General features: G+C 42.5%; 63 protein-coding genes, 6 pseudogenes and 1 other annotated feature (1 of these 70 running past the window's edge). Of the genes and pseudogenes, 7 read left to right on the top strand and 62 right to left on the bottom strand.

Annotation, left to right across the window (positions count from 1 at the left end; genetic code table 11):
- From mgtA to PCORN_RS10860, 3 genes and pseudogenes are all read left to right on the top strand, one after another.
- Nucleotides 1-1,213, top strand: a pseudogene (gene mgtA / locus PCORN_RS10870) (magnesium-translocating P-type ATPase) (its annotated part extends 1,373 nt beyond the left edge of the window); the annotation flags it as partial.
- Nucleotides 1,214-1,217: 4 nt separating this feature from the next.
- Nucleotides 1,218-2,372: an FtsW/RodA/SpoVE family cell cycle protein gene (locus PCORN_RS10865; RefSeq protein ID WP_036080333.1), complete on the top strand. Its 1,155-nt coding sequence runs from the start codon at nt 1,218-1,220 to the stop codon at nt 2,370-2,372.
- The gene (locus PCORN_RS10860; protein ID WP_036080331.1) at nt 2,356-3,468 is read left to right on the top strand and encodes an FtsW/RodA/SpoVE family cell cycle protein; all 1,113 of its coding nucleotides are present in this window, start codon (nt 2,356-2,358) and stop codon (nt 3,466-3,468) included. Before PCORN_RS10865 ends, PCORN_RS10860 begins: the two co-directional genes overlap by 17 nt.
- Nucleotides 3,469-3,471: 3 nt before the next feature.
- On the opposite strand, the gene PCORN_RS10855 is transcribed toward PCORN_RS10860, so the two are convergent.
- From PCORN_RS10855 to pplA, 38 genes and pseudogenes are all read right to left on the bottom strand, one after another.
- A complete protein-coding gene (locus tag PCORN_RS10855; RefSeq protein ID WP_051999398.1) occupies nt 3,472-4,788 on the bottom strand; it encodes an MFS transporter in 1,317 nt (438 codons plus the stop codon).
- Between the two features lie 73 nt (nt 4,789-4,861).
- Complete coding sequence (aroD, locus tag PCORN_RS10850; protein WP_036080437.1) at nt 4,862-5,629, bottom strand: type I 3-dehydroquinate dehydratase; 768 nt, start codon at nt 5,627-5,629, stop codon at nt 4,862-4,864.
- A gap of 14 nt (nt 5,630-5,643) precedes the next feature.
- Nucleotides 5,644-6,507, bottom strand: a complete 864-nt coding sequence (locus tag PCORN_RS10845; RefSeq protein ID WP_036080328.1) for a shikimate dehydrogenase — start codon at nt 6,505-6,507, stop codon at nt 5,644-5,646.
- A gap of 127 nt (nt 6,508-6,634) precedes the next feature.
- Nucleotides 6,635-6,907, bottom strand: coding sequence for a VIT1/CCC1 transporter family protein (locus PCORN_RS20870; protein ID WP_277620194.1), 273 nt, complete (start codon nt 6,905-6,907; stop codon nt 6,635-6,637).
- 19 nt (nt 6,908-6,926) lie between these two features.
- Nucleotides 6,927-7,298 (bottom strand): annotated as a pseudogene (locus PCORN_RS20865) (VIT1/CCC1 transporter family protein); the annotation flags it as partial.
- A 296-nt stretch (nt 7,299-7,594) separates the two neighbouring features.
- Nucleotides 7,595-8,002: a 50S ribosomal protein L17 gene (rplQ, locus tag PCORN_RS10835; protein WP_036080327.1), complete on the bottom strand. Its 408-nt coding sequence runs from the start codon at nt 8,000-8,002 to the stop codon at nt 7,595-7,597.
- Between the two features lie 27 nt (nt 8,003-8,029).
- Nucleotides 8,030-8,974: a DNA-directed RNA polymerase subunit alpha gene (locus tag PCORN_RS10830; protein ID WP_036071402.1), complete on the bottom strand. Its 945-nt coding sequence runs from the start codon at nt 8,972-8,974 to the stop codon at nt 8,030-8,032.
- A gap of 94 nt (nt 8,975-9,068) precedes the next feature.
- The gene (rpsK, locus tag PCORN_RS10825; protein ID WP_036060306.1) at nt 9,069-9,458 is read right to left on the bottom strand and encodes a 30S ribosomal protein S11; all 390 of its coding nucleotides are present in this window, start codon (nt 9,456-9,458) and stop codon (nt 9,069-9,071) included.
- Between the two features lie 31 nt (nt 9,459-9,489).
- Nucleotides 9,490-9,855: a 30S ribosomal protein S13 gene (rpsM, locus tag PCORN_RS10820; protein WP_036060303.1), complete on the bottom strand. Its 366-nt coding sequence runs from the start codon at nt 9,853-9,855 to the stop codon at nt 9,490-9,492.
- An 18-nt stretch (nt 9,856-9,873) separates the two neighbouring features.
- Complete coding sequence (gene rpmJ / locus PCORN_RS10815; RefSeq protein ID WP_003156543.1) at nt 9,874-9,987, bottom strand: 50S ribosomal protein L36; 114 nt, start codon at nt 9,985-9,987, stop codon at nt 9,874-9,876.
- 102 nt (nt 9,988-10,089) lie between these two features.
- On the bottom strand, nt 10,090-10,308 hold the full coding sequence (gene infA, locus PCORN_RS10810; protein WP_036060296.1) for a translation initiation factor IF-1: 219 nt from the start codon (nt 10,306-10,308) through the stop codon (nt 10,090-10,092).
- Between the two features lie 381 nt (nt 10,309-10,689).
- Nucleotides 10,690-11,337 carry an adenylate kinase gene (locus PCORN_RS10805; protein WP_036080434.1) on the bottom strand — a complete coding sequence of 216 codons (648 nt, stop codon included), beginning with the start codon at nt 11,335-11,337 and terminating at the stop codon, nt 10,690-10,692.
- 66 nt (nt 11,338-11,403) lie between these two features.
- Nucleotides 11,404-12,705 carry a preprotein translocase subunit SecY gene (gene secY / locus PCORN_RS10800; RefSeq protein ID WP_036080318.1) on the bottom strand — a complete coding sequence of 434 codons (1,302 nt, stop codon included), beginning with the start codon at nt 12,703-12,705 and terminating at the stop codon, nt 11,404-11,406.
- Nucleotides 12,705-13,145 carry a 50S ribosomal protein L15 gene (gene rplO, locus PCORN_RS10795; protein WP_036065517.1) on the bottom strand — a complete coding sequence of 147 codons (441 nt, stop codon included), beginning with the start codon at nt 13,143-13,145 and terminating at the stop codon, nt 12,705-12,707. Before rplO ends, secY begins: the two co-directional genes overlap by 1 nt.
- Before the next feature lie 55 nt (nt 13,146-13,200).
- Entirely contained in the window at nt 13,201-13,380 is a 180-nt protein-coding gene (gene rpmD / locus PCORN_RS10790; RefSeq protein ID WP_003720933.1) for a 50S ribosomal protein L30, read from the bottom strand.
- Nucleotides 13,381-13,396: 16 nt separating this feature from the next.
- Entirely contained in the window at nt 13,397-13,900 is a 504-nt protein-coding gene (gene rpsE / locus PCORN_RS10785; RefSeq protein ID WP_036060286.1) for a 30S ribosomal protein S5, read from the bottom strand.
- A gap of 21 nt (nt 13,901-13,921) precedes the next feature.
- Nucleotides 13,922-14,281: a 50S ribosomal protein L18 gene (gene rplR, locus PCORN_RS10780; protein ID WP_036065516.1), complete on the bottom strand. Its 360-nt coding sequence runs from the start codon at nt 14,279-14,281 to the stop codon at nt 13,922-13,924.
- Between the two features lie 33 nt (nt 14,282-14,314).
- Entirely contained in the window at nt 14,315-14,851 is a 537-nt protein-coding gene (gene rplF / locus PCORN_RS10775; RefSeq protein ID WP_036080311.1) for a 50S ribosomal protein L6, read from the bottom strand.
- A gap of 29 nt (nt 14,852-14,880) precedes the next feature.
- A pseudogene (gene rpsH, locus PCORN_RS10770) lies at nt 14,881-15,280 on the bottom strand (30S ribosomal protein S8).
- 32 nt (nt 15,281-15,312) lie between these two features.
- Nucleotides 15,313-15,483, bottom strand: coding sequence for a type Z 30S ribosomal protein S14 (locus PCORN_RS18515; protein ID WP_077913870.1), 171 nt, complete (start codon nt 15,481-15,483; stop codon nt 15,313-15,315).
- A gap of 55 nt (nt 15,484-15,538) precedes the next feature.
- Nucleotides 15,539-16,078 carry a 50S ribosomal protein L5 gene (gene rplE / locus PCORN_RS10765; protein WP_036065509.1) on the bottom strand — a complete coding sequence of 180 codons (540 nt, stop codon included), beginning with the start codon at nt 16,076-16,078 and terminating at the stop codon, nt 15,539-15,541.
- A 28-nt stretch (nt 16,079-16,106) separates the two neighbouring features.
- Complete coding sequence (rplX, locus tag PCORN_RS10760; RefSeq protein WP_036080307.1) at nt 16,107-16,427, bottom strand: 50S ribosomal protein L24; 321 nt, start codon at nt 16,425-16,427, stop codon at nt 16,107-16,109.
- A 38-nt stretch (nt 16,428-16,465) separates the two neighbouring features.
- Entirely contained in the window at nt 16,466-16,834 is a 369-nt protein-coding gene (rplN, locus tag PCORN_RS10755; protein ID WP_036071388.1) for a 50S ribosomal protein L14, read from the bottom strand.
- Between the two features lie 74 nt (nt 16,835-16,908).
- Nucleotides 16,909-17,172, bottom strand: a complete 264-nt coding sequence (gene rpsQ / locus PCORN_RS10750; RefSeq protein WP_036080303.1) for a 30S ribosomal protein S17 — start codon at nt 17,170-17,172, stop codon at nt 16,909-16,911.
- 27 nt (nt 17,173-17,199) lie between these two features.
- Nucleotides 17,200-17,391, bottom strand: a complete 192-nt coding sequence (gene rpmC / locus PCORN_RS10745) for a 50S ribosomal protein L29 (RefSeq protein WP_036060270.1) — start codon at nt 17,389-17,391, stop codon at nt 17,200-17,202.
- The gene (rplP, locus tag PCORN_RS10740) at nt 17,378-17,815 is read right to left on the bottom strand and encodes a 50S ribosomal protein L16 (RefSeq protein WP_036080298.1); all 438 of its coding nucleotides are present in this window, start codon (nt 17,813-17,815) and stop codon (nt 17,378-17,380) included. The genes rpmC and rplP overlap by 14 nt, the downstream gene beginning before the upstream one ends.
- Before the next feature lie 2 nt (nt 17,816-17,817).
- Nucleotides 17,818-18,474: a 30S ribosomal protein S3 gene (rpsC, locus tag PCORN_RS10735; protein ID WP_036071385.1), complete on the bottom strand. Its 657-nt coding sequence runs from the start codon at nt 18,472-18,474 to the stop codon at nt 17,818-17,820.
- Nucleotides 18,475-18,477: 3 nt separating this feature from the next.
- Nucleotides 18,478-18,822: a 50S ribosomal protein L22 gene (gene rplV, locus PCORN_RS10730; RefSeq protein WP_036071384.1), complete on the bottom strand. Its 345-nt coding sequence runs from the start codon at nt 18,820-18,822 to the stop codon at nt 18,478-18,480.
- Between the two features lie 19 nt (nt 18,823-18,841).
- Nucleotides 18,842-19,120, bottom strand: coding sequence for a 30S ribosomal protein S19 (gene rpsS, locus PCORN_RS10725; RefSeq protein ID WP_036065502.1), 279 nt, complete (start codon nt 19,118-19,120; stop codon nt 18,842-18,844).
- Between the two features lie 90 nt (nt 19,121-19,210).
- Complete coding sequence (gene rplB / locus PCORN_RS10720; RefSeq protein ID WP_036060259.1) at nt 19,211-20,044, bottom strand: 50S ribosomal protein L2; 834 nt, start codon at nt 20,042-20,044, stop codon at nt 19,211-19,213.
- A 37-nt stretch (nt 20,045-20,081) separates the two neighbouring features.
- A complete protein-coding gene (rplW, locus tag PCORN_RS10715; RefSeq protein WP_036065501.1) occupies nt 20,082-20,366 on the bottom strand; it encodes a 50S ribosomal protein L23 in 285 nt (94 codons plus the stop codon).
- Nucleotides 20,366-20,989, bottom strand: coding sequence for a 50S ribosomal protein L4 (gene rplD, locus PCORN_RS10710; RefSeq protein ID WP_036080294.1), 624 nt, complete (start codon nt 20,987-20,989; stop codon nt 20,366-20,368). The genes rplW and rplD overlap by 1 nt, the downstream gene beginning before the upstream one ends.
- 26 nt (nt 20,990-21,015) lie before the next feature.
- Entirely contained in the window at nt 21,016-21,645 is a 630-nt protein-coding gene (rplC, locus tag PCORN_RS10705; RefSeq protein ID WP_036080292.1) for a 50S ribosomal protein L3, read from the bottom strand.
- A gap of 31 nt (nt 21,646-21,676) precedes the next feature.
- On the bottom strand, nt 21,677-21,985 hold the full coding sequence (rpsJ, locus tag PCORN_RS10700; protein WP_036065498.1) for a 30S ribosomal protein S10: 309 nt from the start codon (nt 21,983-21,985) through the stop codon (nt 21,677-21,679).
- Nucleotides 21,986-22,300: 315 nt separating this feature from the next.
- A pseudogene (gene fmnA, locus PCORN_RS10695) lies at nt 22,301-23,102 on the bottom strand (FAD export ECF transporter transmembrane subunit FmnA).
- 21 nt (nt 23,103-23,123) lie between these two features.
- Nucleotides 23,124-24,080, bottom strand: coding sequence for a 1,4-dihydroxy-2-naphthoate polyprenyltransferase (gene menA, locus PCORN_RS10690; RefSeq protein ID WP_036080290.1), 957 nt, complete (start codon nt 24,078-24,080; stop codon nt 23,124-23,126).
- Between the two features lie 15 nt (nt 24,081-24,095).
- On the bottom strand, nt 24,096-25,172 hold the full coding sequence (locus PCORN_RS10685) for an FAD:protein FMN transferase (protein WP_036080287.1): 1,077 nt from the start codon (nt 25,170-25,172) through the stop codon (nt 24,096-24,098).
- Nucleotides 25,173-25,332: 160 nt separating this feature from the next.
- Nucleotides 25,333-26,232 carry an extracellular electron transfer flavoprotein PplA gene (pplA, locus tag PCORN_RS10680; RefSeq protein WP_036080284.1) on the bottom strand — a complete coding sequence of 300 codons (900 nt, stop codon included), beginning with the start codon at nt 26,230-26,232 and terminating at the stop codon, nt 25,333-25,335.
- A gap of 397 nt (nt 26,233-26,629) precedes the next feature.
- On the opposite strand from pplA, the gene PCORN_RS10675 reads away from it, so the two are divergent.
- The 4 genes from PCORN_RS10675 (at nt 26,630) to PCORN_RS10660 (ending at nt 30,632) form a co-directional block, all read left to right on the top strand.
- The gene (locus PCORN_RS10675) at nt 26,630-28,513 is read left to right on the top strand and encodes an FAD-dependent oxidoreductase (RefSeq protein ID WP_036080281.1); all 1,884 of its coding nucleotides are present in this window, start codon (nt 26,630-26,632) and stop codon (nt 28,511-28,513) included.
- 114 nt (nt 28,514-28,627) lie between these two features.
- On the top strand, nt 28,628-29,065 hold the full coding sequence (locus tag PCORN_RS10670) for a NusG domain II-containing protein (protein ID WP_036080278.1): 438 nt from the start codon (nt 28,628-28,630) through the stop codon (nt 29,063-29,065).
- 31 nt (nt 29,066-29,096) lie between these two features.
- Nucleotides 29,097-29,633, top strand: a complete 537-nt coding sequence (gene eetB / locus PCORN_RS10665; RefSeq protein ID WP_036060247.1) for a flavinylation system FAD exporter subunit EetB — start codon at nt 29,097-29,099, stop codon at nt 29,631-29,633.
- An 18-nt stretch (nt 29,634-29,651) separates the two neighbouring features.
- Nucleotides 29,652-30,632 (top strand): polyprenyl synthetase family protein, encoded by a 981-nt coding sequence (locus tag PCORN_RS10660; RefSeq protein ID WP_036080274.1) that lies wholly within the window; start codon nt 29,652-29,654, stop codon nt 30,630-30,632.
- A 27-nt stretch (nt 30,633-30,659) separates the two neighbouring features.
- On the opposite strand, the gene PCORN_RS10655 is transcribed toward PCORN_RS10660, so the two are convergent.
- From PCORN_RS10655 to rpmG, 24 genes and pseudogenes are all read right to left on the bottom strand, one after another.
- On the bottom strand, nt 30,660-30,977 hold the full coding sequence (locus PCORN_RS10655) for a hypothetical protein (protein WP_036080271.1): 318 nt from the start codon (nt 30,975-30,977) through the stop codon (nt 30,660-30,662).
- A complete protein-coding gene (locus PCORN_RS10650) occupies nt 30,943-32,001 on the bottom strand; it encodes a hypothetical protein (protein WP_149024320.1) in 1,059 nt (352 codons plus the stop codon). Before PCORN_RS10650 ends, PCORN_RS10655 begins: the two co-directional genes overlap by 35 nt.
- Nucleotides 32,002-32,158: 157 nt before the next feature.
- Nucleotides 32,159-33,346 (bottom strand): elongation factor Tu, encoded by a 1,188-nt coding sequence (tuf, locus tag PCORN_RS10645; protein ID WP_036080263.1) that lies wholly within the window; start codon nt 33,344-33,346, stop codon nt 32,159-32,161.
- A gap of 283 nt (nt 33,347-33,629) precedes the next feature.
- The gene (gene fusA, locus PCORN_RS10640; RefSeq protein WP_036080260.1) at nt 33,630-35,720 is read right to left on the bottom strand and encodes an elongation factor G; all 2,091 of its coding nucleotides are present in this window, start codon (nt 35,718-35,720) and stop codon (nt 33,630-33,632) included.
- Between the two features lie 75 nt (nt 35,721-35,795).
- The gene (rpsG, locus tag PCORN_RS10635; protein ID WP_036080257.1) at nt 35,796-36,266 is read right to left on the bottom strand and encodes a 30S ribosomal protein S7; all 471 of its coding nucleotides are present in this window, start codon (nt 36,264-36,266) and stop codon (nt 35,796-35,798) included.
- A gap of 24 nt (nt 36,267-36,290) precedes the next feature.
- Nucleotides 36,291-36,710 carry a 30S ribosomal protein S12 gene (gene rpsL, locus PCORN_RS10630; protein ID WP_036080254.1) on the bottom strand — a complete coding sequence of 140 codons (420 nt, stop codon included), beginning with the start codon at nt 36,708-36,710 and terminating at the stop codon, nt 36,291-36,293.
- Between the two features lie 257 nt (nt 36,711-36,967).
- Complete coding sequence (locus PCORN_RS10625; RefSeq protein ID WP_206537443.1) at nt 36,968-38,335, bottom strand: peptide ABC transporter substrate-binding protein; 1,368 nt, start codon at nt 38,333-38,335, stop codon at nt 36,968-36,970.
- Nucleotides 38,295-38,606, bottom strand: a complete 312-nt coding sequence (locus PCORN_RS19830; protein WP_206537442.1) for a hypothetical protein — start codon at nt 38,604-38,606, stop codon at nt 38,295-38,297. Before PCORN_RS19830 ends, PCORN_RS10625 begins: the two co-directional genes overlap by 41 nt.
- Nucleotides 38,607-38,624: 18 nt before the next feature.
- On the bottom strand, nt 38,625-39,053 hold the full coding sequence (locus PCORN_RS20860; RefSeq protein WP_159102569.1) for a gamma-glutamyl-gamma-aminobutyrate hydrolase family protein: 429 nt from the start codon (nt 39,051-39,053) through the stop codon (nt 38,625-38,627).
- The gene (locus tag PCORN_RS20855; RefSeq protein WP_051999396.1) at nt 39,046-39,405 is read right to left on the bottom strand and encodes a gamma-glutamyl-gamma-aminobutyrate hydrolase family protein; all 360 of its coding nucleotides are present in this window, start codon (nt 39,403-39,405) and stop codon (nt 39,046-39,048) included. Before PCORN_RS20855 ends, PCORN_RS20860 begins: the two co-directional genes overlap by 8 nt.
- 139 nt (nt 39,406-39,544) lie before the next feature.
- Nucleotides 39,545-41,609: pseudogene (gene pbp4, locus PCORN_RS10615) on the bottom strand (penicillin-binding protein PBP4(5)).
- A gap of 27 nt (nt 41,610-41,636) precedes the next feature.
- The gene (locus PCORN_RS10610; RefSeq protein ID WP_036080251.1) at nt 41,637-42,623 is read right to left on the bottom strand and encodes an aromatic acid exporter family protein; all 987 of its coding nucleotides are present in this window, start codon (nt 42,621-42,623) and stop codon (nt 41,637-41,639) included.
- A gap of 508 nt (nt 42,624-43,131) precedes the next feature.
- Nucleotides 43,132-46,720 (bottom strand): annotated as a pseudogene (gene rpoC, locus PCORN_RS20355) (DNA-directed RNA polymerase subunit beta').
- Nucleotides 46,721-47,266: 546 nt separating this feature from the next.
- Nucleotides 47,267-50,824 (bottom strand): DNA-directed RNA polymerase subunit beta, encoded by a 3,558-nt coding sequence (gene rpoB, locus PCORN_RS10600; protein WP_036080248.1) that lies wholly within the window; start codon nt 50,822-50,824, stop codon nt 47,267-47,269.
- 284 nt (nt 50,825-51,108) lie between these two features.
- Nucleotides 51,109-51,975 carry an anti sigma factor C-terminal domain-containing protein gene (locus PCORN_RS10595; protein ID WP_277620193.1) on the bottom strand — a complete coding sequence of 289 codons (867 nt, stop codon included), beginning with the start codon at nt 51,973-51,975 and terminating at the stop codon, nt 51,109-51,111.
- Nucleotides 51,976-52,137: 162 nt separating this feature from the next.
- A complete protein-coding gene (locus PCORN_RS10590; RefSeq protein WP_036080238.1) occupies nt 52,138-52,743 on the bottom strand; it encodes a class I SAM-dependent methyltransferase in 606 nt (201 codons plus the stop codon).
- Nucleotides 52,744-52,975: 232 nt separating this feature from the next.
- A complete protein-coding gene (gene rplL, locus PCORN_RS10585) occupies nt 52,976-53,344 on the bottom strand; it encodes a 50S ribosomal protein L7/L12 (protein ID WP_036060228.1) in 369 nt (122 codons plus the stop codon).
- A gap of 79 nt (nt 53,345-53,423) precedes the next feature.
- Entirely contained in the window at nt 53,424-53,924 is a 501-nt protein-coding gene (gene rplJ, locus PCORN_RS10580; protein WP_036080235.1) for a 50S ribosomal protein L10, read from the bottom strand.
- A gap of 51 nt (nt 53,925-53,975) precedes the next feature.
- Nucleotides 53,976-54,119: a sequence feature (ribosomal protein L10 leader region), on the bottom strand.
- Nucleotides 54,120-54,181: 62 nt separating this feature from the next.
- Complete coding sequence (gene rplA, locus PCORN_RS10575) at nt 54,182-54,871, bottom strand: 50S ribosomal protein L1 (protein ID WP_036060224.1); 690 nt, start codon at nt 54,869-54,871, stop codon at nt 54,182-54,184.
- Nucleotides 54,872-55,047: 176 nt separating this feature from the next.
- Entirely contained in the window at nt 55,048-55,473 is a 426-nt protein-coding gene (rplK, locus tag PCORN_RS10570) for a 50S ribosomal protein L11 (RefSeq protein ID WP_036060221.1), read from the bottom strand.
- A 142-nt stretch (nt 55,474-55,615) separates the two neighbouring features.
- The gene (locus PCORN_RS10565) at nt 55,616-56,095 is read right to left on the bottom strand and encodes an Imm63 family immunity protein (protein WP_036080231.1); all 480 of its coding nucleotides are present in this window, start codon (nt 56,093-56,095) and stop codon (nt 55,616-55,618) included.
- Nucleotides 56,096-56,266: 171 nt separating this feature from the next.
- Nucleotides 56,267-56,800 carry a transcription termination/antitermination protein NusG gene (gene nusG / locus PCORN_RS10560; RefSeq protein ID WP_036060216.1) on the bottom strand — a complete coding sequence of 178 codons (534 nt, stop codon included), beginning with the start codon at nt 56,798-56,800 and terminating at the stop codon, nt 56,267-56,269.
- A gap of 153 nt (nt 56,801-56,953) precedes the next feature.
- Nucleotides 56,954-57,133 carry a preprotein translocase subunit SecE gene (gene secE, locus PCORN_RS10555; protein ID WP_036071365.1) on the bottom strand — a complete coding sequence of 60 codons (180 nt, stop codon included), beginning with the start codon at nt 57,131-57,133 and terminating at the stop codon, nt 56,954-56,956.
- Nucleotides 57,134-57,153: 20 nt separating this feature from the next.
- Nucleotides 57,154-57,303, bottom strand: coding sequence for a 50S ribosomal protein L33 (rpmG, locus tag PCORN_RS18490; protein WP_077912489.1), 150 nt, complete (start codon nt 57,301-57,303; stop codon nt 57,154-57,156).
- Nucleotides 57,304-57,671: the final 368 nt, after the last annotated feature.

The following is a 57,671-nucleotide window of genomic DNA, read 5'->3' as shown; positions in this document are numbered from 1 at the left end:
AAAACGCCTCCACACGCAATGTGAGGAAATGAATCGCAACGGTATGCGCGTCATCGCCATCGCGACGAAAACCAAGACAGAGAAAGAAACCTTTTCCGTCATCGATGAGCAAAATATGACACTGATTGGCTTCCTCGGCTTCCTAGATCCCGCCAAGCCATCTGCCAAGCCCGCGATTGCCTCTTTGCATGACCATGGCGTAACCGTTAAAGTTCTCACAGGTGACAACGAAATCGTCGCGCAAACGATTTGCAACCAAGTCGGCATTCCATCTGAGAAATTCCTGCTCGGCTCCGATATCGATTTTCTGTATGACGATGAACTAACTGAAGTAACGAGAACCCACCACATCTTCGCCAAACTCACGCCAACTCAGAAATCCCGTATCATTCATCTGATTCGAAAAGACGGTCACACAGTTGGTTTTATGGGTGATGGAATCAATGATGCCCCAGCCCTGCGCAAAGCAGACGTCGGAATCTCCGTTGATACTGCCGCCGATATAACCAAAGATGCAAGCTCTGTCATTCTACTCGAAAAGAGTTTAACCATCCTAAACGACGCCGTAACGGAAGGTCGCAACGTCTTCGGAAACATTCTGAAATACATGAAAATGACAGCCAGCTCCAATTTTGGAAACGTGTTTAGCGTTCTTGTCGCCAGCGCCTTCCTGCCATTTTTACCGATGCTATCGATTCATCTACTTTTGCAAAATCTCATGTACGATGTCTCTCAAATGACGCTTCCTTGGGATAAAATGGACGAATCCTTCTTGAAAAAACCGCGGAAATGGGATCGTAAAAACATGTTGCGCTTCATTCTTCTGATTGGACCCGTCAGCTCGATTTTCGATATTCTCACGTTCGCCATCATGTGGTTCGTCTTTAGCGCGAATACTATCGCCGAACAAGCACTATTCCAAAGTGGCTGGTTCGTAGTTGGCCTTCTGACACAAACGCTCGTTGTACACATGATTCGTACTGAGAAAATTCCATTCATTCAAAGTCGCGCAGCAAAACCTGTGATGATTTCCACCCTTATCGTGATGGGTGTCGGCATTATCATTCCATTCACGTCGTTTGGTCACAGAATCGGACTCGTCAGCCTACCGCTCACCTACTTCCCGTGGCTTATCGCGATTCTAGCAGGCTACATGGTAACCGTCCAAATCGCCAAAAATCTCTACATCAAGAAATTCCACGATTGGATTTAAACCGATGTTTACCAAGCAGAATAGTCTTATTATTCTCGCCTATCTCGCCATTGGAATTTGGAGTTGCCTCATGGTTTACAGCGCCAGTTACGCATCCGCTGGCAACCGTTACAACGTAGCAAGCACCCATTTTGTGACCCGGCAAGCTATGTTTTACACGATTGGTCTCGCTTGCCTACTCTTCTTTGCCAAACTAAAAACCGCACCATTCTGTTCTAAAAAAACGATGAAATTAGCAGGCGGCATCGCTGTCCTCCTGCTAGTTCTCGTTCTACTTACTGGCACAGCAACCAACAATGCCAAGCGGTGGGTTCAACTAGGCAGCGCCACACTACAACCAACCGAGCTTGTCAAAATGCTACTCATCGTTGTGACCGGAAATTTCATCGTGCGCTACTTCCCAAAAATGTCCCAGTCCAACCGTACTAGCTACTTACTCATAGCCTACATCCTATTTTGCGCTGGCCTCATTATTTTGCAACCAGACCTAGGCACAAGCTTCATCATTCTATGTATTTTCGCCGCCCAACTACTCACATCTGGGCTTTCCGCACGCAGACTCAGCCAAATCGCGCTCACCGTCATCCTGTTCGCAGCCCTCAGCCTAGGCATCACGTACCTCATCCATCCTGATTTTTTCAGCCCAGCTCGGCTCGGTCGTTTCGCCTTCCTTGACCCGTTCAGCGAAGCCAATCTCGATGCCTCCTACCAACTCAGAAATGGCTATTACGCGATTGCAGACGGCGGCATATTCGGCAAAGGATTCGGCCAAAGCGTTCAAAAACTCGGTTTCCTGCCCGAATCCCATACCGATTTTATCAGCGCTGTCATCTCAGAAGAACTCGGCATCATCGGCATTCTCGTGACTCTAAGCCTCATCCTATTTTTCATCTGGAAAGCCTTTCACATCGCGCTCCGCAGCCAATCAGCATTCGACACTTCCATCTGCATCGGTTTTGCGACCTGGATTGCGATCCAAGCTTTCTTGAATCTCGGCGGCGTCAGCGGTATGATCCCACTCACCGGCGTCCCGTTGCCATTTATCAGTTTCGGCGGCACATCCATTATCACCCTATCATGCGGCGTCGGATTTCTCATCAGCACCGAACGCCAAATAACCCTCACAGAAAGAAGGAATATCCATGCAAACCAACAATAGACTCCGCGAAAGCCTAGTCGTCATCGTCTGCCTACTATCCATGATCAGCTGCCTCGCAATCTACATGGCCCAACAAACCAACCAATACGACACCAACTTCTTTCGCATGCAAATCATCTTCATCACTGTTGGCTTCGTCGCCGTATTTCTCCTATCAAAACTCGACATGACCTTCGTCCGATCCAACATTATCTGGGTCTATCTCGCCATGCTGATCTTGCTCGCCGGCATCCTCATCCCAAACCCACTCGTAGCAAAAATTAATGGCGCGACACGTTGGTATCAGCTAGCTGGATTCTCCCTACAACCATCAGAAATCGCCAAATCAATGTTCATCGTCGTCATCGCCCATTTTGCGGCAAAATACGAACGCATCATTTGGAAGCAACTACTCATCACTTGGTCACTCGCCGGCGTTGTCCTTCTATTAATCATGAAACAGCCCGATCTCGGCACAACAATCGTCTACTTCGTCAGCGCCTTCACGATCAGCATCCTAGCCCTTAAATCCACCAAGCTCATCATCACGATCCTAACATCACTCGTAGTCGCAGTAAGCGGTGGCCTCTATCTTGTCGTCTATCACGTCAACCTACTCGAAAAAATCGGCTTCAAAAGCTACCAATTCCGGCGCATCCACACGTGGCTCGACCCAGCAAGCGATCCCAATTCCTTTTATCAAGTCGACCGCTCCCTAAAAGCAATTGGCTCCGGAACCATGTCTGGCAGCAACTCCACATCCGTCTACATCCCAGAAAGCCACACCGATATGATTTTCAGCACCATCGGCAACCAATTCGGCTTCATCGGTGCTAGCCTACTGCTCATTCTATTCATGCTCTTCATCCACCAACTCATCATCGCCGCACTACACATGAAAAGCAGTTTTTCCACGTACGTCATCGCTGGTTTTGCCATGATGTTCGCCTTCAATATTTTCGAAAATATCGCGATGACGATCGGCCTCATGCCCCTAACTGGGATTCCATTACCATTCATCAGTTACGGCGGCAGCTCGACACTCGGCAATATGATCGCGCTCGGCATCATTCTCGCTGTCATCAAATGCGACGACACCAGCCTGCGCCGAGCCTAGCAATCAGTCCGAAATCACCTTTTTCTCCTCATCCGGAATTTTTTCAATACGTCCTAAGAACACCGTTATCGATAAAATCCCAACCAGCATCACGACGCCCGCTACAACAAAAGCAATCGCAAAACTTCCCGTCGCGCCAACGATAAACCCCGTCACAATCGGAGCAGCAATCGCCGTTAAATTCCCAATAAAGTTCATAAAACCGCCCACAGTCCCAACCGAACCATTCGGCGCCAAAATCGATGGCATCGACCAATTAATCGTAGACGCGATACAAATTCCCGACACCGCAATACTAAAATAAATAATCGCTGTCTGCGTATCCTTCGTCGTTGCAGCCCCAATAACTGCAAGCCCAAGCAACATCCCAATCGTCAAAAACAACTTCCGAACCTTCGACGGATCAAATCCCCGCTTAATCAGAAAATCAACAAAAAGCCCACCAATTAAGACACTAGAAAGCGCCCCAAAAGCCCATGGAATCGCCGTATACAATCCTGATTTCATAATATCCAAATGAAGTTCCCGCATCAAATAATTCGGCAACCACGTCAAAAATAAGAAGAATGAATAATTATACGCCGCCGCACCGATCGCTAATGCCCACAACTTCCGCTGCTTCATCAAATATACCAAGCCACTTCCTTCACCAGGCGCGACCTTTTTTTGCACATCGCCCGACTGAATATAATCCAGTTCCTCCTTCGAAAGCCGCGGATGCTCCTCAGGATCCCGGTATAACATCCAAAACCAAACACAGTACACAATACTAATCAGCGCCGTCACAAGAAAAGCCTCTCGCCAGCCCCATTTTGCAATAATAAACGCCACCATTGGCACACCAATCACATTCGATAGTTTCGAAGACATATCAAACATCGCCGTCGCAAACCCACGTTCCTTCAGCGGAAACCAGTATCCCGTCGCCTTCGCAGCCGCACTAAACGCCGGAGCCTCCGCCACACCAAGCGATAATCTCAAAATAAATAATGGCAATAACCCACTAATAAAAGCCGTCAATCCCGTCGCAAAAACCCAGACAATCGAACAAACCCGATTCAACCACTTCACGCCAATCCGGTCCAGCACAACCCCCATCGGAATCTGCATCAATGCATACGTCCAAGAAAAAGACGACAACAAAATACCGAACATCGCCGGCGAAATGCTCAGTTCATCCATCAAAACCTGCCCAGCAACCGTCAAATTAATCCGGTCAAAATAGTTCACCAAACAGCCGAATCCAAGTAATAAGCCAATCCAATATCTAAATTTTTTCTTTGTTGTGATAACTTTCCCCAATTCTACCTGCTTCTCCATCCTCTTCCCTCCCAGTCTCACTAATGAAGCCAAACCTCTCAAGAAAAAAAGCCATTTTCCCAAGAGGAACTAATCATCCATTCAAACTTTTGTGCAACAACGCCAGCACTTGGCGCAACTCATCCACCGGAACCTGTCCAGGCGCAGAAACCTTTTTCGCTGCCCCAAATGTCAATGCCGAGCCAAAAATCTCTCCAGCCAAGCGCGAAATAACACCTGTTCCCGCCATCGACATCGTGATAATCGGACGATCCGCATACTTTTCACGCATCATATTCGTCGCACTAAGCAACGTCAACACATCCGCAGCCGAATGCGGCATCACCGCCATTTTAGGCAAATCCGCGCCTATTTCTTGCATCTTCACAAGCCGCGCCACAATCTCATCCTCACTCGGCGTCTTATCAAAATCATGATTCGACATAATCACCTTCGCACCCGCTTGATGCACAGCCTCCACAAGTTGCGCCACTTCCCGCTCACCCGTAAACAGCTCCACATCTACGATATCCGCCATGCCAGTCGCCGCAATTTCCCGATTCAGCGCCACATAACTCGCCACCGGAAAATCACGTTCACCGCCCTCTTTCGCACTCCGAAACGTGAAAATCAGCGGTATCTCCCGCAAAATCCCCCGAATCTCACGTAACATCTCCTTCACTTTCGACAAATCCGCGACGTCCTCATAAAAATCCACACGCCATTCCACGACATCTAAATCAACATCCACCAACATACGCGCTTCCTCAACTAATTGCACCGCCGTCTCACCGACCATAGGAACGCAAATGTTAGGCGCCCCCTCACCAATCACAACACCTCTCACCGAAACAGTCCTCATATCCGTTTCCCCTTTCAAAAAAGTAATGCCTTTATATCCTCAACCGGCATCTCTTCCCCAGTCCAAATTTCAAAAGCCTTAGCGCCCTGCCACAACATCATTCCGAGCCCATTAACCGTCGTGCACCCAACCTCATCCGCCATTTCTAACAAACGCGTCTTCGCAGGCACATACACAACATCCGACACAATCAATTCAGGCCGCAAGTAAGATACATCTGGCACAACACTCTGCCCAACAAGCGGCTTCATCCCAACCGAGGTCGCATTAACAAAAATAATACTATCCTCCATCTCATTCCGAAGCGCTTCCAGATCCGCTAAATCAAAAAGTTGCGCCTTACAATCCGTTTTCGCATTAATATCGCGCACCATCTGCTCTCCCCGCTCGTAGAACTCATCCCTCCTATTAAAAATCGAGATTTCCTTTACACCATCAAGCGCAGCCTGAATACAAATTGCCGTTGCAGCACCACCAGCGCCCGCAATCGTCATTTTTCCTCCAATAATATCAATCTTAGCTTCCGCGAGTGCCCGCATATATCCCGTTCCATCCGTAATATGCCCCGTCAAAATGCCATCATCATTCACAACCGTATTCACCGCTCCCGCAAGTTCCGCAGCAGGAGACAACTTATCCAAATGCTTCTTCACTAACACCTTGTTTGGCATCGTCACATTACATCCACGAATCCCCATTGCCCGAAAGCCCTGCACAACATCCGCTAACTGCTCCGTTCCAACATCAAATGCCAAATAAACATAATCCAATCCTAATTTTGCAAATGCCTCATTATGCATTTTTGGTGATAAACTGTGAGAAATTGGCGTACCCAATAACCCAATTAACTGCGTCTTCCCAGAAATTCGCTCCGTCATACTTAAAAACACCCTTCCTTATTATGTATATCATTCCTTTGTCAGCAAAATCAGTAAATTCATCCAACTCCACAATCATACCAGAAACACACACACCTTTTCCAGTCACTTTATCTATTTGCTCCTATCAAATACCAACAAGCGTCCCAACACTATACGTCACAAGCATCGTCAACATTCCGACAACCATATTCCGTACAATCGCATTTCGCTTCGGCGCCTCCCCTAAATAAGCACTGATATACCCCGTCAAAGCAAGCGAAATCAAAACCACCACAAAAGTCAGTCCAATCCGAATACCTGATGGCAAAAGTAGAATTGAAAGTAACGGCAAAATCGCACCAACAGAAAAAGAAGAACAAAGAAGATAACGCCGCCTGCCATGGATTCGCAAAATCATTCAGCTGCAGACCAAGTTCCGCCTCCGAATGCGCCGCCAATGCATCCTTTTCCATCAATTGTGCCGCTACCTGCTTGGCTAAATCTGCTGATAATCCCTTCTCTATATAAATATCTGCTAATTCTTCTAGCTCGCCATCATAATCATTAGCCAACTCCATTTTTTCCTTAACGATAACTGCTTCTTCCGTATCCTTCTGCGTACTCACCGAAACATATTCCCCGCCAGCCATTGACAAAGCTCCCGCCACAAGCCCCGCGATCCCAGCAATGAAAATCGTCCCAACATGAGTCGTCGCACCAGCCACACCAATAACGATACCAGCCACTGATACAATCCCATCATTCGCACCAAGCACACCTGCACGCAAAATATTTAACTTCTGGCTCATCGTCGAATTCTTCAAAACCTCATCCCCTCATCATATAAATCATTATATCGGACTGTAGCGATTTAAACAAGAAAGCCTAGCCATTAGAATCTTGGCTCACAAAAAAAAGACCTATCGAAATAACAACGATAAGCCTTTCTTGCATATGTAAAATCGTGAATAAGGGTCTCCCCTTGATTCACAACAAAAAAAAGCCTGCGCCTCTCTCCACGCTTATGCGAGAGAGAAGACACACAGAGCTAGACAAAGACGGCGAACCGCTCTATCATAACACTCCACTTGCTTTAACACATGAATTATACTAATTCAATGATAACCATTGGTGCGCCATCACCGCGACGAGGACCTTTTTTCATGATACGAGTGTATCCGCCTTGACGTTCCGCGTAACGTGGAGCAACATCATCAAATAATTTTTGTAAAGCGTAAACTGGACGATTTTTTGTCACAGTGTTACCATCTTTATCTTTCACTTCTTTTTGTACCACGTTAACAACTTCGTGACGTACAAAAGCAGCTGCTTTACGACGAGAATGCAAGTCTCCTTTTTTACCAGAAGTGATTAATTTTTCAACGACAGAACGAATCTCTTTAGCTTTCGCTTCAGTTGTTTCGATACGTTCGAAAACGATTAAATCAGTCGCTAGATCACGTAGCAATGCTTTACGTTGCGATTTAGTACGACCTAATTTTCTGTAACCCATGGATTTCCCTCCTTCACAAAGTAAAAATTAATTTTCGTTTCTTAAACCTAAGCCAAGGTCAGACAGTTTTACTTTCACTTCTTCTAAAGATTTACGACCCAAGTTACGAACTTTCATCATATCATCCTCAGATTTGTCAGCTAATTCCTGTACTGTATTGATTCCAGCGCGTTTCAAACAGTTGTAAGAACGAACAGATAAGTCCAATTCTTCAATTGTCATTTCAAGCACTTTCTCTTTATGGCTTTCTTCTTTTTCAATCATGATTTCTGCTTTTTGGGCTTCATCCGTTAAATCAACAAAAATATTCAAATGCTCTGTAAGAATTTTTGCTCCCAAGGAAACAGCTTCTTCAGGGCTAATACTTCCATCCGTTAAAACGTCAAAAGTTAGCTTATCATAATTCGTGGATTGTCCAACACGCGTTGTTTCCACTTGATAGTTAACACGGATAACCGGGCTAAAAATCGAATCAACTGGCAACACACCGATTGGCATATTTTCACGTTTATTTTGATCCGCAGGTGTATAACCACGACCACGTGCCGCATTAAGGCGAACATGGAATTTCGCGTTATCACTAAGAGTACAAATATGAAGATCTGGATTCAGAATCTCAACATCGCTATCGTAGTTAATATCGCCAGCAGTTACTACCCCAGGACCTTGCATATCAATTTCCAAAGTTTTATCATCTTCGGCATACACTTTAAGTGCAAGTTTCTTGATATTCAAAATCATGCTTGTTACATCTTCTACTACACCTTCGATTACAGAAAACTCATGTAACGCTCCATCGATTTGGATAGATGTCACTGCTGCACCAGGAAGAGAAGATAACAGAATACGACGTAAGGAGTTACCCAAAGTTGTACCATATCCACGCTCTAGTGGCTCTACAACAAATTTTCCATACTTGGCATCATCGCTGATCTCAATCGTCTCGATTTTCGGTTTTTCAATTTCGATCATTCAAATTTACCCTCCTTCAAAACGTCTCTTTGGCTAAGATCCTTATGAAGAATCTCGTGACAATAGTTCAAAGTTGCGAACAAAATACGACTACTTAGACACGACGACGTTTTGGAGGACGACATCCGTTATGAGGAACTGGAGTCACATCTTTAATAGCAGTTACATCAAGACCTGCCGCTTGAAGTGCACGAATTGCTGCTTCACGTCCTGAACCTGGTCCTTTAACTGTTACTTCCAAAGTTTTCAAACCATGTTCTTGTGCAGCTTTTGCACACGTTTCAGCCGCTAATTGCGCCGCGAAAGGTGTTGATTTACGAGCGCCTTTAAAGCCTAAAGCTCCAGCACTTGACCATGCTACTGCATTACCGTGCATGTCAGTAATCGTTACAATTGTATTATTGAATGTAGAACGAATGTGTGCAATACCAGCTTCGATATTCTTTTTCACACGACGTTTACGAGTATTAGTTTTACGTACCATTCACAAACTACCTCCTTTACTTACTGATTAATTATTTCTTCTTACCTGCGACCGTTTTTAATGGGCCTTTACGAGTACGTGCGTTGTTCTTCGTGTTTTGTCCACGAACTGGTAGACCACGACGATGACGCATGCCACGATAAGAACCGATTTCGATCAAACGTTTGATATTCAAGTTCACTTCACGACGAAGATCACCCTCAACCTTAATTTTGTCAACTAGTTCACGGATTTTACCAAGTTCTTCTTCAGTCAAATCACGAGTACGAGTATTTTCAGAAACACCTGCTTCTTTTAATACATCTTTAGCCGTTTGGTTACCGATACCATAGATGTAAGTCAAAGATATTACGATACGCTTTTCGCGCGGAACATCAACACCTGCAATACGTGCCATTTATAAAAGCACCTCCTCTTATCCTTGTTTTTGTTTATGTTTCGGATTTTCACAAATTACCATTACTTTACCTTTTCTGCGAATAACTTTACATTTCTCACAGATTGGTTTTACTGATGGTCTTACTTTCATGTAGATATACCTCCTTGTTTACTAGAGAAAATGTCTCTATAAACCGATTGAAAAACAGCTGGCGAACCAGACCGGTATATAATTTCATTTCCGAGTCAATTATTATTTAAAACGGTAAGTGATTCTGCCACGTGTCAAGTCATACGGGGAAAGTTCCACCGTTACTTTATCACCTGGTAAAATACGAATATAGTGCATACGGATTTTGCCAGAAACTGTAGCTAAAACAGTATGACCATTTTCTAGTACAACTTTGAACATCGCGTTAGGCAATGTGTCTTCCACTGTACCTTCCACTTCGATTACATCTTCTTTTGCCATAAGTTGCTACCTCCTTACTCTTTTAACTGGACCATTTACAGGTCTGCCATTTCTTTTCGCGTAAAATTTTATTACATGAAAAAACGCTAGACATACCAAAATCGTTCCCCACGACAAGGAATTAATTTTATACATCTTCAGACAATCGGTAAAAGTACGGTCCCGCAAAAATGGAAGTACAAGTGCATCTGGCTCGAGTTCGAACGCCTTCATATCACTATTTCCAGTAGCATTCCTATTTATCCAGATGATCTTCAGACAATCTCTCGTTCATCATGTTTCGCATAGTTGTTACTCACTGCACTGCCAATTACCCATTATACTACAAAACAAAACATTTTGCACTACATAGGTACCGACTGTAAAATAAGCGATGATTTCTTAAAATGAAGCTAGAATCTTATCTACGTCTTCGAACACGACATCAATATCTTGTTCTCCGTTGACCGCAAACAATGTTCCTTTTTCACCATAAAAATCTAACAATGGTTGCGTTTGTTTGATATTAACATTTAAGCGATTTTCCACAGTTTCTGCTTTATCGTCTTCACGTTGGTAAAGCGTAGCACCATCGATGTCACAAATCCCCACTTGTTTGGGAGGATTGAAAACTTCGTGATACGTTTTACCACATGTTGGACAAATCCATCGTCCAGTTAGACGTTTCATCAGGCTGCTTTTATCTACTTGAATGTTAACAACAGCATCAAGCTTTGTTCCAAGGTCCGAAAGAATACTTTCTAATTCCTCGGCTTGCTCAACAGTACGTGGAAATCCATCAAGCAAGAAACCATTCTTAGCATCATCTTCAGCTAAGCGCTCACGAACGATACCGTTTGTCACATCGTCAGGAACTAGATTGCCGCTATCCATAAAGGATTTAGCTTTCAGACCTAATTCTGTGCCATTTTTTATTGCTGCGCGGAACATATCCCCAGTTGAAATGTGAGGAATATTGTATTTCGCTACAATTTTTTCAGCTTGCGTACCCTTACCGGCACCGGGCAGTCCCATTAACACTAGTTTCAACTGTATCGCCCCTTTATTAGTAGCACGTCGGGGCATGAGATTTGACACTCCTGCCGACCCACGTGTTTATTTGATAAATCCTCGGTAATTTCGTTTCACAAGTTGTCCTTCTAATTGTTTTGTTGTATCAAGGGCTACCCCGATAACAATCAGCAAGCTCGTACCACCAATGGCGATAGACTGCGGAAGATCGAATACGGCAGCTCCAATTGTAGGCATGATTGCTACTACAGAAAGGAAAAGCGCACCAACAAAAGTCAGACGATAAAGCACACTCGTAAGATACGCTTGTGTTTCACGGCCAGGACGTTTACTTGGAATATATCCACCTTGTTTCTTCAAGTTATCTGCCACTTTCTCAGGATTCACTTGAATGAACGCATAGAAGTAAGTAAATGCGATAATCAAGGCAACATACAGACACATACCAATCGGTTGCGTATAGTCAAAAATTTGTTTTAAGACTTTCACAACTTGGCTAGTTGAGTCAACGAAGGCAAAGCTCAAAATAGTTTGCGGTGTAATGATAAAGGCACTTGCAAAGATTACCGGTATAACCCCAGCAGAGTTAAGTTTAAGCGGTAAATGCGTTGCTTGTGCTCCACCAGTTTTTGCACCAGCGACACGTTTTGAGTATTGAATTGGAATCTTACGCAATGCTTGTTGGAAGTAGATAACGAGCACAATGATCGCTAAAACTGCCACAGCAATGGCGATAAGAATCAGAACGCGCATGAACAACTGATCACCAGCATCTTCAATTTGTGATACGTAGAGAGAACGTATACCATCAGGAATACGAGCCACAATACCAGCAAAGATAATAATGGAAATACCATTACCAACGCCACTCACAGTAATTTGTTCACCTAACCACATCAGGAACATTGTCCCAGTCGTAAGAACAACCGCAATTGCCAAGTATTGAGGGATAGAAGGATTAATAATAAAGCCAGAACCACTCAATCTATTGAAACCAAAAGCCATACCGAAAGCTTCGACAAGCCCTAGTCCAATCGTTAAATAACGCGTCAACTGTGTAGATTTCTTACGTCCCATCTCACCTTGTTTTGACCACTCAGTAAGTTTAGGCACAACATCCATTTGTAATAGTTGCACGATAATCGATGCGGTAATGTAAGGCATAACACCCATCGCGAAGATTGAGAAGTTCTTCAGCGCACCACCATTGAAAGTATTCAGGAATCCTAAAATCCCTGTTTCCATCGATTTTTGAATCGTAGCTGCGTCCACTCCCGGTACCGGAATAAATGTCCCGATACGGAAAATGACAAGCATAGCTAACGTAAACATAATTTTCTTACGAATGTCTGCAACTCTGAAAAAATTGATCAACGTCGAAAACATTAGATCACCTCAGTTTTTCCACCAGCAGCCTCGATAGCCTCTTTAGCAGCTGATGAGAATTTGTTAGCTTTCACTGTAAGTTTTTTCTCGATTGCGCCGTTAGACAAAATCTTAATTCCAGATTTTGCGTTACGAACGATACCTGTTTCAATTAATAATTCAGGTGTTACTTCTGTACCTTCTTCAAAGCGATTTAAAACATCAATGTTGACAACAGCATACTCTTTGCGGTTGATGTTTGTAAATCCACGTTTTGGAATACGACGGAACAATGGTAATTGTCCACCTTCGAAGCCTAGGCGTACACCGCCACCTGAACGTGCTTTTTGACCTTTGTGACCGCGTCCTGATGTTTTACCGTTACCAGAACTCATACCACGACCAACACGATTACGCTCTTTACGAGAACCTTCAGCAGGTTTAAGTTCGTGAAGTTTCATGTCAAGCACCTCCTCCTAATTATGATTTCATTCATTTGAAATTTGTATTAATAGCTTAAACTTCTTTAACGTCCACTAAATGACTAACTTTAGTGATCATCCCACGAATTGCAGGATTATCTTCTTTTACAACAACAGAATTAGTTTTTCCCAAGCCTAAAGCTTGAACTGTTTTGCGTTGTGGTTGAGGGCGTCCGATTAAGCTACGTTTTAGAGTAATTTCTAATTTCGCCATAACGTTTATTCCCTCCTTATCCTAGTAATTCTTCCACTGTTTTGCCGCGTAATTTCGCAACATCTTCAGCTTTTTTAAGTTGTTTGATACCGTCGAATGTAGCGCGAACCATGTTGATTGGTGTGTTAGATCCTAGTGATTTACTAGACACATCAGCAACACCAGCAAGCTCAAGGACAGCACGAACTGGACCACCAGCAGTTACACCAGAACCGGCGCTTGCAGGTTTTAGGAGAATTTCTCCACCACCAAAATGACCGATTGCTGTGTGTGGGATTGTAGTGTCAACAGTTGGTACGAAGATCATATTCTTCTTAGCATCGTCAATTGCTTTACGGATAGCATCTGGAACTTCTTGTGCTTTACCAGTACCGAATCCAACATGACCGTTTTTATCGCCAACGACTACGAGCGCTGAAAAACGGAAACGACGACCACCCTTAACTACTTTCGCAACACGGTTGATAGTAACTACGCGTTCTTCTAATTCTAATTTGTTTCCATCGATTTGTTGAGGCATGTAAGTTGTCCCTCCTTCTTTTTAAAATTCCAATCCATTTTCACGAGCAGATTCAGCTAAAGCTTTTACACGACCATGATATAAATAACCACCGCGGTCAAATACAACAGCTTTAACGCCTTTTTCTGTAGCGCGTTTTGCAACGATTTCGCCTACTTTTGTAGCAGCGTCAACTTTTGACTCAGCTTTAGGGAAATCTTTATCTACGTTAGATGCGCTAGCGATTGTTACACCGTTAACATCATCGATAAGTTGAGCATAAATGTTTTTGTTTGAACGGAATACGTTCAAGCGTGGACGAGCTGCTGTTCCAGAAATCTTAGAACGAACACGACCATGTCTTTTTTTACGCACTTTATTTTTGTCGATTTTGGTAATCACACGACTCACCTCTTCTCTTAGCTTTATGCGGCATTATTTACCGGTTTTACCTTCTTTACGACGTACAAATTCGCCTTCGTAACGGATACCTTTACCTTTGTAAGGCTCTGGTGGACGTACGGCACGGATGTTTGCAGCCAATTCGCCAACGTGTTCTTTGTTAATACCACGAACGATAACTTTCGTATTCGCTGGTACTTCTACTTCAACACCTGGACGAGCTTCGAATTCTACTGGATGAGAGTAACCTACATTTAAAACAAGAGTAGTACCTTGTTTTGCAGCACGGTAACCGACACCAATAAGCTCAAGAGTTTTTTCGTAGCCTTCAGATACGCCGACAACCATGTTATTTAAAATAGCACGTGTCGTACCATGAAGAGCACGGTGTGTTTTATTGTCAGAAGGACGAGTCACATTGATTTCGCTTCCTTCGATATTTATTGACATTTCTGGGTTAAAAGTTTTTACAAGCTCACCTTTAGGGCCCTTAACAGTTGCTGTTGAACCATCTAATGTTACTGTAACACCAGCTGGGATAACAATTGTTTTTTTACCTATACGGGACATTTATTGCACCTCCTTGTGATTTTCTTGTTTTACCAAACGTATGCTAGAACTTCTCCGCCCACTTGTTTAGCGCGAGCTTCTTTGTCTGTTAACAAACCTTGAGAAGTAGATACAATTGCAATACCTAAACCGTTAAGTACTTTTGGTACCTCATCAGCTTTAGCGTAAACACGAAGACCTGGCTTACTGATACGCTTAAGTCCAGTAATTACACGCTCATTAGCTGCACCATATTTAAGGAAAACACGGATTGTACCTTGTTTGTCGTCTTGAATATACTCAACATCACGTACGAAACCTTCTCTTTTAAGGATTTCAGCGACTTCTTTTTTTAATTTTTGAAGCAGGAACTTCTAATTTATCGTGACGTACCATATTGGCATTACGAATACGAGTTAGAAAATCTGCGATAGGATCTGTCATCACCATGAAAAATTTACCTCCTTCCCATTATTGGGTTTTTACCAGCTTGCTTTTCTGACGCCGGGAATTTGTCCTTTATAGGCAAGTTCACGGAAGCAGATACGGCATAGTCTAAATTTGCGAATAACGGAATGTGGACGACCACAACGTTCACAACGAGTGTAAGCTTGAACAGGATGTTTCGGTGTGCGTTTTTGCTTCGCGATCATTGATTTTTTTAGCCACGTTTGCGCCTCCCTACTTATTTATTGATTACTATTTGGATTACTTTTGAAACGGCATTCCAACATGTGTCAGTAATTCTTTTGATTCTTCGTCAGATTTAGCAGTAGTAACGATTACTACGTCCATTCCGCGAACTTTACTTACTTTATCGTAATCAATTTCAGGGAAAATCAATTGCTCTCTAACACCTAGCGTGTAGTTACCGCGACCGTCGAAGGCTTTTTTAGAAACCCCACGGAAGTCACGAACACGTGGTAAGGAAACAGTAATTAATTTGTCTAAGAAATCATACATGCGGTCTCCACGTAGCGTTACTTTCGCACCGATTGGCATTCCTTCACGAAGACGGAAACCAGCGATTGAATTTTTCGCTTTTGTGATTACAGGTTTTTGACCAGTGATTAGAGCTAACTCTTCCACTGCACTATCCAAAACTTTCGCATTTGCTGTTGCGTCACCAACACCAGTGTTGATTACGATTTTGTCGATTTTTGGTACCTCCATTACGGAGTCATAATTGAATTTGCTCATTAAAGCAGGAACAATTTCCTTAAGATATCTATCTTTAAGGCGATTCATGTAATATTCCCTCCTTCCTCAAATACTTTTATTTAGTTGCGTCTTTTATAACTTCACCGGATTTTTTAGCTACGCGTACTTTCTTACCGTCCTTGATTTCACGGTTCACACGAGTTGGTTCACCAGTCTTGGGATCGATAAGCATTACGTTAGATACGTGAATCGGTGCTTCAACATTTAAAATTCCACCTTGCGGGTTAACGTTTGATGGTTTTGTATGTTTTTTAACCATGTTAAGTCCTTCAACGATCACGCGATCTTTCTTAGGGAACGCAGCGATAATTTTGCCGGATTTACCTTTATCTTTACCAGTAATAACTTGAACTTTATCACCTTTTTTGACATGCATTGGGTCTAGCACCTCCTTGAGATTGAAACTACAGTATTTTAAAGAACTTCTGGAGCCAAAGAAACGATCTTCATAAAGTTGCTATCACGAAGTTCGCGAGCAACAGGTCCAAAAATACGTGTTCCACGAGGACTTTTATCATCACGGATTATAACACATGCATTTTCATCAAATTTGATGTAAGAACCGTCTTGACGACGTGCTCCACTCTTAGTACGAACGATTACCGCTCTAACTACTTCACCTTTTTTGACAACGCCACCTGGTGTTGCTTGTTTAACAGTACACACGATTACGTCACCAATGTTCGCAGTTTTGCGTCCTGATCCGCCTAGTACTTTAATTGTTAATACTTCACGAGCACCAGAGTTATCAGCGACTTTCAAACGACTTTCTTGTTGAATCATTAGGATACCCTCCTTCCAGACATACAATCAGGAAATTTATTTTTCCTAGTAAAACTATTATTACGAATCACGATTTAAACTAATACAGCTTTCTCAACAACATCTAGTAAGCGGAAACGTTTAGTCGCCGATAATGGACGAGTTTCAGCAATGCGTACTAGATCGCCTGTTTTAGCTACATTATTTTCATCATGCGCTTTGAATTTTTTAGAATACTTCACTCGCTTGCCATAAAGCGTGTGTTTCTTATACGTTTCAACAACGACAGTAATTGTTTTATCCATTTTGTCGGATACAACACGTCCTGTATATACTTTACGTTGGTTACGTTCAGACATGTATTAAAACCTCCTCCTGAATTAATTTTAGGCAAGTTCTCTTTCACGAACGATTGTTTTCATACGAGCAATCGCTTTGCGTACTTCACGGATACGTGCAGTGTTTTCCAATTGGCCAGTAGCTAATTGAAAGCGCAGATTGAAGAGCTCTTCTTTTAGAGATTTCTCTTTATCTTGAATTTCAGTAGTGGACAATTCACGGATATCAGTTGCTTTCATTTGCTTCACCACCAATTTCTTCGCGTTTCACGATTTTTGTTTTAACAGGTAGTTTATGTGCTGCAAGACGTAATGCTTCACGCGCTACTTCTTCAGGTACACCTGCAATTTCGAACATAATTTTGCCACGTTTAACTGGGCTTACCCAACCTTCCGGAGCACCTTTACCTTTACCCATCCGAACGCCGATTGGCTTAGATGTGTAAGATTTATGAGGGAAAATTTTAATCCAAACTTTACCGCCACGTTTCATGTAACGAGTCATTGCAATACGGGCAGCTTCGATTTGACGGTTAGTGATCCATGAAGCATCAACTGCTTGTAGACCATACTCACCAAATGTTACTTCTGTTCCGCCTTTTGCGCGTCCACGCATGTTACCACGGAACTCACGACGGTATTTAACACGTTTTGGAACTAACATTATTATTTTCCTCCTTCCACATTTGTTTTCTTCGTAGGAAGGACTTCACCACGGTAGATCCAGACTTTAACGCCTAGTTTACCATAAGTTGTGTCAGCTTCTTCCCATGCGTAGTCGATATCGGCACGCAATGTATGAAGAGGAACTGTTCCTTCACTGTAATGTTCCGCACGAGCGATATCCGCTCCACCTAGACGGCCGGAAACTTGAGTTTTAATACCACGAGCACCCGCACGCATTGTACGTTGGATAGCTTGTTTTTGTGCACGACGGAACGATACACGGCTTTCTAATTGACGAGCGATACCTTCGGCAACTAATTTAGCATCAAGATCTGCTCTTTTAATTTCTACGATATTGATATGAACTCGTTTACCTGTAAGTTCATTTAGGTTTTTACGTAAAGATTCAACCTCAGACCCACCTTTACCGATAACCATTCCTGGTTTAGCAGTGTGGATTGTGATGTTTACACGGCTTGCAGCGCGTTCGATTTCGATACGAGATACAGAAGCATCTGATAAGTTTTTCGCAATATAATCACGGATACGTATATCTTCATGTAAGAAGTTCGCGTATTCTTTACCAGCATACCATTTTGAATCCCAATCACGAATGATACCGACACGCATACCAATTGGATGTATTTTTTGGCCCACGAATTATCCCTCCTCGACTTCAGATACCACGACTGTGATGTGGCTTGTACGTTTATTTATTGCGCTTGCGCGTCCCATTGCACGTGGACGGAAACGTTTCAATGTTGGGCCTTCGTCAACGAATGCCTCAGAAATTACTAAGTTATTTACATCTAAATCATAATTGTGCTCAGCGTTTGCGACTGCTGATTTTAAAACTTTCTCGATAACCGGAGAAGCTGCTTTTGGAGTAAGTTTTAAAATAGCAACGGCTTCGCCGACTTGCTTACCACGGATTAGATCGATTACCAATCTAACTTTACGAGGAGCAATACGAACAGTTTTTGCAACGGCTTTTGCAGTTGTCATCAGGATATCCTCCTCTCAATTAACGTCTTGTTTTTTTATCGTCGCCCGCATGACCGCGGTACGTACGAGTTGGTGCGAATTCACCTAATTTATGTCCTACCATATCTTCTTGGATATAGACTGGAACGTGTTTGCGACCGTCATATACAGCAATCGTTTGACCAACGAATACTGGGAAAATTGTTGAACGACGAGACCAAGTTTTAATAACTTGTTTCTTTTCGCTTGCATCAGCTGCCTCAACTTTTTTCATCAAATGATCATCTACAAAAGGTCCTTTTTTCAAGCTACGACCCATGTCGGAACCTCCCTTCGCATAGTCAGGAATCGGAAAGCTTGAGCTTGCCCGTTCCTGCTACCTATAAATTCGTTTAAATGACAAATCCAATTATTTTTTCTTACGACGACGTACGATAAATTTATCGGAGTTATTGTTTTTCTTACGAGTTTTATAACCAAGTGTTGGTTTACCCCAAGGAGACATTGGTGATTTACGTCCGATTGGTGCTTTACCTTCACCACCACCATGTGGGTGATCGTTCGGGTTCATTACAGATCCACGAACTGTTGGGCGTTTACCCATCCAACGTGAACGACCTGCTTTACCAATGTTGATAAGTTCGTGTTGTTCGTTACCAACTTGACCAATAGTAGCACGACAAGTAGAAAGAATCATACGAACCTCACCAGAGTTAAGACGGATTAATACGTATTTGCCTTCTTTACCAAGTACTTGAGCACTTGTTCCAGCTGAACGTACTAATTGTCCACCTTTACCAGGTTTCATTTCGATATTGTGGATAACAGTACCCACTGGAATATCTTTAAGTTCTAGTGCGTTACCAACTTTGATATCCGCCTCTGAACCTGAATAAATTGTTTGGCCTACTTCTAAGCCTTTCGCTGCGATGATGTAGCGTTTTTCTCCATCGACGTAGTGAATTAATGCGATGTTAGCAGAACGGTTAGGATCATATTCGATCGTAGCAACGCGTCCTGGAATACCATCTTTATTACGTTTAAAATCGATCACGCGGTATTGACGTTTATGTCCTCCACCGTGATGACGAACAGTTAACTTACCTTGGTTATTACGACCAGCCTTCTTTTTCAGAGGACGTAGTAAAGCTTTTTCTGGAGTACTTGTAGTAATCTCAGCAAAATCTGAACTCGTCATGTGACGACGGCCGTTTGTGGTAGGTTTATACTTTTTAATCGCCATTGTATTCCCTCCTCTATTAGTTCAATTCATAGAAGTATTAAACTTCGAAAAATTGGATTTCTTTGCTATCGGCAGTAAGTGTCACGATAGCTTTACGACGCTTGTTTGTATAGCCAGCGTAACGGCCCATACGTTTCAATTTACCTTTGTAGTTCATTACGTTTACTTTCGCAACTTTCACTTCGAAAATTTCTTCGATAGCTTTCTTTACGTGCGTTTTAGTAGCGCGTGTATCAACTTCAAATGTATATTTTTTGTCATCTAAAACACTTGTTGATTGTTCAGTGATAACCGGGCGCTTAATGATGTCGCGTGCATCCATTATGCAAGCACCTCCTCTACTTGTTCAAGAGCTGCTTTCGTGATAATTAACTTATCATGTTTAGCAACATCTAGTACTGAGATACTTTGAGCTGGAATAACTTTAATGCCTTGTAAGTTACGTGCAGATAGTTCTACATTTTCACTTTCATCGGCTACTACTACCAATGCTTTTGTATCTACAGAGATATTTTTAAGGAAAGCCGTGAATTCTTTAGTCTTAGGAGCAGAGAAAGTTAAACCTTCTAATACTACTAGGCTCTCTTCTTTTACTTTAGAAGAAAGGATCGATTTGATCGCTAAACGACGAACTTTCTTAGGTAATTTGTAAGCATAGCTACGTGGTGTTGGGCCGAATACGACTCCACCTCCACGCCATTGTGGGGAACGAATCGAACCTTGACGGGCACGACCAGTACCTTTTTGACGCCATGGTTTACGTCCACCGCCGCGTACTTCTGAGCGGCCTTTTACTTTATGAGTTCCTTGACGTAAGGAAGCTCGTTGACTCAAAATTACATCAACAACCACTTTTTCATTTGGTTCAATACCGAAAATAGTATCGTTAAGTGTAATTTCGCCAGCTTTTGTTCCATCTTGTTTCAATAAAGCTACGTTGGGCATTTTGTTAGTCCTCCTTTCCAATTAAATTATCTTGATTTGTTAGCTGTTTTGATTTGAATAAGTGCTTTTTTAGCTCCTGGAACGTTTCCTTTAACTAAAAGAACATTTTTCTCAACATCAACTTTGACGATTTCTAGGTTTTGGATAGTGATTTGATCTCCACCCATACGACCTGGAAGTAATTTATTTTTGAATACACGGTTAGGTGCTACGGGACCCATTGAACCTGGGCGACGATGGTAACGCGAACCATGGGACATTGGGCCACGGGATTGTCCGTGACGTTTAATAACACCTTGGAAGCCTTTACCTTTCGATACGCCTGTCGCGTCAACGATGTCACCTTCTGCGAATACGTCTACTTTAATTTCTGCACCAATTTCATACTCGTCTAAGTTTACATCGCGTAATTCGCGAATGAAGCGCTTAGGAGTAGTATTGGCTTTTTCTACATGACCTTTTTCGGGTTTGTTTGACAATTTTTCGCGTTTATCCTCGAAACCGATTTGAATTGCTTCATATCCGTCCGTATCAACAGTTTTCTTTTGAAGTACTACGTTAGCACCTGCTTCGATTACTGTTACTGGAATAAGTTCGCCGTTTTCAGTGAAAACTTGTGTCATCCCTACTTTTCTACCTAAGATTCCTTTGGTCATGAGTCACACCTCCTGTTATTTTGGATTTTGATTATAATTTGATTTCGATGTCCACACCGCTTGGTAAGTCTAAACGCATAAGGCTATCAACAGTTTGTGGTGTTGGATTAACGATATCGATTAAACGTTTGTGTGTACGCATTTCGAATTGCTCACGTGAATCTTTGTATTTATGAACCGCACGCAAGATTGTGTAGATTGACTTCTCTGTTGGAAGTGGAATCGGACCAGATACAGAAGCACCAGAACGTTTCGCAGTTTCTACAATTTTCTCAGCCGATTGATCCAAGATACGGTGATCATACGCTTTTAAACGAATACGAATTTTTTGTTTTGCCATTATTTTCCCTCCTTCTCGCCTACTTTTAAAATAGACATTCTCCGTGAAAATCTCCTGGACACTCGCCATGGCAAAGCGGCCGGGTGTGTCAGCAACCTCTCACTTCATCACATCTACAGCCCCAACTAGCGGGGGTGTTGCACGAAATAGACAGAGCAATGCCTGTTCATTTGCACTTTATCTATTATACACGTCCGCCCTAGTAATTTCAACGATTTTGCGAAAAAAACTTTTTTTATTGCTGATTTTATGGTTTTCTAGCATGAAAAAAGACTACAAATCATCGTCCTGATTTGTAATCTTAGTCGTTGATTATTATGAAATTCTTAGCGTCACAAGTGCTGTTGTTAGAGCAACAAGTACAATGGCCGCTACTAAATCACACCAATGCCAATGTAGAATACGAAATCGGGTTCTTTTTTTTATCACCTTGGTATCCTCTTGCCTCCATTGCATCGGCTAGGTCTTCTGCTCGGTTGAAAGAGCTGACAAATAGCGGAATGAAGATTGGCACGACTACTTTCATTTGTTCAAATAGGTTCCCTTCGCCAAAATCAACGCCTCTTGCACGCTGGGCTTTCATGATTTTATCGGTTTCTTCCATTAAAGTTGGAATGAATCGCAATGCTACGGAGATCATGAGGGCAATATCTTGAACTGGCATCTTGAAAATTTTGAATGGCCGCAGTATGTAAGCGATGGCATCCGTCAGATCCATAGGCGTCGTTGTCAGCGTGATTACCGTCGAGATAAAGATAATCAACACGAACCTGACAAACACGTATATGCCATTGATTATACCGAATGAAGAGATGGCAAATGGTCCCCAACTAAAATAAATGGTACCCCCGCTTGTAAATAAGGCTTGTAGTAAAACCGTGAAGAGGATTAGCCAGATTAGCGGTTTCACTCCTTTAATAAAAAAGCGATACGATATGCCGGTCATGAAAATGACTAAAAACGAGAAGAGCGTTAGCAAGGCGTATGTTTGCCAGTTGTTTGCTAGAAATAGAATGCCAATAAAGTAAAAACCGGCAATTAGTTTTGTTCTTGCGTCTAAACGATGAATAAGGGATTCCCCAGGCATAAAACGCCCAAATATTAATTTATCAAGCATCAGAAATCCCCTCTTTTCTCATTATATATACTTAAAGATTAAACTTGCTGCGAGACAGACGACAATCGCGCTGTTCATGACAACGAAATTCTTGATGGAGATGACGAATGTTTTCGCTTTGACTTGCTCGGCGTTGAATTTCTGTAAATTTTTAAATACTGGGATAATCGCAATAAGCGTTACTAGCATGATTGGACTGAGGAATCCGATGATGACGGAAACTATAATAGCCGCAAAAGAGGCATAGTACAGCGTGTTGAACAGAATTACCGCGTATTTTTTGCTAATGTAGTACGGTAATGTGTACCTGTGGTTTCGGATATCTTCCTCTAAATCGCAAATGTTATTGGCTAGCATGATGTTGGCAATCGTGAAAATGCACGGTAAGGATACCACGGCGATTCGGATAACTTCTATTATATTAATCTTCACAGTAACCCATTCGCCTGACCAAATCAAGTTTGCGATTCCCGCATCGTAGGCGTTCACATAAATAGCTAGAAATACGATACCAAATCCCATCGTCACACCAGAAAAAATTTCGCCAAGCGGCATGCGAGACAACGGAACCGGACCGAACGTGTATAGAATACCAATACAAAAGCAGACAAACCCGACCAGTAAGACTAGCAAATCCGTTTCTACCACAAGCCAGACGCCGAGTCCTGTCGCAATCAAAAACATGACAAAAATCGTAATAATCACCGTTTTTTCCGATATCCGTTCTTGACCGATAACATTGCTCGTTGTCCTGTAATCATAATCGTGATTATTCGTCGCTTTCCGGTAGTCCATATAGTTATTAATTGCGGTTGTGGTTAGATCGAAAATCAACATGGAGCCAAAGAAAATCAACGTGTTCTCCCAATTAAACAAATCATACTGATATACCGCGAACAACATACCAATGATAAAGGGAAAAACACTCGCGATTTTCGTCTGGATTTCTACCAATTTCAAAAATGATGGTATCGACAAGCTTGACACTCCTTTTTAATTCGCCATTTTGAAATTTTTATCGGTTAATTTGAACTTCCCTTGCAAACCAGATGTGATGTATACTTTTTTCTCTTTACTTACAAAAATCGCTTCTACACCTTTGTATGTCTCAATGAAGTCCATACCACCTTGAATGCCTTTGGAGAACGTTGCTGTAGATAAGCCATCACCATCAATGGATTTTTCAGAAATGATGGATACGCCGGCAATGTCATTATCAAATGGATACCCTGTTTTCGGATCAAGTAAATGATGATATTTCACGCCATCTACTTCTAAGAAACGTTCGTAGATTCCAGAGGTAACAATCGATTTATTCGCTTCCGGAACCGTACCAATCACCGTGCCACGCGATTCAAATGGGTCTTGAATACCTACAACCCAGTCGCCACCTTTAGGACTGTCACCTTTCACAATGATATTCCCACCTAGATCAATAATTGCTGTTGTTACTTTATTTTTATCTAGAACATCGGCTACTTCATCCGCAATATAACCTTTAGCAATGGCCCCTAGATCAAGTTCCATGCCCTTTTCTTCTAGGAAAACTGTCTTTTTAGTATCATCTAACTTCACTTTTTTATAATCGATCAACGGCAAAACCGCGTCGATTTCCGCTTGACTAGGTTTTTTCGCATCATCAAAGCCGATGTGCCATAGAGAAGTTAGCGGTCCAATTGTAATATCGAAACTTCCACCTGAACTTGCGCTGTATTTCAAGCCTTCTTTAATAAGATAATAAACGTCATCATTTACCTTCACAGGATTCACGCCTGCCGCCAAGTTTATTTTATCTACTTCAGAGGATTTCGCACTGTCACTCGTAGTAATCTGCTTATCTAGTTCCTTAATGCGGTCAAAAGCTTTGAGAAGGACGTCCTCTTTTCCTTTATCGTAAATTTTAACTACATTGATTGTCCCCATTAGAAATTCAGTCTTTGTATATGGTTGGGCAAGTATTTCTGAGTCATTGTCTTCTGATGCACCGCTTTTCTTCGCATCGTCGTTACCACATGCTGTAACAACAACCACTAAAAGCATAAGCGTGATTAAAATATAAAATTTCTTCATTTGGATTGCACCTTTCCGGTTTGGGATGAAAATATGGTGTGGCTTTGTTGCTATTTTAATGTATCGGTGATTGGGGTCATTGTCAAGAAAGTCGAGCAAGACCAACGAAAAAGGCTCCAGAGTTTTCGCCCTGAAGCCCTTCTTCGTTACTTACTATTACTTATTCAGAGTCTACTTTATTGTAAACTTTAATTAAATCTGCGTTACCAGATTGCGCTGCGTTGTAAAGTTGAGCTGCATAGATTTTGAATGCGTCAGATGAATGTGTCGCACCTGTCACTACTGCAACGTCTGCTGGGTTTTGTTTATCTACCAATGCTTTGTTAAGTGCTGGGATGTATTCTTGTGGACCTACACCAGTTTTTGCTTTCATGTTCTTCTCGTAGTCAGCATCGTCTGTTTTCTTCTTACCATCTTTGTCTACATAGTTGTAGTCAGATGTCGTGATTTTGCCATCTTTTACTTCCATGTTGAATACGAGACGGTAGTTGTTAGCATAGTTTTGCTCTTCTAGTGAATATTTACCGTCTTGCAAATCTGCACCATTGTTGATTTCAATTGTCGCTGTGTCTGCACGTTGCGCCGCTTGAATCAATTGGTTCGAGTAGTTGATAAATGCATCAGAAGAATGTGTTGCTCCTGTCACTACTTCTACGTCCGCCGCTGCTTGTTTAGCAACTAGAGAATCATTCAAAGCTGGAATATATTCTTGTGGGCCTGTGCCTACTTTAGCTTTCATGTTTTTCTCGTAGTCAGCATCGTCTGTCTTTAGCTTACCGTCTTTATCTTTGTAATTATAATCAGATTCTGTGATTTTATTGTCTTTAACAGTGATTGTCATGAAGCCTTGCCAACCTTTATCATCAAAATTCTTTTCTTGTAGTTTGTAGGTACCATCTGTCATTGTACCATCTGTTTTAGCGTCCGCTTTCTTCGTATCCGACTGCTTGCTATCACTTGATGACTTGCTGTCGCTACTATTGTCATTCCCACATGCTACTAACAACATGCTTGAAGCCATTACTGCCGTCAAGGCCATTACTAATTTTTTCTTCTTCATAAAATTTGCTCCCACCTTTTAAAATATTACTTGTGATGACATGAACAATGGAATTGGCACGAAATCAACAAGCTCACCCTAATTCCACTTAAATATAACATTATTGTCTCAATTTGTCTACACACAGTATGCATGTTTTAAAAACCAATAATTTTCAGAAAATGATTTCTTTCTTATTTTGCAATGCTTTTTTTTAAATTTTTACCACTCAAATGGGGTTTGTTGCCCTGTGAAGCTTTTCACCTATAAATTCACGTTTGTTTCGCATTTTTTGAGGGTAAAGACTCTAGACAGCCTTTGTTCTATCTGTTAAACTGGGTTAGGTTATTACTATAATGTTTTGAAACGCAGGACTTATAATTTTTGTGAATATACTTACAAGGAGTTGAGAAAGCATATGCCTGAAAAGAATATTGTTTTAATAGGGGCGGGATATGCAGGTGTACATGCGGCTAAGAAATTAGCGAAAAAGTACAAGAGAGACGAGTCAGTAACCATCACGTTGATTGATAGACATTCCTATCATACGATGATGACTGAGTTGCACGAAGTAGCTGGGGGACGTGTTGAACCAACAGCGATACAGTATGATTTACGTCATTTGTTTAATCGTACGAAAGTGAAATTAGTGACGGACAACGTAACGCACGTTGATCACGAAACGAAAACGGTGACGACGGAAAATGGTAGCTATCCGTTTGATTACCTCGTTCTTGGTATGGGCGGCGAGCCTAATGACTTTGGAACACCTGGTGTTGGTGAACATGGATTCACGCTTTGGTCTTGGGAAAATGCGGTGAAGTTACGCGAACATATCGAAACGGTTGTTCATGATGCTTCCGAGGAACAAGATGTAGCGACACGCAAAGCCATGCTTACTTTTGCTATTTGTGGTTCTGGTTTTACTGGGATCGAAATGGTTGGGGAATTGCTTGACTGGAAAACGCGTCTTGCGAAAGATAACAAGGTGGATATTTCTGAGATTGAATTGATTGTTGTCGAAGCGGCACCAACGATTCTGAACATGCTAGATCGTAAAGATGCTCAAAAAGCGGAAGACTTCATGCTGAAAAAAGGCATCAAGATTATGAAAAATGCTGCTATCGTTGAAGTGAAGGCGGAAAGCATTGTTTTGAAATCTGGTGAAGAAATTCCTACGCATACATTAATTTGGACTGCTGGGGTTCGTGCGAATTCTGATACGAAAGATTACGGTATGGAAACTGCGCGTGCTGGCCGTTTGAAAGTCAATGAATACATGGAAGCCGAGAAGTTCGAAAACACATACGTTATCGGTGACTTAGCTTATTATGAAGAGGAAGAGGGCAAACCGACTCCTCAAATCGTTGAAGCTGCTGAACAAACTGGGATGACTGCTGCGAAAAGCATCATTTCTGAAATCAGCGGAACTGAAAAAGAAGCTTATAAAGGGAAATATCACGGTGTCATGGTTTCGATTGGCTCCAAATATGGTGTCGCTAACCTAGGCGGATTACGCTTGCACGGTTGGTTCGCGATTTTCATGAAACACATGGTTAATCTTTACTACTTCTTTGGAATCCGTAGTGGTTATTATATGGCGCAATACGTTTCCCACGAATTTTTCCATATTCGAGATAACCGGAATATTTTCCGCGGTTGGACTTCTCGTTATGGTAACGTACTTTGGACATTACCGCTTCGTATTTATGTCGGCTGGTTCTGGGTTGACGAGGCTCTTTCTAAGATTTACGGTGAAACGACGTGGGATAAAGTTAGCCTGACGAACTTGAAACCGTTATTCCAAGGACTCGGACCTGATTCATGGTTAACTGCGACAACTTCAAAAATGCCATTTGAATGGTTGCAAACAGACGCAACATCTGGTGCGTCACAAGCGGCCGGCGATGCTGCTGGTGCTGCTGCGACAAACGTAACAACGCCAATTTTTGCTCATATGCCTGGTTGGTTTGAGTGGATCATGAAACTTATCATGCCAAACCTCGACGTTGCTCTTTTCATGCAAAAAGTCGTTCCGTTTGTAGAACTTGCAATCGGTCTTGCGCTTGTTGTTGGTCTATTCACTTGGTTAGCTAGTATCGGAAGCGCTGGATTCCTGGTAATGTTCACACTTTGCGCTATGCTTGGTTGGGACAAATTCTGGGCGTTACCTGCTTCGATCGCTTTACTAAATGGCGCTGGACGTACATTTGGTTTAGATTATTGGGCTATGCCTTGGTTACAGAAACATCTTGGGCGCTGGTGGTACGGCAAGGAAAGTTCCATCTACCGCGACAAGTAATTTTATACGATTGAAACTTATTAGCGAAAGGCAGCCCAAAACTGCCTTTCGCTATAAATTTTTGGGCTAGTGTATTACAATGAAGGTAAAGTTAGTTAGAGGGGGTAAAGAAACATGAAGGAATATTTACATATGGTGAAGCGTTGGGATGTCATTATCATTGTACTCTTAACTGTGCTTTCTTTTTTGCCTCTAGCTATTTTTACGTATGCGAAGTCTCAAGAACCTGCCCCACCAGCTGGCTCGGAGTCGAAGTTGGTCGCGGTCATTAAAGTCGATGGCAAAGAGTTTAAACGCGTCGATTTGACTGGGCATTCCGGCGTTGATACGTTTAAGGTGACGGCGGATGATGGTGATTACAATGAGATTGAAGTGAAGGATGAAAGGATTCGGATTAGTGCTGCGAATTGTAATGACCAAGTTTGCGTCCGCGTTGGCGCGATTGGAAAACTCGGCGAGACAATTGTTTGTTTGCCGCACAAGGTCGTGATTGAAGTTCAGTCTACAACTGGTGAGACGGAGCCTGATGACGGGATTGTTATTCCATCTTAGAGTGAATTATTGAAAAACGGGAGGTGTGTACATGACTAAGAATAAGCGTTTAGTTTATATTGCTTTACTGGCGGCTCAAGCAGTTGTCATTAGCTTGTTGGAACGCGCGATACCATTCCCATTCGCCTTCGCGCCTGGTGCTAAACTCGGTTTGGCGAATATTATTACGTGTATTTCCTTGTACACGCTATCCACGAAAGACGCTTTTATGATTGTTTGTATTCGACTGGTTCTGGCCACATTGCTCGGCGGAACGATTTCGACGTTTATGTATAGCGCGGCCGGAGCGATTTTGAGTTTTGGCGGTATGTGGTTGGTGAAAAAACTAGGGCCTAAGCGCGTCAGCATTATCGGTGTCAGCACAACTGGCGGGATTCTACATAATGTTGGTCAACTCGTGATTGCAAGTTGGATCGCCGGTAGTTGGAATGTCATGCTATACTTGCCTGTTCTCTCGTTTATCGGGATACTATCAGGGATTGCGGTCGGAATCGCGGCCAATTATTTAATTAAAAATGTACAGACGCTACGTGCTTTTAATAAAACGAACGAACCTATTCAAAACTAAGCGAAATGAGGATGAATTATGCAACTTCACCCGATGTGGGACGCCTATCCAAATCTGCAAACCGATTTGAAAGATGTACTCACAACTATCGAAAAAAGTATCCAAATCCGAGATAAGCAAGTGGAGAAAAACGTGAAAGATTTGATTCACGCTGGTGGTAAACTGCTCCGCCCTGCCTATGCTATGCTCGCGGCTCAAATTGGTCCTGATTGGGATCGTGGTCGCGCTATCGCGGTTGCCGGCGCCCTAGAAGTCCTACATATGGCGACGCTAATCCATGATGATGTCGTGGATGACGCTCCAACTAGACGCGGTATTCCAACGATCCACTCGAAATACGGACGCAATTATGCGGTTTATACCGGTGATTATTTGTTTTGCATCTGTTTTAAAATTTTATCGAGTCACGCTAGTTCTGTTGAAAACATCGAATTTAACAGCAAAAACATCGAAAAAATCCTGATGGGCGAACTTGATCAAATGCGGATGCGCTATGATATTAACGTGACGGTACGCCAATATTTATCACGCATTTCCGGAAAAACGGCGCAACTTTTCGCCCTGAGTACCTTTTCTGGTGCATCTCAAAGTAAAGCAACTCGTTTTCAAGTACGTAATGCTTGGAATATTGGCCACTATCTAGGCATGGCTTTTCAGATTATTGACGATGTACTGGATTATACAAGCTCCGATGATGGGCTCGGAAAACCTGTGCTAAACGACGTCAAACAAGGCGTCTACACACTCCCACTCATCTATGCCATGCAGAAACACCAAGCCGAGTTCCAACCACTACTCGAAAAACAACTCGATATGTCAGATGCAGATTTGGAACAACTACTCGCACTCATAGCAAAATACAAAGGCGTGGAGCAAGCTTTCGCATTAGCCGACAAGTATACCAACAAAGCATTGCGCGAAATCAAGAAACTACCAGCAGGCGCGTATCGTGATCAAATGTACGCACTCACATCCGCTATTTTGAAAAGGAGCATTTAGTCCGATATGGATTAATTGCTCCTTTTTCTAGAATAAACGCCATATTGCACTTTTATCCTGTTCCGCTAACTCGAAATAATTATCTTCAAAAAATATACTGCCGTCCTCTTGCAGCAACAATTCTAACTCGTTACCATCCACCATGCTCAAAACAATATGTCTTTTGTCCAAAGCATCAGCGTACTCCAATGTCGGCGATCCCTCTGCGCGCTCCAAAGCTGAGAGAAATTTATTTTTCACCTCTAAGTCTACCACTTCACGAAAGTCCCGCTCTCCAAATAACCAACTCTGCTTCGATTCATATCGGATATTATCCATCACTGCCATGATTTTTTTTAAAATCAAGAAGTTCTTCCATTTGTTTTGGCGAATCCATCGAATTATTAATCAGCACCTCAAAAGCACCAGCATTCTCCATCAACAATTTATAGCCATCATTGTAGAGCTTTGTGCTAAATATCTTTTTATCATGGACATTTGAGCTGAGATCCGCCAACTTCTCCTCACCATTCAGCGTCTCCTCCGATACTTCCCGCGTAGTACCGATATATTGATCAACCATATCCCGTGATACATTTCTTCCGGTTCCACCCCACTGCGCATAATCTTGATTTCTATACCTTAGCTGTGTATAATCGCCAGTCATGTCACCTTGTGCACCAGCTAATGCTTGATACATCTTTTTAAACAACACATCTTTTTTCAACTGCACTTCCAAACCATCCATCATTACAAGCCCGTTCTCATTCATTTCTACCGCCAAATTCGTATTATCCTTCAAATGAATAATGAAGTTCTTCGCTGCTACCTCTTCACCAAAATAAGCATTAATCCTTTCCTTCGAACCCCGTAGACTAGCCATAAACTCCTCCAACAAATCTGTATCATCCAAGGTCCGATATGTTCCATTCTTCAATTGATATGTAGCATTCTTTATATTCCCCTCAACTTTATAATTATCCAACAACCTCGCCACCGAACTGATATCCTCTTTTTCAAAAACAGCGATTTCAAGCCCATCAAAACCTTCTCTAAGTCCGATAATCCGTTGACTTTCAGGATAACCTTTCACCGTATACATATCCATCACACCATGGGTAGACGCTAATTCAGGCATCCCTCTACCACTTTCCTGCCATTCATCATATTTATCGATACTACGACCCAACTTCTCCCCAAGCAACGGCTTAACTTCTGATCCATCCAAGGTCATATTTCTGATAGAGTAAATTTCCCCTTGATGCTTTACCACTGCCGCCCACTCATATATCGCGTGTTTCTGACTCTGTTGGTAATCAAACGCTAAATAACCAACCCCACCAATAACGCAGACTAAAAATCCAGCAAATATTACTTTCCACCGCATCATTTCGTCCTCCTAACAAAATTCCATTTTTACCAAATATACCATTCCAAGATACACTTGTCGATGCAATCCCAGTAAATTTTAGAAATTCTTAAAGTCTTCATTCACGAACAAAAAAATCCGACTCCCCAAAAGAGGAATCGGATTTTTTAAATAGAGATTATTTAGAGATAGTCGCTACTACTCCAGCGCCTACAGTACGTCCACCCTCACGGATAGAGAATTTAGTACCTTCTTCAATCGCAACTGGTGCGATTAGTTCAACAGAAACCTCAACGTTATCGCCAGGCATAACCATTTCAGTACCTTCTGGAAGTGTAACAATACCTGTTACGTCAGTAGTACGGAAATAGAATTGTGGACGGTAGTTGTTAAAGAATGGAGTATGACGTCCACCTTCTTCTTTTGATAGAACATAAGTTTCAGCTTTAAAAGAAGTATGCGGAGTAATTGTACCTGGTTTAGCAAGTACTTGTCCACGTTGGATATCTTCACGAGCCACACCACGTAAAAGCGCGCCAATGTTGTCGCCAGCTTCAGCGTAATCAAGTAACTTACGGAACATTTCTACTCCAGTTACAACGATTTTCTTAGTGTCTTCAACAAGGCCGATAACTTCAACTTCGTCACCAACTTTAACTTGTCCACGTTCAACACGACCTGTAGCAACAGTTCCACGACCAGTGATTGAGAATACATCCTCAACTGGCATCATGAATGGTTTGTCAGTGTCACGAGTTGGAGTTGGGATATAGCTATCCACAGCGTCCATAAGTTCGTCAACTTTTGCTTCCCATTCTGGTTCACCTTGAAGAGCTTTAAGAGCAGAACCTTTAATTACAGGAATGTCATCGCCAGGGAAGTCGTATTCAGTTAATAGATCACGAATTTCCATTTCAACTAATTCTAGTAATTCTTCGTCGTCTACCATATCACATTTGTTCATGAAGACAACAAGGTAAGGAACCCCAACTTGACGTGAAAGCAAGATATGCTCACGAGTTTGCGGCATTGGACCATCAGCAGCAGATACTACTAAGATACCACCATCCATTTGTGCAGCACCAGTGATCATGTTTTTAACATAATCGGCATGTCCTGGGCAATCTACATGCGCGTAGTGACGGTTTTCAGTTTCATACTCAACGTGAGCAGTAGAGATTGTGATACCACGTTCTCTTTCTTCTGGAGCACCATCGATTTGGTCGTATGCAGAAGCTTCTGCAAAACCTTTTTTAGATAATACTGTAGTGATTGCAGCTGTTAAAGTAGTTTTACCATGATCGACGTGTCCGATAGTACCAACGTTAACATGGGGTTTTGAGCGGTCAAATTTTTCTTTAGCCATTTTAATATTTCCTCCTTCATGTTTAAAAAAATTATTGATAACACGCGGATTACTCCGCGCGAATCTCGTTACTATAGTTATACAGGATACAACAAAAGTTTGCAATCAATAGCGTTTCGAACCGTTCTCTTCCCGCCTAACTCGACCGTGTCACCTAACCTCAGTGTGCCGACGAATGCTTAGATTCTAGGCAATACCGAGTACCGGAGCGGAATGTACGACCGTACATGAGCACCGTAACGCAGGGATTAACGACGAAGATGAGCGTTCGTCGGCGCACTGATTAATCTTCTTTGTTGTTTCCGCCGTTCGCTTTGATAATCTCTTCACCAACGGATTTTGGAACTTCTTCATAATGGTCAAACTGCATAGTGTAAACTCCGCGACCTTGCGTACTTGAACGCAGGTACGTAGCATAACCAAACATGTTTGCAAGTGGAACGAAGGCACGAACAACTTGAGCGTTACCGCGTGCTTCCATACCATCTACACGACCACGACGAGATGTGATGTTACCCATAATGTCTCCAAGGTAATCCTCAGGTACAATTACTTCAACATTCATCATTGGTTCCAAGATGACAGGACTACATTTCTTAGCCGCGTTACGAAGAGCCATAGAAGCAGCCACTTTAAAGGCCATTTCATTGGAATCGACATCATGGTAAGATCCGTCATATAATTTTGCTTTAATATCGATTAGCGGGAATCCTGCAAGTACACCATTTCCTAGCGCGCCTTCAAGACCTGCTTGAACTGCTGGGATGTATTCACGTGGAACAACACCACCGACAATAGCATTCTCGAACTCAAAGCCTTTTCCTTCTTCGTTAGGACCGAATTCGATCCAAACGTGACCATATTGTCCACGACCACCGGATTGACGAACGAATTTACCTTCGACTTGGGCAGTTTGGCGGAATGTTTCACGGTAAGAAACTTGTGGATCTCCCACGTTAGCTTCTACCTTGAACTCACGACGCATACGGTCAACAAGGATATCTAAGTGAAGCTCACCCATACCAGAGATGATTGTTTGACCAGTTTCTTGGTCAGTCTCTGTACGGAATGTTGGATCTTCTTCTGCAAGTTTTGCAAGAGCTTGACCCATTTTATCTTGATCGGCTTTTGATTTTGGCTCAATAGCAACCGAGATAACTGGTTCTGGGAATTCCATGGATTCTAAGATAATTTGATTCTTTTCATCACATAGCGTGTCCCCAGTAGTTGTGTCTTTCAAACCAACAGCAGCAGCGATATCTCCACAGTAAACGATCGAAATCTCTTCACGGTGATTCGCGTGCATTTGAAGGATACGTCCAACACGTTCACGTTTACCTTTAGATGAGTTTTGAACGTAAGAACCTGAGTTCAAAGTACCTGAGTAAACGCGGAAGAAAGTAAGACGACCAACATACGGGTCAGTCATAACTTTAAACGCAAGAGAAGAGAATGGCTCATTATCATCAGGATGACGTTCCGCTTCTTCTTCTGTGTCTGGTAAAATACCTTTAATAGCAGCAACATCTGTTGGCGCTGGTAGGTAATCTAATACTGAATCAAGCATCGGTTGTACACCTTTGTTTTTGAATGCAGTACCACATACAACAGGGTAGAATTCAACAGCAAGTGTTCCTTTACGGATACCAGCTTTCAATTCTTCTTTTGTAGGTTCTTCACCTTCAAGATATTTCATCATTAGATCTTCATCTAAGTCAGCTACCGCTTCAATAAGTTTGCCACGATATTCGTCAGCAAGCTCTTTTAAGTCAGCCGGGATTTCACGGATTTCAGGATCGCTACCTACGTCATCCATGTAGTATAAAGCGTTCATTTCCACTAGGTCAATGATTCCTTCAAACGTGTCTTCCGCACCGATTGGTAATTGGATTGGGTGTGCATTTGCATCTAGGCGGTCATGTAATGTACCTACTGAATACAAGAAATCAGCACCGATTTTATCCATTTTGTTAACAAATACTACACGAGGAACCCCGTAAGTAGTTGCTTGGCGCCAAACTGTTTCGGTTTGTGGCTCAACACCTGATTGTGCATCTAGAACGGCAACAGCACCATCTAATACACGAAGGGAACGTTCAACTTCAACAGTGAAATCTACGTGTCCTGGTGTATCGATAATGTTTACGCGGTGACCTTTCCATTGCGCAGTTGTCGCAGCGGATGTGATCGTAATACCACGTTCTTGTTCTTGTTCCATCCAGTCCATTTGGGATGCACCTTCATGTGTTTCACCAATTTTATGAATACGCCCTGTATAGAAAAGGATACGCTCTGTAGTAGTGGTTTTACCAGCATCAATATGAGCCATAATACCAATATTACGCGTCTTTTCTAAGGAGAACTCTCTAGCCATGGGTATTTCTCCTTCCATTATTAACGATTTAGTTAGGCAACAAGTGTTGACCTAGTCGTGCGGATAAGAAAAATCTTACCAGCGATAGTGAGCGAATGCTCTGTTTGCATCTGCCATTTTATGCGTATCTTCACGTTTCTTAACGGAAGCTCCGGCATTGTTAGATGCATCAAGAATTTCGTGTGCAAGACGTTCTACCATAGTTTTCTCTCCACGCAGACGTGAATAGTTAACTAACCAACGTAGACCTAGAGTTGAGCGACGATCAGGACGAACTTCAATCGGAACTTGATAGTTAGCTCCACCAACACGGCGAGCTTTTACTTCAAGAACTGGCATGATGTTCTTGATTGCTTCGTCAAACACTTCCATAGGGTCTTTTCCACTTTCTTTCGCAATGATATCAAAAGCAGAATAAATGATAGTTTGCGCTTTTCCGCGTTTACCATCAATCATAAGTTTATTGATTAGACGTGTTACCAATTTCGAATTGTACATTGGATCTGGTAATACGTCACGTTTAACAACAGGACCTTTACGAGGCATTGGATATCCTCCTTTCATCTAAGTTTAGTTTATTTTTTTAGGTTTTTTCGTTCCGTATTTAGAACGGCTTTGTCCTCTATTTTCAACACCAGCTGTATCTAGAGCACCACGTACGATATGATAACGTACCCCCGGTAAATCTTTAACACGTCCTCCGCGAATAAGTACAACACTATGTTCTTGTAGGTTATGTCCGATACCTGGGATATAAGCAGTTACTTCAAGTCCGTTAGTCAAACGTACACGAGCGTACTTACGAAGCGCCGAGTTAGGTTTCTTCGGAGTCATTGTACCAACACGAGTACATACGCCACGTTTCTGTGGAGATGATACGTCAGTTAATGATCTTCTGAAAGTATTTAGGCCTTTGTTAAGTGCTGGAGAATCTGATTTCTTAGATTTAGATTGACGCGGTTTGCGAACTAATTGATTAATTGTAGGCATTTTTTGGTTTCCTCCTTCCGAATTTTATAGAACCACACATCCAGGTGGTTCATTTTTTCTTTAAAATAAAATTGCTGATAGGATAATCCTAACAACAGTTTCTATTTTCTATACCTCGTCACGATGGAAGAGGCACCTTGGATATAGTACCATTCTTATTGGTGGATTGTCAAGCGTTTTGACTAGGTTAGGTGAGATAGAAAAGAATAGTTCAAAACAACGGTTGGAATCGTATTTTGGACTATTCTCTATGGTTTTTATTTCGCGACGTATGCAAGTCGGTAAGAGATATTTCGACCAAATGGGTAGATTTGCACGCCTTTGACTGCGGGATCTACCAAGTATGCCGAGGCTCCTTGATAGAATGGTGCGACGACGGCATCTGTTTGAATTAATTGTTTTTCAAGTTCAAGCATTTTATCCCAGCGCTTTTCGGAATCCGTGGCATACGTTTTTTTGACTTCACTCAAACCTTCGTCATACTTACTGCTATTGTATTTCGAAAAATTTAAACCGCCATCTGATTGATACACTTCTAAAAAGTTGATGGGATCGCTGTAGTCCGGCGTCCATGTGCCATAGAAAATGTCGTAATCCCCTGTTGTTGTAAGTGCTAGCCTATTTTTTAGCGGTACACTTTTTAGTTTGATTGTCACGCCTGGTAGATTCTTTTCGATTTCGCTTTGTAGGAACTCAACGGTTTTCTTGGAGACTTCGGTGTCGGAGGATAGGATTTCTAGGGTAAGTTTGTCGACACCGAGCTCTTGTTTGGCTGTCACCCATTCTGATTTCGCTTTTTCAGGGTCAAACGTGATGAGATCACCATTTTCTGAGCGGAAATCTTTGTTGTTTTTCGGGTCTTTAGCAAAGCCGGATGGAATATAGCCGTTCAGCGCTTTGGAACCATCACCTAGAATGGTGTTGGTGTAAGCTTCTTTGTCAAACGCCATCGAGAGGGCTTTGCGTAAGTGGACGTTACCTGTTGCTTTGCGGTCTTCATTAAATCCTAGATAGCCGATTAGTGATTTCTCTTTAGCGTGGTAAGCTTTGTCGCCTTTGTATTTTTGGACAAATTCGTCGGTCAGCGCGGTGTATTGGACGTCGCCTGTCTCGTAAAGGTTAACGCCGGCGCCTGTTTCTTTAGCGACTTGGACGGCGATTTTGTTTAGTTTCACGTTCTCTGCATCCCAATAGTCTTTATTTTTGGTGTAGGTCCATGATGTACCAATTCCCGACCAGTCTTTTAATAGGAAGGAACCGTTTGATAGAATTGTGTCTGCGGATGTGCCGTATTTGGAACCTACGGATGTTACGAATTTCTCATTTTGTGGTAGGAATGGTGTTCCTGTCAGTAGTTTTGACAAATACGGAATTGGATTTTCTAGTGTGATTTCGAGCGTTTTATCATTGATTGCTTTGACGCCTAGCGTGTCTGGTGAAGCTTTCTCGTTGCGGATTTGGTTGGCGTTTTTAATGACGTCCATCTGATTCGAACTTGGTGATGCTGTTTTTGAATTGACTACCTTTTGGAATGCAAAAACGAAATCGGCGGCTGTAACTGGATCACCGTTCGACCATTTGGCGTCATCGCGTAGTTGGAATGTGTAGGTTTTTTTTGTCAGCACTCACAGTTGGTTCCGCGCTGGCAATGCCTAGTTCGGCGTCATTGTCCGGATTGACGCGATATAAGCCTTCTGAAATTTGGCCGATTGCATCCGAACTGAATGTGTCACTGTATAACGCGCTATCAAGCGTAGCGATTTCGCCTGCGGACGTGACTTTAATCGATTGTTTAGCACCCTCGCTGGCCTTTTGTTTGTCCGCATCCCCGCCACCACATGCTGCGATGACAACACCGATTAGTGCAATCATCGCGATAAGTATCCCATTTTTCATGTTGTTTCCTCCCTTTTGCTAACGTAAAATTGCTTTTCTTTTAAAATTGGCTGGTACGTTATAAAACTGCTTTAGCGCGCCCAGCTCCGCGTTTTTCACAAATTCTCGAAAAAGGTGTTGCATTGATGCGTCCCTTTCTGCGATCAGTTCTGGATGCCACTGGACGCCGACAACGAATGGCGCGCCTTCCTTTTCAATCGCTTCCACAACGCCGTCAGGGGCAGTAGCCGTGATTTTTAAGCCGGTTCCTAGTTTATCCACGGCTTGATGATGAAACGAATTGACGTGCGCTGTGCTTCCGAGAATAGTACGGAGGCGAGATGCTTTTTCGACCTGGATTTCATGTGTTGCTTGCGTGGCTTGGTCTTGCTGCATATGTGATAAATTCGCGTTTTCAATATAGCTCGTGTCTTGATGCAACGTTCCTCCAAATGCGACATTAAGCAACTGCGCACCACGGCAAATCGCCAGAATCGGCTTTTTTTTGTAACAATGCCTCTTTCAAAAGTGCCAATTCGAATAAGTCGCGCGTTGGGCATATAGCGCCGAGTTTAGTTTGAGATGTCGCACCATACAATGCTGGTGAAACATCCTGACCGCCTGATAAAATGAGTCCATCAATCTGATCCACAAAAGTCGTCACAAGCCGCGTATCCGTCACTGGAATGACAAACGGAGCCGCCCCGCTCTTCGCAATAACTGACACATAATCACCACCAACGTAAGTGCCGTTACGCGAAATCGTATTTGGGACTTGCTCTGTCAATTGTGCTGCCGAAATGCCAATAATCGCCGTCATTCGCTTAATCCCCCTTTTCAATTCGCATCTATTTACTCGGAATTAATATTTCACTTATTATACCTCGTCCAAATAGTAAAGTAAAGTGATTACACAAAAAAGCCTGAAAAGTCGCAAAGACCTCTCAAGCTTTTTGGTATTACTTATAAAACGATTCAATCACTGGTTTCATTTTATCAATCACGAGTCCACTACCACCGCGACCATTTACATCTTCAATCATGGCCAATACGAGGTATTCCGGTTTGTCGCTATCAAACGCTAGCAAGAAACCATTTTCAAGACCACTTTCGCCTTGTTTTTGCTTCAGTTCCGCAGTTCCTGTTTTAGCAGCAATGTTGTGTCCTGCGATTTGGAGTTTATGCGCGGTTCCTTCAGGTTTTGAAACAGCTTGAACGAGCGCTGATTTGACGGCATTCGCTGTCCCTGCACTCATCGAATCTTTGGCTGCCTTCGTTTCCTGTGTTACCGTCAGTTTCGGATAGACCATTTTGCCGTTGTTCGCGAATGGCGTGTAGGCTACTGCTTGCTGGATTGGAGACATCAACAATTCACCTTGTCCGTATGCCGTATCAGCGAGTAAGATGTCCGATTTGATGCCGTCGTTAGAAATTTGTGCTGGTTCCATGTTAAAAGGTAAGTCAAATTCCTCGCCAAAATCGAATTTTTTCAGGCCATCTTGGAATTTCGTTTCTCCCATTTCCAAGCCTTCTTGTGCAAAATAAATATTATCCGAGTTTACGAGTGCATCGACCATGCTTACCTTTGGAATATCATGCACGCGCGTCACAAAATACTTGCCCCACGATTTATCTTTTTGCCACTGTAAACCAGAGATTTCACGTACTTTATCCGGTTTTGTCGTACCATTTTCAAGCCCAACTGCTGCAGTAATGGTTTTAAAAGTAGAACCTGGTGCGTAGCGCGTCGCATAACGAGCTAGGAATGGGAGTTTTTTGTCGTCCGTGTATTTCTTATAGTCAGCGCTAGAAATTCCCGCTACCATCTGATTCGTATCATAGGACGGCGAACTCACAAGTGCAGCGAGGTTCCCGTTTGTAGGATTGATAATTGTCGCAGATCCTACCTCACCTTTTAGCGCGTTAAACGCATTTTGCTGGATTTGGCTATCAATCGTAAGCTTGATTGTGTCGCCATCTTTTTTATCATTTTGTTGCAGAACGGTTTCCTCTTTCGTCTCATCATTTACGATCAAGATACGGCCGCCGTTCACGCCACGTAACGCCTTATCATAATAACGTTCCAAGCCAGCTTTTCCGATCAAATCGCCAGCGTTGAGCAGTTTATTTTTCTCGATATCTTCCGCGCTCACTTCGCCAACATAACCAATCAAATGCGCTGCGGCTTGGCTTAGCGGGTAGTAACGCGTTTCAATCGTGGCATAACTCACACCCGTCATCTGCACAGGAGAACCCGTCGTCAACACCTTAATTGGCACAAACGTATCCGGATGCACCCAGCTTTGCGAAAGTTTCTTCTCCAAATCAACAACAGGAATATCGAATTTCTTGCTGATTGCCTCCAAATTCTTCGTCTTAGCCTCACCCTCACCAAGATCATTCGGAACAATCCCAGCCTCGCTCACATTCTTGTTAATTGCGAGCCCTTTGCCGTTCACATCTTGAATCTGACCACGCTTCGCTTCATCCGTCGTCAAGCGAACCTTATCCGATTTCACCATCCCTGGAAAAATTAAATTCGGCTGCCAATCCACTTTCCAATCGTCATCCTCGCTCGAAATGGTAGCACTATATTCCTGCTTAGCCATCTCACCTAGCGTCGTCGTCATTTCCAAACTATACGTCAATTTATAATTATTCTCCGCATCATCATGCGTCACTTTCAAGTCAGAAACCTTGATATCACGTGCGTCGATCCCCGTAAAAACGGTATCATATTTCGCTTCCATTTCCTTCGCTGTGAAACCGCTCGTCTTTAGCGATTTTTTTTGTCACATCATCCGATAGCTTCGTGAAATTCTGCTTTTTAACATTTGTCGTGAAATTTTCCGCGGCTTCGTTCGCCATTTTCTCATTCTTCGCACTGCTGTTCATGAAATAATAGGTCGCGCCCCCGCCAACAGCAAGAACTAAAACAACGATGAGACTAATCCAAACCCATTTCTTGTTACTCTTCTTTTGTCTACGCACCTTGTTCCCTCCATTTGTGTTTCTCGATTTCATTGCCTCTTTATTATAGCAAAGGTTGGGCTAGCTGGCATTAATCTTTACCAATTCTTTATCTTCTGCAAATTGCTTCGTAAAATCGCGTTTTAACTCTAATAAATAACGTAAATCACCCAAAAATTGAAAAAGTAACGCACGACCTTCAAATTCTTCTCGCGTCTTCGGTAAATCACTTTTGCGAAAATCAGCAAGCATCACATTTACATCCGCGATTAAGTCCTCCGCTGGGTTTTGTTCAGAAAGCGATAACGCCGTCTTCTCAACCAAACTCGCCATTTTTCCCGCATGATCCGTCAAAATACTAATTTGGCGCACCGACAAGTTCATTTGTCTGATCACGCGTAACTGCACGGTCCGCATATCAATATACTTTATGTAATAACGCGAATCCGCAAATAACTGATTGTCAAAATGGCGTTTCGACTGCGCATTAGCCTCCGTCAAGTATTCCGCCAACTGCTTAATCAACTTCTTCTCATCCAAATAAACCGGCTCACGCTTCAAATCTTGCGCAAAACAAAAGAAAATCTGGCGCATCACCGATTCAATTTTTTGGCGTTGCACCTTCAGTTCCGTATCCATTTTCGGCATATATAAATTCAGCAAAATGCCGATTCCAGCGCCGACAGCCATGAGTAGCATCTCATTCGTAAACCAAAATAAAGACAGCGACTGCTCCACTAAAATATGCGTCACAAGCACCGAGCTGACCACTATCCCATCCGTCACTTTCAGACGAACCGCAATCGGAATAAAGACGAGTAGGTAAAATCCGAATGCAATCGCGTTAAATCCGAGTAACAGGAAGAAAATCGCGGATATCGTTAACGCAATAATCGTCGAATAAACCCGTTGTATCGCGAGTTGAATCGATCCTTTTTTCGTATTTTGAATGCTTAGAACAGTTATCAAACCTGCTGAAACCGCGTACTCAAGACCCCACCATTCGGCGATTAATATCGCGAGCGTCGCGCCAACAGCTGTTTTCACCGTACGCAATCCAATTTTCAAAGTCTTTCACCTCTTTTTTCGTATCCTTCTTTATTTTACACTATCCGATACAAATTAAAAAGCCACCTGCGAAAAAAGGATTCGGAGGTGACTCTTCATGTTTTTAATCGAGCTTCGCGTGCCAGGCCTTCGAAGTTTTCACCCCCTTCGCAAAAGTCAAAAGCGGACTTTTTCTGCGGCGGCTCCAAACTTTTTCAGGTCTGACGGGCACGCTTAGCATCTTGTTTTATCGAGCTTCGCGTGCCAGACCTTCGGAGTTTTGTTGGTACTCTTGGAAATTTATTTTCTTAGAGTACCAATATGAGTGCGAGTGCAACGAGCATTCGTTCAGCTCGGCGGTTCCAAACTCTTTCAGGGCTGAACGGGCGCGTTCAGCATCTTGTTTTATCGAGCTTCTCGCGCCAAACCTTCGGAACTTTCACCTCCTCCACAAAAGTCAAAAGAGGACTTTTATTGCGGAGGTTCCAAGTTCTGTCAGGTCTGAACGGGCGCGTTCAGCATCTTGTTTTTAAATATGTTTCGTTTCTTCTAATTCAGCAACTTCTTGTTCTTTACCTAATACGGATGATTTCAGCTTACGGTAATGATGAATACCTGTACCGGCTGGGATCAGTTTTCCTAGGATAACATTTTCTTTCAAGCCGAGCAATTCATCGGTTTTACCTTTGATTGCTGCATCTGTAAGAACACGTGTTGTTTCTTGGAACGATGCTGCGGACAGGAAGGAATCTGTTTCAAGGGATGCTTTTGTAATACCTAGCAACACTGGGCGTCCAGTTGCTGGTTGTTTGCCGGCAAGTAATGCGTCACGGTTAGACTCGGTAAATGTGTGTACATCCATTAATGTTCCTGGCAAGATATTTGTATCACCAGTGTCCATTACGCGGATTTTACGTAACATTTGACGAACCATAACTTCAACGTGTTTATCGCCGATTTCAACCCCTTGCATCCGGTAAACTTTTTGTACCTCAGCAAGTAGATATTCTTGTACGGAAAGGACGTCACGAACGCGGATCAATGCTTTTGGATCGATCGAACCTTCTGTCAGTGCTTCCCCACGGTCAACAATGTCGCCGATTTTAACGCGAAGGCGAGCAGTATAAGGAATACTGTAGCTACGACGGTCTTCATCTTTACCTTGTATCACGATTTCTTGTTGGCGATCGCGTGCTTCTTCAATAGAAACAACTTCACCTTCAACTTCGGTAATAATCGCTTGACCTTTAGGATTACGTGCTTCAAAAATCTCTTGGATACGAGGAAGACCTTGCGTGATATCGTCTCCGGCTACCCCACCTGTATGGAACGTACGCATTGTAAGCTGTGTACCTGGTTCCCCGATAGATTGCGCGGCGATAATACCAACTGCTTCTCCGACTTCAACTTCTGTTCCTGTTGCCAAGTTTTTACCATAACATTTCTTACATACACCATGTCTTGTATTACATGTGAACGCAGAACGAATCGTTACTTTTTCAATACCAGCTTCAATAACAAGACGAGATTTAGCCTCTGTAATCAAGTCATTTTCAGCGACGATAACTTCGCCTGTTTCTGGATGTCTGATCGATTTACGAGCATAACGGCCTTCCAAACGTTCTTCAAGTGGCTCGATAATTTCAGTACCCTCACGGATAGCTTCGATTTCGAGACCGCGGTCAGTGCCACAATCGTATTCACGAATGATAACATCTTGCGCCACGTCAACCAAACGACGAGTAAGGTAACCTGAATCGGCTGTTTTAAGGGCTGTATCGGTAAGACCTTTACGCGCACCATGGGTCGAGATAAAGTATTCCAAGACAGTTAGTCCCTCACGGAAATTCGATGTGATTGGAAGTTCTACGATACGTCCAGATGGATCGGCCATCAGACCACGCATACCTGCTAGCTGCGTAAAGTTGGAAATGTTACCACGAGCTCCTGAATCTTGCATCATGAAGATCGGGTTTAAACGATCCAAACTCAAGATCAGTTTTCCTTGGATAACGTCTTTGGCTTCGTTCCAGACAGCGATAACACGTTCGTACCTTTCGTCATCGGTAATCAGACCACGACGGAATGTTTTGGTGATTTTCTCTACTTTATCATGCGCTTCTTCAAGAATGTCATGCTTTTCTTCCAGCGTCAAGATGTCGGCGATACCAACAGTCATACCGGCTTTTGTAGAGATTTTGAAACCTAGATCTTTCATGCGATCGAGCATGCGCGAAGTTTCTGTGATGTGGAATCGTTTGAAGACTTCCGCGATGATGTTTCCTAAGATTTTTTTTCTTGAATGGGTCAACGATTTCTTGTTCTTGGATGTGTTTTTTCACGTCTGTATTCGTGTCCACGAAATATTTCTTAGGCGTTTCAACTTCCAAATTGTAATCTGTCGGTTCGTTAATATATGGGAATGTCGTCGGTAAAATAGTATTGAAAATCAGTTTACCAACAGTCGTAATTAATAGTTGCTTGCGTTGTTCATCGGTAAATCTTTCGTTGTCAATCGAACCTGCAACAACGGCGATACGCGAATGCAAATGCACATAACCATTTTGGTATGCTAATTGTGCTTCGTTAATATCAGTAAATACCGTACCTTCGCCAACTGTACCTTCACGTTCAAGCGTCAAGTAATAGTTACCTAGTACCATATCTTGAGAAGGAGTTACAACCGGTTTACCATCTTTCGGATTCAAAATGTTTTGGGCAGCGAGCATCAAAATACGTGCTTCTGCTTGTGCTTCTGCGGATAGTGGAACATGGACAGCCATTTGGTCACCATCAAAATCGGCGTTATAAGCTGTACATACTAGCGGATGCAGACGAATCGCACGGCCTTCAACAAGTGTTGGTTCGAAAGCTTGAATACCTAGTCTATGCAAAGTAGGTGCGCGGTTAAGAAGTACTGGATGCTCACGAATAACTTCTTCTAATACATCCCAAATTTCAGGTGAAGAACGTTCGATTTTGCGTTTTGCACTCTTAATGTTATGCGCAAGGCCACGACCAACCAATTCTTTCATAACGAAAGGCTTGAATAGTTCGAGTGCCATTTCTTTTGGAAGTCCACATTGGTACATTTTAAGGTTCGGACCGACTACGATAACGGAACGACCAGAATAATCGACACGTTTACCTAGTAAGTTTTGACGGAAACGACCTTGTTTACCTTTTAGCATGTGAGACAGTGATTTCAGTGGGCGGTTACCTGGTCCTGTTACCGGACGGCCACGACGACCATTATCGATCAAAGCATCAACAGCTTCTTGGAGCATACGTTTTTCATTTTGCACGATGATGTTAGGCGCACCTAAATCAAGCAAGCGTTTCAGACGGTTATTCCGGTTGATGACACGACGATAAAGGTCATTCAAATCACTTGTCGCAAAACGTCCACCTTCAAGTTGAACCATTGGGCGGATTTCTGGCGGGATAACTGGAAGCACGTCAAGTACCATCCAACTTGGATCATTGCCGGAATGACGGAACGCTTCTAGAACTTCTAAACGACGAATCGCACGAGTTCTACGTTGTCCTTGTGCAGATTTCAATTCTTCTTTCAGACCATTCACTTCTTTTTCAAGTTGGATGTCTGCAAGAAGTTTTTTGATTGCTTCAGCGCCCATTCCAGCTTGGAACGATTGGCTATATTTCTCACGATAAACGCGGTACTCTTTTTCTGAAAGCAATTGTTTCTTTTCAAGCGGTGTATCGCCTGGTTCTGTTACAACATAGGAAGCAAAATAAATAACTTCTTCCAGCGCACGCGGTGACATGTCAAGCGCAAGTCCCATACGGCTTGGAATACCTTTGAAATACCAAATATGTGTTACTGGTGCAGCAAGTTCAATGTGTCCCATACGTTCACGACGAACTTTAGACTTGGTAACTTCAACCCCACAACGGTCACAAACTACGCCTTTATAGCGAACACGTTTGTATTTCCCACACGAACATTCCCAGTCTTTCATTGGTCCGAAGATTCTTTCGCAGAACAAACCGTCACGCTCAGGTTTCAGCGTACGATAGTTGATTGTTTCTGGTTTTTTAACTTCTCCGTGTGACCATGAACGAATTTTATCTGGAGACGCAAGACCTATTTTCATATACTCAAAATTTTTCACATCTAAAACCAATGGTCTACCTCCTACTTTTGATGAGTAGCCTATCCCAAATAAATCGGCGGCAAGCGATCGCATTCCGCCAATTTTGCGGACTTCCGGTTCTCATGTACACGAGTACACTCCGCTTCCGGCTTCCACAAAATTGACGAAATACAATCGCTTTCGCTCGATTTGTGTGAAGCAGAATTTACGTCTTACCCGAAAGTTCAAAAGACGGTCAGGCGCTTTTTACTCGTCTAACGTTTTTGTTATTCATGTTCTATTTTAGCTTCGCGCATTTATATTTTACTGAATCCAGCTTCAAGAGCCAGCCTCTCGGAAATTGTTGTGGTTTTTAGGAAGCGTATTTTGATTCCTTAAAACCTCAATATGAGTGTGAAGGCAGTGAACATTCGTTCCTTTCACTGCGCCCCCTAACAATTAAAAGGTTGTCAGGCTCGCGTTGCTCCACTGCCTATTGATTCACTAAATCAAACCAAACGACGGTTTGAAAGTTCATCAACATAAACGGGCTCTTTCAGCTTTATATTATTGATTCGAATCTATAATACCTGCTGGCTTCGTTGGTTCAGATACGATGTTGAAAGCGTCATTTTGGGCGCCGAATTCTTCGTCTTCTAGGTCGCGTAATTCGATTTCTTCTTTGTCTGCGGAGAGGATTTTTACGTCCATTCCTAGACTTTGAAGCTCTTTAATTAATACCTTGAAGGATTCTGGTACGCCTGGTTCTGGAATGCTTTCTCCTTTAACGATGGCTTCGTATGTTTTCACACGGCCTACCACGTCATCGGATTTGATCGTTAGAATTTCTTGAAGCGTGTAAGCGGCACCGTATGCTTCTAATGCCCATACTTCCATCTCCCCGAAACGTTGTCCACCGAACTGTGCTTTACCGCCTAGTGGTTGTTGCGTTACTAGTGAGTAAGGTCCAGTTGAACGAGCATGCAATTTATCATCAACCATGTGGGCAAGTTTAATCATATACATAATACCGACAGAAATACGGTTATCAAAAGGTTCACCTGTGCGTCCATCATAAAGTGTGGTTTTCGCATCTGGCGCCATACCGGATTCAGCCACTGTGCTCCATACGTCGTTATCGTTCGCGCCATCAAATACTGGTGTCGCAATGTGAATGCCGAGGTAACGAGCTGCCATACCTAAGTGAAGCTCAAGTACTTGTCCAATGTTCATCCGTGATGGTACACCTAGTGGGTTAAGCATGATATCAACTGGCGTTCCGTCTGGCATATAAGGCATATCTTCCTCTGGTAAAATACGAGAGATAACCCCTTTATTTCCGTGACGTCCAGCCATTTTATCGCCTTCATGAATTTTACGTTTTTGAACGATGTAAACACGAACGAGTTGGTTAACACCTGGTGGTAACTCATCGCCAGCTTCACGTGTAAAGCTTTTCACGTCAAGGACAATACCGTCGCCGCCATGTGGTACGCGTAGTGATGTATCGCGAACTTCACGGGCTTTTTCACCGAAGATAGCGTGTAGTAAACGTTCTTCTGCAGTTAGTTCGGTTACACCTTTTGGCGTTACTTTACCAACGAGCAAGTCGCCGTCTTTTACTTCTGCTCCGACACGGATAACACCACGTTCATCAAGGTCACGCAATGCGTCTTCCCCAACGTTTGGAATATCACGAGTCATTTCCTCAGGTCCAAGTTTCGTATCACGAGCTTCTGATTCAAATTCTTCAATATGAATCGACGTGTAAACATCATCTTTTACAAGACGTTCACTCATGATGATCGCATCTTCATAGTTATACCCGTCCCAAGTCATGAATGCTACAAGAACATTACGACCAAGAGCTAGTTCTCCTGAGTCCATCGAAGGTCCGTTACCAAGGATTTCGCCTTTTGTTACACGGTCCCCTTCTGCAACGTTTGGAGATTGGTTATAACACGTACCATGATTCGAACGGACAAATTTGCGTAGTGTATATTTATCAATACCACCGCTAACTTCTTTGCCATCCACTTCGGAAATACGGCGAACCCAGATTTCTTTTGCTTCCACGTGTTCTACAAGACCGTCATGCTTACAAACGACAGCAGCACCAGAGTCACGGGCAGAAACGTGTTCCATACCTGTTCCGATGATTGGCGCTTCAGGATTAAGAAGCGGTACAGCTTGACGTTGCATGTTGGCTCCCATTAGCGCACGGTTGGAGTCATCATTTTCAAGGAACGGAATACATGCCGTTGCAACCGAAACTACTTGTTTTGGCGATACGTCCATGTAATCAACTCGTTCTTTTTCAACAGCTAAATTGGCAGAACGGAAACGTGCCATGACTTCTTCTTCTGTAAAAGTACCTTGCTCGTCCAATTTGGAGTTCGCTTGGGCTACTACATAGTTATCCTCTTCGTCCGCAGTCAGATAGTCAATCTTATCTGTTACGCGGTTCGTTTCAGGATCAACGCGACGATATGGTGTTTCGATAAAGCCAAACTTGTTCACTTTCGCAAACGAGGACAAGGAGTTAATCAGTCCAATATTCGGTCCCTCAGGCGTTTCAATCGGACACATACGACCATAATGAGAGTAATGCACGTCACGTACTTCATAACCAGCACGTTCACGCGTCAAACCACCGGGTCCAAGCGCTGAAAGACGACGTTTATGCGTCAATTCGGCCAGTGGATTGGTCTGATCCATAAACTGTGATAACTGCGAGCTACCAAAGAATTCTTTAATGGATGCCACAACTGGTCGAATATTAATCAATTGTTGCGGTGTCACAGTGCTCATGTCTTGAATCGACATACGCTCACGAACCACACGCTCCATACGGGATAAACCGATACGGAATTGATTTTGTAAAAGTTCTCCAACAGAACGCAAACGACGGTTACCAAGATGGTCAATATCATCCGTGTCGCCTACTCCGTGAAGCAAGTTGAAGAAATAACTGATAGAAGAAATAATATCAGCTGGCGTAATATGTTTCACGCTCGCATCAATATAAGCATTACCAATCACATTGATAATTTTTTCCTCTTCACTATTTGGCGCGTAAATTTTGATAGATTGAACAACAATGCTATCTTCCATTACACCATCAGTTGGACGGAGCGTACGGAAACCAACGCCATTTTCAAGATTTTCAATAATAGAATCCAATTTACGACGATCTAAAATTTCACCTTTAGAAGCGATAATTTCACCAGTCTCTGGATCAACTAACGTTTCAGCAAGTGTTTGGTTAAATAAACGATTCTTCAAATGCACTTTTTTGTTGATTTTGTAACGACCAACATTCGCTAGATCATAACGTTTTGGATCGAAAAAGCGCGATACTAGCAAGCTCTTCGCATTTTCAACTGTTGGTGGTTCACCAGGACGTAAGCGCTCATAAATTTCAAGCAATGCTTTGTCCGCATTATCGGTATTATCTTTCTCAAGTGTGTTGCGTAAGTAGTCATTCTCCCCGATTAATTCCAGAATTTCGCTATCGGAGCCGAATCCAAGCGCACGTAAAAGAACAGTAACTGGTAATTTACGCGTCCGGTCGATTCTTACATGAACAACATCTTTCGCGTCTGTTTCATACTCAAGCCACGCCCCACGGTTAGGGATGACAGTAGAACCAAAACCTTTTTTACCGTTTTTGTCGAGTTTTCCATTAAAATAAACACCCGGAGAACGTACTAATTGCGATACAATAACACGCTCGGCGCCATTGATAACAAACGTACCCATCTCGGTCATAAGCGGGAAATCACCCATAAATACTTCTTGGTCTTTCACTTCGCCCGTCTCTTTATTGATAAGACGTAGCTTTACACGCAATGGTGCTGCATAATTCGCATCACGGTTTTTCGACTCTTCTACTGAATATTTCGGATCTCCCAAATTGTAGTCGATAAATTCTAGTGACAAATTCCCAGCAAAATCCTCAATTGGAGAAATATCGCGGAACATTTCACGTAATCCCTCATCCAAAAACCATTGGTAGGACTTCGATTGAATCTCGATTAAGTTTGGCAACTCCAACACTTCACTAATACGAGCGAAACTTCTACGTTGGCGATGTCTTCCGTACTGAACTAGTTGACCTGACAACTCATTCACCCTCTCAAATAAACTAAATTTATTAAGCACATTGCAGCAAAAATAGTACAATGGAACTTGGCAAAAATACCTAAAAAAGACAAAAAGAAAGCGGGTTCCTCAAAGAAAACCACTATTTTCTTGCTATGTGAACCAAACAGGCTAAAACTGCAATTCTTCAATACTCACCGCTAAAATATGGCAATATCGATTCTTTTGGCATCTTACTATAATAGCATAGTAAAAAGACGGAGTCAACGATTAGGACTTAGTTGATGCCATCTTTCTAAGATTCATTATTTGTACGGTTTGATGTACGGGACGATGTCTGCCGTAGCGCCGATTTCTGATGCGCGGATGAAGGATTGGCCAGCGATTTGTTTGAAGTTGGTTGCTTGGCCGGTTAGGATGATGCCTTTGAATTTCACTGCATTCAAATCTAGTTTACTATAAACTTCGTACAGTGTATCCGCCTTACTAGAATTAGTTCGCAAACTATCTAATCCCGCAACAAAGTTACGATAGTTCGCTTGGTATACTTTGCTATCCGGAACATGATCTACCGGCTTTTGCAAACCTTCAAATCCATAAACTTGATCCATATCTAATACCCCATCCGTGTTTTCAGAAACCACCCACAACCAAGCGATATTCAAATTAGATGGTATTTTTTCTAGAATATCTTGTAACTCATATGATTTATCGAAAGATATCGCTACTTCCATGACCTTTTTTAAGTCATCAGAAAGCTTCTGCAAATCATTATTTATCGCGCCATAACTAATATCTGGATTATAAAATTGTAACATTTTTTGACTAGTTCCTTCCGCAAAAACGGTACTTCCATTCGTCTCACCCATTCTACCAGCTTGGACATCATTACCTAAACCCGTATAACTAGCGTATGTATCCGACCACGGAATAATATAGCCATTTATATCTTTCGTCTGCTTGTACATGAACTTGCCGCCAAATAAATCAGCATTCATTTTTACGCGGTTGCCTAACTTGATATTCGGTGAACTTACCGCGGCTCGATTTAGAATTTGCACATCTAACTGTTCAGCATTAGATGTGACCGTCTTTAATTGAAGCACAAACGCGGCACCGAGAAAAACTACCAGTAATACTATCGCGATCCATACCTTTTTCATAAATAGAATCCTCTTTTCATATGTTTTCCTTTATTATATGCCAAACGAACATAAAAACCTAGCATTATCAATATATTGGTTATTCCGAATATAAAAAGACCTAATTCCGCTAATTAATTACATAAAAAAGTTACCACCTCCTATTGAAATAGTAACTCCACTAAATTCCATTCATTCTTTCATACTCCGATAAATAAAATACCCCTTATCCTTCGCAACGACTGCCACATTTCCGAAAACCTCTTCCATCTTAGCCTCAGCAGAAGGTCCGCCTTGTTTTTTCTGAATGACGATCCACAGACTTCCACCCGTTTCTAATCGCTCAAAGCTACCAGTCAGAATCTCATGCACTATCTTTTTACCCGCGCGAATTGGGGGATTGCTAATAATATCCGTATAATCACGATCCGTCACACCGTCATATACAGAACTCTCAAAAACACGCACATTCGTCAACCCATTATTCGCTGCATTTTCCGTGGATAGTTCTAGCGCGCGGTCGTTCACGTCGATCATGTCCACTTGTGCATCAAGGTAGCTTTTTGCAAAAGCGAGACCGATTGGACCGTAACCGCAACCAACGTCTAGCATTTTTCCGGTTGAGTTACTCGCTTTGAAAGTTTCAATCAAAAGTCGTGAACCGAAATCAACCGTTGTTTTAGAGAAAACGCCCACATCACTGATAAATTTGATTTGGGTGCCGCGTAATTCGAAATTCCACGTTTTACGGTTATGATCTAGATCACTATTTTTCGTATAGTAGTGTTTGTTGCTCATGTTTTTTTTGCCACCTTTCTTATGTACAAAAAAAGAAGAGCGCCAGATCAGCGTAAGGCTAATTTGGTGCTCTTCTTGTCTAGTTTCGCGTGCCAGCCTCTCGGAAATTGTTGTGGTTCTTGGGAAGCGTTTTGTGATTCCTTAGGACCTCAATATGAGTTGTGAATGAAATGAACATTCAATCATTACTCTAACAAATTCTGCCGAGGCTGACGGGCACGCTACACTTTTCTTATTTAACAGCTACGTTAGCGCCAACTTCTTCAAGTTTAGCAACGATTTCGTCTGCTTCTTCTTTAGTGATTCCTTCTTTAAGAGCTTTAGGAGCGTTGTCTACAACTTCTTTAGCTTCTTTCAAGCCAAGACCAGTGATTTCACGAACCACTTTGATGACTTTGATTTTTTGATCTCCAGCAGAAGCTAGTTCTACTGTGAATTCAGTTTGCTCTTCAGCAGCAGCGCCACCAGCAGCAGCACCAGCAGCTACAGGAGCAGCAGCAGTTACGCCAAATTCTTCTTCGATTGCTTTTACTAAGTCATTTAATTCTAGTACAGTTGCTTCTTTTACGGAAGCAATGATTTCTTCAATGTTTAAAGCCATTTTGAAATTCCTCCATTATAATATAATTTTTTCGGACTATGCCGATTTAGTTGTTGGTGAAAAATCACCGGGTTGAAAATTAAGCACCTTGTTCTTCTTTTTGGGTTGCAACAGCTTTTGTTGCAAGTGCCAAGTTACGAACTGGAGCTTGAAGTACGCTAAGCAGCATAGATAGTAAGCCGTCGCGTGATGGTAGAGAAGCAAGAGCTTTAACATCTTCAACAGAAGATACTTTACCTTCGATGATACCAGCTTTAATTTCTAGTGCTTCGTGTTTCTCTGCAAATTCATTAATGATTTTAGCAGGAGCAACAACGTCTTCATTACTGAAAGCGATAGCGCTAGGACCTGTCAATACTTCGTTCAAGCCTTCTAAGCCAGCAGCTTCAGCAGCACGACGCATTAACGAGTTCTTGTATACTTTAAAATCAATACCAGCTTCACGTAATTGTTTACGTAATTCGGTGATTTCAGCAACTGTTAAACCACGATAGTCAACGATTACTGTAGAAGCACTGTCTTTGAATTTCGTAGTGATTTCATTAACAGCACCTTGTTTCAATTCTAAAATTGTACTCATCTTTGTTTTCCACCTCCATCATGATTGTTCTGAAGCCACAAGAGCGACTTCAAAGCATATAAGAAACCCCTCACACCGTAGACGTGAGGGGTTCACAAGCCAGATTCACAATGGAACTAACTTTCAAAATCCTCGGCGGGCAAAATTAAGCGTACAAGACGCGCCTGCTGTCTACGGTTAGGATATTCTGTTTTGTTTCGACTTTGTTATTCTACCAAAATAGAATAGCGCCGTCAAGTTCATACCTAAGAAAAATCTTAGAATGAAGATGGATCTACTTTAACACCAGGACCAAATGTAGTTGTAACGGTTACGTTTTTTACATATACTCCCTTAGCCGCAGCAGGTTTTGCTTTTTGAAGAACATCGTTAATAGTACGGAAGTTCTCAACAAGCTTAGCAGCATCAAATGATACTTTACCAATCGCAGTGTGGACATTACCAGACTTGTCAACGCGGTATTCTACTTTACCAGCTTTGATTTCGTTCACGGCTTTTGTTACGTCCATTGTTACTGTTCCTGTTTTAGGGTTTGGCATTAAACCTTTTGGTCCTAAGACACGGCCTAATTTACCAACTTCACCCATCATATCAGGTGTTGCTACGATAACATCAAAATCAAACCAACCTTGGTTAATCTTAGTTACGTAGTCTCCTTCTCCAACGAAATCAGCGCCAGCAGCCTCAGCTTCTTTTGCTTTCTCGCCTTTTGCAAATACTAATACGCGTTGTGTTTTACCTGTACCATTTGGAAGTACAACAGCGCCGCGGATTTGTTGATCTGCTTTTTTAGGGTCAACGCCTAAACGAAATGCTACTTCAACAGTTGCATCGAATTTAGCGAAGTCTGCTTTTTGAGCAAGTTCAACAGCTTCTTCAACGGAATAAGCTTTTTCAGCATCGATTAGCTTGACAGCATCTTGATACTTTTTACCTTTCTTAGCCATTCTTTTTTCCTCCTATTCTGTGGTTATATCGGAATTTCCTCCCACGTAAACCAGATTCGACATCTGATTTGAAATAAGAAAAGATGAACGTATTACTCTAATATGATAAACGGTTCGACCCGCTTCGTTCAGTTGTTCTTTTTCTTATTCCTGATACGCGTAATACATGATTGGTATTAGTCTTCGATCGTAATACCCATGCTGCGCGCAGTACCTTCAACCATACGCATTGCAGATTCAACACTTGCTGCGTTTAGATCTGGCATTTTTAGTTCAGCGATTTCTTGTACTTGAGCACGTTTCACAACCGCAACTTTATTACGGTTCGGTTCACCTGATCCTTTTTCAACTTTAGCTGCTTTTTTAAGCAAGACTGCTGCTGGCGGAGTTTTAGTGATGAATGTGAAAGAACGATCTTCATACACAGAAATCACAACAGGAATAATTAGACCAGCTTGATCGCTTGTGCGCGCATTGAACTCTTTACAGAATCCCATAATGTTAACACCCGCTTGACCTAGTGCTGGACCAACTGGTGGAGCTGGATTAGCTTTACCTGCTGGAATTTGCAATTTTACCTCTTTGATTACTTTTTTAGCCACGAGACACACCTCCTTAAGTCCGTGATGTGGTTTAATGGGGTTAATCATTTCCCCTCCCACGTTAAAACAGCACAAATTGTACCTCATATAGAATAACACTAAGCTCGCGGGATTGCAAGATTTTTTTTGTCTGTTCTCTTTTTTAAAATTGCTTGGCGATGAATGTCGCGGTGTCAAAATCGTATCGGACGTTTTTCTCGGTGCGCCACATGTTGAGATATTCGGCGTAATGGATTGCTGCTTTTCTAGCCCAATCGGTGTCAATCGTCGCTAGCAGCCTGATAGTTTCTTCAAATGCTATTTTTCTTGTATCGCCTTGTAGGTCGTCCTCATTTTTGCGGATATAGGCGAGGTCGCGGTGTTTTAATTCATACTCTAGTCCCATTCGGAAAGCGAGATGGAGAAAGACTTCGTATTTGAAAGTGTCGAAATCTGGTGTTTTATACAAGCTAAGCCTTTCGCCACGCTCGTCGCCATATAAAAGATAACCGTCCACGTCATTCCAATCCATACAAAGCTCGCCAAAACCGCCAGAGCTTTTGAAATAGAGGTGAAAATCAATGTCATATAGTGATGCGATACTTTTTAGTTGTAGATAGATTGACTGAGCGTATTCTGTCATCCACAGAACCTCCTTAAAAACAACGAAAGACTCGGACATTTATCCAAGTCTCTCTTGTTTATTTTTTTAATGCACGCCATATAATGGAGCCGCAAACAAACATCGCGATAACTCCAATGACTACAATTAGGGCTGAAACAATAGCTGCGGTTAGACCAAAACTCATTTTTCTTACAGTCTTTCTATTTGGTCGAAATCAACCTCAACTGGTGTTTCGCGACCAAACATGTTGACCATAACTTTCGCTTTGGCTTTATCGTTATCGATTTCTTCTACTTTACCGGAGAATTCAGCAAACGGTCCTTCTTTGACCATTACTGTTTCGCCAAGTTCGAAGTCCGCTTCTTGACGGCGTTCGTTCATGCCCATGCTCTTCAGAATCCGATCCGCTTCTTCTGGAAGTAACGCAGTCGGTTTTGAGCCAGCTCCAGCTGAACCAACGAAACCAGTCACGCCTGGCGTATTACGAACCACGTACCAAGAATCGTCCGTCATAATAATTTCAACTAACACGTAACCTGGGAAAACTTTACGCTTCAATGTTTTTGTTTTGCCATTCTTTACTTCTGTTTCTTCTTCTTCCGGAACCATAACGCGGAAAATCTTGTCCGACATCCCCATTGATTCCACACGTTTCTCAAGATTTGCTTTGACTTTATTTTCATAACCAGAATAGGTGTGTACAACATACCAACTTTTTTCCATTTGTCTCATTTGACCGCCACCAAATTGGGGTCATCCTCCTCTTTGATATTAATTTCAGATATAAAAACTACCCAAAATAAAAAAACCCGAAATACGTCCCGGGTTCTATCTCAATAATTGTATTATAGCATTCTTTGTTAAAAAAGCCTAGTATTATAGCATAAACTGAATAAGCATCTCGATTAAAAAGTCCACGACCATAAAGAACACAGCCATACAAGCTACGGCAATGATTACAGTAATCGTATACGTTCTTAGCTCTTTACCAGTTGGCCATGTAACCTTGCTCATTTCAGACTTTACATTACGGAAAAACCTTGAAACTGCTGACATGTTATACCCCTCCAAATCCACTATTTTGTTTCGCGATGAAGTGTATGCTTATTACAGTGTCTGCAAAATTTCTTCACTTCTAACCGTTCTGTTCGCGCTGTGCCGCCGACACCAATGGAATAGTTTCGTGATCCACACTCTGAACAGGCTAGTGATGTTTTCTTTTTCATAATCACAATCAACTCCGCTTATTTCTATGCTTTTAGCGTCAAACGCTCCATTCAACACTTTACATCTATAATAATATACCATTAAATGAGGAATTGAGTCAAGACTGAAAAGCGGAGCGTGCCCGTTAGCCTCGACAGAATTTGTTAGGGGGCGCAATTATATGGAACGAATATTCATTTCATTCATACTCATATTGAGGTTCTAAGGAATCATAATATGCTTCCTAAAAACCACAACAAATTCCGAGAGGCTGGCACGCGGAGCTAGATCCGCAGGCGCAAAACAAGATGCAGTACATGGATTACATGCTCACTTCGTTCTCATGCATATTGAGGCTCTAATTCAGCATGTGATACTTCATAAGAGA

The organism is Listeria cornellensis FSL F6-0969, from assembly GCF_000525855.1.
Taxonomy (GTDB): domain Bacteria; phylum Bacillota; class Bacilli; order Lactobacillales; family Listeriaceae; genus Listeria_A; species Listeria_A cornellensis.
This window is presented reverse-complemented; position numbering and strand designations above follow the sequence as displayed.

Excerpts from the sequence above, each read along its gene's own strand:
- PCORN_RS20855 (WP_051999396.1), bottom strand. The coding sequence starts at position 39,405 with ATGACGGCGATTATTGGCATTTCGGCAGCACAATTGACAGAGCAAGTC.
- rpmJ (WP_003156543.1), bottom strand. The coding sequence starts at position 9,987 with ATGAAAGTAAGACCATCAGTAAAACCAATCTGTGAGAAATGTAAAGTT.
- PCORN_RS10865 (WP_036080333.1), top strand. The coding sequence starts at position 1,218 with ATGTTTACCAAGCAGAATAGTCTTATTATTCTCGCCTATCTCGCCATT.
- PCORN_RS10565 (WP_036080231.1), bottom strand. The coding sequence starts at position 56,095 with ATGACAGAATACGCTCAGTCAATCTATCTACAACTAAAAAGTATCGCA.
- rplO (WP_036065517.1), bottom strand. The coding sequence starts at position 13,145 with ATGAAACTTCACGAACTTAAACCTGCTGAAGGTTCTCGTAAAGAGCGT.
- PCORN_RS18515 (WP_077913870.1), bottom strand. The coding sequence starts at position 15,483 with ATGATCGCGAAGCAAAAACGCACACCGAAACATCCTGTTCAAGCTTAC.
- rplE (WP_036065509.1), bottom strand. The coding sequence starts at position 16,078 with ATGAATCGCCTTAAAGATAGATATCTTAAGGAAATTGTTCCTGCTTTA.
- PCORN_RS10830 (WP_036071402.1), bottom strand. The coding sequence starts at position 8,974 with ATGATCGAAATTGAAAAACCGAAAATCGAGACGATTGAGATCAGCGAT.
- rplL (WP_036060228.1), bottom strand. The coding sequence starts at position 53,344 with ATGGCTTTAAACATTGAAGAAATCATTGCTTCCGTAAAAGAAGCAACT.
- rpsE (WP_036060286.1), bottom strand. The coding sequence starts at position 13,900 with ATGCCTCAACAAATCGATGGAAACAAATTAGAATTAGAAGAACGCGTA.
- rpsK (WP_036060306.1), bottom strand. The coding sequence starts at position 9,458 with ATGGTACGTAAAACTAATACTCGTAAACGTCGTGTGAAAAAGAATATC.
- rplN (WP_036071388.1), bottom strand. The coding sequence starts at position 16,834 with ATGATTCAACAAGAAAGTCGTTTGAAAGTCGCTGATAACTCTGGTGCT.
- secE (WP_036071365.1), bottom strand. The coding sequence starts at position 57,133 with ATGTCAGCAGTTTCAAGGTTTTTCCGTAATGTAAAGTCTGAAATGAGC.
- infA (WP_036060296.1), bottom strand. The coding sequence starts at position 10,308 with ATGGCAAAAGAAGATGTAATCGAAGTGGAAGGTACAGTGGAAGACACA.
- rpsQ (WP_036080303.1), bottom strand. The coding sequence starts at position 17,172 with ATGTCTGAACGTAACCAACGTAAAGTATATACAGGACGTGTTGTATCC.
- rplV (WP_036071384.1), bottom strand. The coding sequence starts at position 18,822 with ATGACAACTGCAAAAGCCGTTGCAAAAACTGTTCGTATTGCTCCTCGT.
- rplA (WP_036060224.1), bottom strand. The coding sequence starts at position 54,871 with ATGGCTAAGAAAGGTAAAAAGTATCAAGATGCTGTCAAGCTAATCGAT.
- secY (WP_036080318.1), bottom strand. The coding sequence starts at position 12,705 with ATGTTTTCGACGTTGATCAATTTTTTCAGAGTTGCAGACATTCGTAAG.
- pplA (WP_036080284.1), bottom strand. The coding sequence starts at position 26,232 with ATGAAGAAGAAAAAATTAGTAATGGCCTTGACGGCAGTAATGGCTTCA.
- rpsG (WP_036080257.1), bottom strand. The coding sequence starts at position 36,266 with ATGCCTCGTAAAGGTCCTGTTGTTAAACGTGACGTATTACCAGATCCA.
- rpmC (WP_036060270.1), bottom strand. The coding sequence starts at position 17,391 with ATGAAAGCAACTGATATCCGTGAATTGTCCACTACTGAAATTCAAGAT.
- PCORN_RS10685 (WP_036080287.1), bottom strand. The coding sequence starts at position 25,172 with ATGAAGAAATTTTATATTTTAATCACGCTTATGCTTTTAGTGGTTGTT.
- rpmG (WP_077912489.1), bottom strand. The coding sequence starts at position 57,303 with ATGAAAAAGAAAACATCACTAGCCTGTTCAGAGTGTGGATCACGAAAC.
- rplC (WP_036080292.1), bottom strand. The coding sequence starts at position 21,645 with ATGACCAAAGGAATCTTAGGTAGAAAAGTAGGGATGACACAAGTTTTC.
- PCORN_RS10675 (WP_036080281.1), top strand. The coding sequence starts at position 26,630 with ATGCCTGAAAAGAATATTGTTTTAATAGGGGCGGGATATGCAGGTGTA.
- PCORN_RS10660 (WP_036080274.1), top strand. The coding sequence starts at position 29,652 with ATGCAACTTCACCCGATGTGGGACGCCTATCCAAATCTGCAAACCGAT.
- PCORN_RS10650 (WP_149024320.1), bottom strand. The coding sequence starts at position 32,001 with ATGATGCGGTGGAAAGTAATATTTGCTGGATTTTTAGTCTGCGTTATT.
- tuf (WP_036080263.1), bottom strand. The coding sequence starts at position 33,346 with ATGGCTAAAGAAAAATTTGACCGCTCAAAACCCCATGTTAACGTTGGT.
- rpsL (WP_036080254.1), bottom strand. The coding sequence starts at position 36,710 with ATGCCTACAATTAATCAATTAGTTCGCAAACCGCGTCAATCTAAATCT.
- PCORN_RS10670 (WP_036080278.1), top strand. The coding sequence starts at position 28,628 with ATGAAGGAATATTTACATATGGTGAAGCGTTGGGATGTCATTATCATT.
- PCORN_RS10860 (WP_036080331.1), top strand. The coding sequence starts at position 2,356 with ATGCAAACCAACAATAGACTCCGCGAAAGCCTAGTCGTCATCGTCTGC.
- rplP (WP_036080298.1), bottom strand. The coding sequence starts at position 17,815 with ATGTTAGTTCCAAAACGTGTTAAATACCGTCGTGAGTTCCGTGGTAAC.
- PCORN_RS10590 (WP_036080238.1), bottom strand. The coding sequence starts at position 52,743 with ATGAGCAACAAACACTACTATACGAAAAATAGTGATCTAGATCATAAC.
- rplD (WP_036080294.1), bottom strand. The coding sequence starts at position 20,989 with ATGCCCAACGTAGCTTTATTGAAACAAGATGGAACAAAAGCTGGCGAA.
- rpsS (WP_036065502.1), bottom strand. The coding sequence starts at position 19,120 with ATGGGTCGTAGCTTGAAAAAAGGACCTTTTGTAGATGATCATTTGATG.
- rplB (WP_036060259.1), bottom strand. The coding sequence starts at position 20,044 with ATGGCGATTAAAAAGTATAAACCTACCACAAACGGCCGTCGTCACATG.
- rplW (WP_036065501.1), bottom strand. The coding sequence starts at position 20,366 with ATGGATGCACGCGACATCATTAAGCGCCCGGTTATCACTGAACAATCA.
- PCORN_RS19830 (WP_206537442.1), bottom strand. The coding sequence starts at position 38,606 with ATGAAAAATGGGATACTTATCGCGATGATTGCACTAATCGGTGTTGTC.
- PCORN_RS20870 (WP_277620194.1), bottom strand. The coding sequence starts at position 6,907 with ATGATTTTGCGAATCCATGGCAGGCGGCGTTATCTTCTTTGTTCTTCT.
- PCORN_RS10845 (WP_036080328.1), bottom strand. The coding sequence starts at position 6,507 with ATGACGGAGCGAATTTCTGGGAAGACGCAGTTAATTGGGTTATTGGGT.
- rpmD (WP_003720933.1), bottom strand. The coding sequence starts at position 13,380 with ATGGCGAAATTAGAAATTACTCTAAAACGTAGCTTAATCGGACGCCCT.
- PCORN_RS10855 (WP_051999398.1), bottom strand. The coding sequence starts at position 4,788 with ATGGAGAAGCAGGTAGAATTGGGGAAAGTTATCACAACAAAGAAAAAA.
- nusG (WP_036060216.1), bottom strand. The coding sequence starts at position 56,800 with ATGGAAAAAAGTTGGTATGTTGTACACACCTATTCTGGTTATGAAAAT.
- rpsM (WP_036060303.1), bottom strand. The coding sequence starts at position 9,855 with ATGGCACGTATTGCAGGTGTTGATGTTCCGCGCGAAAAGCGTATCGTA.
- eetB (WP_036060247.1), top strand. The coding sequence starts at position 29,097 with ATGACTAAGAATAAGCGTTTAGTTTATATTGCTTTACTGGCGGCTCAA.
- rpsJ (WP_036065498.1), bottom strand. The coding sequence starts at position 21,985 with ATGGCAAAACAAAAAATTCGTATTCGTTTAAAAGCGTATGATCACCGT.
- rplX (WP_036080307.1), bottom strand. The coding sequence starts at position 16,427 with ATGCATGTCAAAAAAGGTGATAAAGTTCAAGTTATTACTGGTAAAGAT.
- aroD (WP_036080437.1), bottom strand. The coding sequence starts at position 5,629 with ATGAGGACTGTTTCGGTGAGAGGTGTTGTGATTGGTGAGGGGGCGCCT.
- rplF (WP_036080311.1), bottom strand. The coding sequence starts at position 14,851 with ATGTCCCGTATAGGTAAAAAAACAATTGTTATCCCAGCTGGTGTTACA.
- rplJ (WP_036080235.1), bottom strand. The coding sequence starts at position 53,924 with ATGAGTACAATTTTAGAATTGAAACAAGGTGCTGTTAATGAAATCACT.
- fusA (WP_036080260.1), bottom strand. The coding sequence starts at position 35,720 with ATGGCTAGAGAGTTCTCCTTAGAAAAGACGCGTAATATTGGTATTATG.
- rplQ (WP_036080327.1), bottom strand. The coding sequence starts at position 8,002 with ATGGGTTACAGAAAATTAGGTCGTACTAAATCGCAACGTAAAGCATTG.